Raw genomic sequence first — 57,671 nt, 5'->3', positions numbered from 1 at the left:
GCTTTACGTTTCTTTTGATACAGTACATTATTACTGATGAGAGTGATAGCGCGAGTGTCTTGCGCGATGACTTCCCCTAAGACGTTTTCAACCCCTACGGTAATGGTATAAGGGTTGGGATCGAGCGTAGTAGTAGCGATAGTATAGCTAGTGGCTTTTATGGTTGCTAAAGTTTGGTTATTGAGTTGATAGACGATTCTATCCCCTGTTTTTAAACTCGGTGTCAAAGCAACGTTAATCTCAATGGGTTGACTACCCCGTCGCAGCGTTTGCCCGGCTTCAGGCGATACAATGTTTAATACATAATCGCCCTGCTGGCTTGCTGAGATGGATTGGGTGGATAAGCGACCAGTTAAGCTATCAGGCAAGCGATTGTCAGTAGCCGTACTCGCTGCGTTATTAACTTCATTGTTCAAGTTATTAGATGTCGTTGTTGATTGATTGGTCGTCGATGATACTTGTGATTGGGTGGGTAATTTATCTAATACGCTGATACTCTTGCTGTTTTTATTGTATTGATAAGCGGTATTAATATTATCGGTATATACCACTTGCCCGTCTAAGGTGGTCGTCTTATACACTTCAGCATGACTTAACTGTGATAGCAATAACATTGAAGCCATGAGTGCAAAGTTATAACTATAGCGCAAACTACTATTATTATTGGACTTGTATTTTGTCAAAATCATTTAAGCCTTCCCTCAAAACCCATTATTGTGCATATTTTAGCAAGCTTGATAATCAATCCCTAAATAATTTTGCCTATTATCCTAAAAATTTCACATAAAAAAACCCAACTTGATGTGAAGTTGGGTTTTTTGAAAAGCGAACTTATTAGCAGCTGTAGTACATATCAAATTCGATTGGATGAACTGATACGTTGTAACGCTCTACTTCTTCTTTTTTCAAGGCAATGTAAGCGTCAAGCATTTCTTTGGTAAATACGCCACCTTTGGTTAAGAACTCATGGTCGTCTTCTAACGCTTTAAGCGCAACTTCCAAGTTCTCTGCCACCGTTGGGATCAATGCTTCTTCTTCTGGTGGAAGGTCGTATAGGTTTTTGTCTGCGGCTTCACCTGGATGGATTTTGTTTTGGATACCATCAAGCGCTGCCATCAACAATGCGGCAAAGCAAAGATAAGGGTTGGCTGCTGGGTCTGGGAAACGTGCTTCGATACGCTTGCCTTTCGGGCTTGCCACGTATGGAATACGAATTGACGCTGAGCGGTTACGCGCTGAATAAGCCAGTTTAATAGGCGCTTCGTAATGCGGTACTAGGCGTTTATAGCTGTTGGTTGATGGGTTGGTGATGGCATTTAATGCACGAGCATGTTTGATGATACCACCGATTGCGTATAAAGCAGTTTCTGATAACCCTGCGTATTCATCACCGGCAAAGGTGTTTTTGCCATCTTTTTGGATTGACAAATGAACGTGCATACCTGAACCATTATCACCAACCATCGGTTTTGGCATAAAAGTCGCAGTCTTACCATATTCGTGTGCAACGTTGTGTACTGCATATTTGAACTGTTGTACTTCGTCCGCTTTACGAACTAGGGTATTAAATGATACACCGATTTCTAGCTGGCAAGAGGCAACTTCATGGTGATGCACTTCAACACGGCCTTCACCCATAATCGCTTCTACCGCGGCACACATATCAGCGCGCATATCTTGTGAGCTATCAACGGGTGGTACTGGGAAGTAACCGCCTTTGACGCGTGGACGGTGCGCATAGTTACCGCCTTCCATTTCTTTATCGGTTGACCAAGCGGCTTCATCAGCTGAGATGGTGTGACGGGCGCCTGACATATCGATTGACCATTTTACATCATCAAATACGAAAAATTCTGGCTCTGGACCAAAGAATGCGGTATCGCCGATACCCGTTGATTTTAGGTATTCTTCAGCACGTCGCGCGATTGAACGTGGGTCACGGTCATAACCTTGCATGGTTGATGGCTCGATAACGTCACAGGTCACAACAACGGTCGTTTCACGAAAGAAAGGATCGACGAATGCGGTATCAGCATCTGGCATCAAAATCATATCTGACGCTTCAATGCCTTTCCAACCAGCAATTGATGAACCATCAAACATTTTACCTTCTTCAAAAATGTCTTCGTCCATGCTGTCAGCTGGATAGCTTACATGTTGCTCTTTACCTTTAGTGTCGGTAAAGCGAAAATCTACCCACTTTGCTTCGCTAGATTTGATTAAATCTAAAAATTTATTCGACATTGCTCGTTTCCTTTTACTTACGCAAAAAATGATTAAAAAAACGTTACGCCACTTTATACTCTTTTCGGTGCTGTGACAAGAGATAAACAAAGTGGTGCTTGTTGAATTTAAACTTTCAAGTTATGTGCCAACTTTTGCGTTATCATGCCAAAGATTAAATTTTTATATCAAATTCAATTAGTTATTTGTAGGCTGATTTGCTGATGAGGTTGGCTGATATGACTATCTGCATAGCTAACCTTCAAATCGCTATGAGGTTGCAGTATTTGCACCATTTTAATTAAAATTTTATCAATATTCACTTTTATGGTGCATAAAATATGTGTTTAACTATTTTAGTGAAAATCATTAACATTGCTTTCTGCTACTCTGTTTCACTTATTCGGTTTCAGTCACTTGTAGAATGGTTGTGATAAAATGCTTGATTAAAATAACGGTGAAGTTTTTTCATTGCATAACCATTGTCCAACAATTACAGCATAGGGTTTCTGGATTGCTACTTTTTATTGATAACTACGACAGTTTTACCTACAATTTGGTGCAGTATTTTGAGCAATTGGGACAACCCGTTGAAGTCTGGCGCAATGATGCTTGCAGCAGTGAAGACATCATTCGTTTAAATCCTGATTATTTGGTCATTGGGCCCGGACCTTGCACGCCCAGCGATGCGGGCAATACGTTGAGTTTTATCAAAGACTGTGCCGGCATTATTCCTATATTAGGCGTTTGCTTGGGTCATCAAGCGATTGGGCAAGCATTTGGCGCCAATATCATTCGATGCCCAACGATTATGCATGGGCGGGTGTCGCAAGTTTTTCATCACCATCAAGGGATTTTTGCCGGACTTCCCTCACCTTTTAACGCCACTCGCTATCATTCTTTAGCGATTGCGACAGACAGTTTACCTGCTTGCCTAGAGGTTACCGCATGGTGTGATGATATTTACCCAAATAATTCTCTGCCGTCCCCTACTGTGATGGGCATTCGGCATCAAACATTGCCGATTGAAGGGGTGCAGTTTCATCCAGAATCTATTTTGAGTGAGCATGGGTATACGATTTTGAAAAATTTTTTAGCTAACTATGAAAACCATGAAAACTATCAAAACGCTAACTATTAGACTGGGATAATTGAGTTTTGCGGCTTAAAGTTTGGCTTTAAAACTTGGCTTTAAAACCTGGCTTTAAAACCTGGCTTTGTTATAGTATACTAGTACAATGATATATCAAGTGTAAGCCATAAAACTCATACGAGACTGACATGACCCATACTGTAACGCCCTATCTTGGTGACATTACCACGTCTATTGAAAACAACCAACCATTAACACAAGAGCAAACCCAACTACTGCTTACCACGGCACTTGATCGCGCCATCAATACCATTGACCTAACCTATGCAGAAATGCGCGGCGTTATGCTAGCCATCATGCAAGGTCAATGCCCCGATGCCATGATGGGCGCGCTGCTTACTGCGCTGCGTATGAAAGGTGAAAGCATCGAAGAAATTACCGCCGCCGCCCAAGTGATGCGGGAACTTGCTATTAAAGTGGATTTGTCGGATGTGCCCAACGTCGTCGATATTGTGGGTACAGGGGGCGATGGCGCGAATTTGTTTAATGTATCTACCGCCGCTACGATGGTCGCAGCAGTGGCTGGCTGTCATGTCGCCAAGCATGGTAATGGCGGCGTTTCCGGCAAATCGGGCAGTTCCGATTTGCTGCAGCAAGCGGGTATTAATTTGGCACTAAATACCGAGCAGATTACCCAGTCGATTAAAACCCATGGTATTGGTTTTTTGTTTGCGCCCAATCACCATGTGGCAATGAAACACGCGATGCCCATTCGCCGCACCCTAAAAACGCGTACGGTGTTTAATATTTTGGGACCTTTAACCAACCCAGCGGGCGTCAAAAATGCCATGATTGGGGTATTTAATCCTTCGCTGTGCGAACCGCTTGCCAATGTGTTCAAAAACCTTGGCGCGGAGCATGTGCTAGTCGTCGGCTCAGTGGATAACCTTGATGAAATCTCACTGGCGACTTATACCCACGTGGCTGAACTTAAAGACGGCAAAGTCAGCGTGTATGATATCGAACCTGAAGATGTTGGTATCGAATCGCAAACGCTTAAAGGCTTAATCATTGAAAGTCCTAGCCAAAGCCTAGCCCTCATCCGCGAAGCACTCGACAACAATCCCAATAAAACCCCCATCGCCAAAAAAGCAGCGGATATGATTGCCTTGAACGCCGGTGCGACCATCTATGTAGCAGGTAAAGCAGATAGCATAAAACAAGGCGTAGCCATGGCACAAGATATCATCAGCAGTGGTAAAGCCTTGCAAAAAATGGCAGTATTAGCAAGCTTTACTCAGCAATTCACCTCTCATTAAATTTTTGGAAAAACCATGCCTCATCAAGCAGTCCCCTCGGTATTACAAAAAATTGTCGAAACCAAACGCCAAGAACTAACCAAAGCCAAGCAACAACAATCTTGGCACGACCTTGAGCAAATTGCCGCAACGAACCGCGATGACATCCGTGATTTTGCCGGCAGTTTGCGCAAAGCGGGTATCCGTGTCATTGCGGAAGTCAAAAAAGCCTCGCCATCCAAAGGCGTCATTGCCCCTAATTTCGATGCTGTCGCCACCGCAGTCGGCTATGAACAAGCGGGTGCCGCTTGTTTATCGGTATTGACGGATACGAATTATTTCCAAGGCTCGGATGAGTATTTATTGCAAGTACGCCAAGCGGTAAGCCTACCTGTGCTACGCAAAGATTTTATGATTGAGCCGTATCACATTTTGCAATCACGTGCGCTTGGGGCAGATTGTATTTTGCTAATTATGGCGTGTTTATCAGATGCGCAAGCCGCTGAGCTGCATGAATTGGCGTTAAAACTTGGCATGAGTGTACTCATTGAGTGTCATGATGAGCTAGAAATTGAACGTGCGTTACGCTTGCCCGCCCATCGTCAAAACGTGTATGGGGTTAATAATCGCAATCTACATAACTTTGATGTGAGTTTGGACACTACCCTACGCCTAAAAACACTGTTTCCACAAGATAGCTTATTGGTGACAGAAAGCGGGATTCATTCGGCAGATGATGTAAAATTGATGCTCGACCATGACATCCATGCGTTTTTGATTGGCGAGCAGTTTATGAAAACAGGCGATGCAGGCGCGGCATTAGCAAAGTTATTGGCACAATCGCAACAAAATGCGTAAAATAGCCAAGTTAAATAATTGATGTTAGGGCGTTTCATCGAAAAACGCCCTATTTTTTTATACCGATTTATAGAGTTATTGTATGGCAAATTTATTTTCTAAAGAAATGCAAGACCAGTTAAAACAGTTAAAAACTGAACTGGGTAAGGGTCGCAGCCAAACCAAAGAGACCGATGAAAACGGCAAACCGACTGAAACCGTGGGTTTATTGAGCAAGCAACAAGTCGCCAAACAAGTTAAAAAATATAATAGCGAACATCTTGATGATGATAAATTGCTATTTATGCAAGCCATGTCAGGCGTGCAGCCAATCAAAGATAAAAACTTGGCGGATAAAAATAACGCTGGCAATAAGCTTGATGCGACGACGCTAGCCAAACGCGCGGCGGCGGTCGGTGGTGACGATGATAGCGGGCATGTATTGTCTGATATGCAAGCGCTGCTCAACCCCGTCTCTGGCGATGCTTATTTAAGTTATAAAACCGCAACGCTACAAAACAAAGTGTTTAATGAGCTCAAACAAGGTAAGATTCGCTGGTATGATGCCGTAGATTTACACGGTGCTACCATTGAAGAGGCCCGTGAAGCCATGAGTCAATTGATTTTGCAGGCTCAAAAAAACAATGAAAATTGTGTGAAAATCATTCATGGCAAAGGCATTGATAGTATCTTAAAAACTTGCGTCAATGGCTGGTTGCGTCAGATTCCTGAAGTGCTTGCTTTTTGCTCAGCACCTGCGGCGCAAGGTGGCAATGGTGCAGTGTTGGTGTTACTCAAAAAACGTGAAAAAGCCAATCGCGACCAATAACTATTGTGCTGCTATTTTGACTATAGGTTAAATTTTACAAAATCATGCATAGAACAATCCATGCATGATTTTTTTAACGAGATTTTTTAATTGTTCATAGTTTATTCTTAGTTTTTGTTTATAATAGGCTCTTTTTTTTCATGGATTAAATGCGCTGCATTAATCTACTCTCAACTGGCTAAAAACAGCGCCCATTTGACTTTTGACAGCTGACTGTTTTTAACACCACTGGGTATAGGAGAAAGGTAACTTTGAACAATACCACCACTGCGACTAATTCGCCCGCTAAATTGCAACGCCAATTGGCACTCTGGCACATTATCATTATTGGTTTGGCGTATATTCAGCCCATGACCGTATTTGATACCTTCGGCTTGGTTTCTGAAGCCAGTTATCAGCACGTTCCAACATCTTATATTATTGCATTGATCGCTATTTTGCTTACCTCGCTAAGTTACGGTAGCATGATTCGTCGTTATCCTTCGGCAGGTTCGGCATATACCTATGCCCAAAAATCGATTCATCCCAATGTCGGTTTTATGGTGGGTTGGTCTTCTTGGTTGGATTATTTATTGTCACCTTTGGTGAATATTATCCTAGCGGTGATTTATCTTGAAGCACTGTTCCCTGATGTCAACAAATGGATTTGGGTATTTATTCTGACGGGATTTATGACCTGGATTAATGTGCATGGCTCCAAAGTCGTGGCTTATTTTAATAGTTGGATTGTGTTTATTCAGCTATTGATTATTGGTGTATTTACGTGGTTGGTGTATAGCAAATTGATGGCGGGCACCAATGCGGATGGCACTATCAATGCCGCAGCTTACCAATTATGGAGCTTAAAGCCGTTTTGGAGTGATATTGCCAACATGACGGCACTTATCAGTGGTGCAACGATTTTATGTTTCTCTTTCACAGGCTTTGACTCACTCAGCTCATTGGCAGAAGAAACCAAAGATGTGCAAAAAACCCTACCAAAAGCAATTTTCTTGACCGCATTGATTGCAGGTATTGTGTTTATCATTAGTACTTACTTTATGCAGATTTATTTCCCACAAACCCCTGACAAATATTTCCCAGATGTGGCTGCTACCCAGCCAGATATTTTGATGCTAGTCGGTGGTTCTGCGTTTCAAGCCGCCGTATTGGGCTTTGCAATTGTCACGGTGATGGCGTCAGGTATTTCTGCGCATGCGGGTGTCTCTCGTTTGATGTATGTGATGGGGCGTGATGGGGTCATTAATAAACGTATTTTTGGTCATATTCATCCAAAATACTTGACTCCAACCTACAATATCTATATCGCGGGTGTGATTGCGTTAACTGCGGGTTTTATTGAGTTTGATGTCATCGCGCATTTGATTAGTTTTGGGGCGTTGACGGCCTTTAGTTTTGTTAACTTATCCGTGATTGCGACCTACATCATCCGTGAAAAACGCTACCACAGTGCCTATGATTTGTTTATGTATTTGATTGTGCCGCTGTTGGGCTTTATCAGTGTTGCGCTGATGTGGAAAGAAAGTGAGCCAATCGCCATCAAAATGGGTTTAAGCTGGGCAGTAATCGGTCTTATCTATTTGGCGTTTAAAACCGGTGGCTTTAAGCGTCATCCACCGATGCACAATGAACATGAATAATGGTTAAGGTAGTGAAAAGGTCAGATACGATTCTGACCTTTTTTATGTCTGTGGCTTTTGGGAAAACGGCATGTTAGAAATTTTATATCAAGATGAACACTGTGTGGCAGTCAATAAGCCTGCGGGTATGCTTGTCCATCGAAGCTGGCTTGACCGTCATGAAACCGAGTTTGTGATGCAGACCCTGCGCGATCAATTGGCTCAATATGTTTATCCGATTCATCGCTTAGACCGACCGACGTCGGGGGTGTTACTGTTTGCTTTATCGAGCGAATCAGCGCGGCAACTGTGTGAGCAATTTGAAAACAGGCAAGTGCAAAAATCTTACTTAGCCATCGTGCGCGGATATTTGACAGTTAATGCACAGACATCTGGGCTGATTGATTACCCACTCGCACAAATTTTGGATAAAATTGGCGATAAACCAAGTTTGCAGGCGCTACAACAAAGAAAGGTTAGTTCGACAGACATGTTTGATGAATCCCTTAGAAACCCTACAGAATTAACCTTACTGCAACCTGCGCAAACGCATTGGCAATGCTTGGCAACAACTGAACAGCCGTTTCAAGCGCGCGCACGCTATCCCACTTCACGCTTTAGCCTGGCTAGATTGACGCCCATTACTGGACGAAAACACCAACTACGTCGCCACATGAAGCATGTGTTTCATCCAATTATTGGCGATACCAGTTATGGCGATCATCACCAAAATCGTGCCATCCGTCAACACATCGGCGTACATCGATTGATGTTACATGCGCATACCTTGGCTTTTAATAGACTGACCGACAATCGGCGTGTTGATATCACTGCACCCGTGGATACAGATTGGTTAACGATGTGTGCGCAGTTTGGCTTTCATTTGCCTTAATAGTTTGCGATATCATTATTTGGCGACATCATTTACGCCACCAAGTAATCACTCACTTTACTGCCGATGGTCGCAAATGTTGCGCCAATGCCTGCACCCACCAACACATCGGTGGGATAATGTAACCCAAGCACCAAGCGCGATAATGCCACCAGCATCGTAAATGGCAGCAACACCCATAACAGCATCGGCACTTGATGACCTATCATGGTGGTAAACAATACCGCTTGCAGCGTATGCCCTGATGGAAAACTAAATACATCTAAAGGCCGTTCACCTAAAGTAATGGTCTGGTGTACTTGGTAAGGGCGTGGACGTACTGTATGCACTTTTAGATACTTATACAGCAAATAACCACAAAAACTGCTGAGTAACACCGCACACACTTTCATAGCGACGATACTAGCGACCAGTCCTTGCGATAGTAATGCTACTAACATCACTACCGTCGATAGCGCCCAAAACCAACCATCGCCTAAGCGGCTGATGGTTTTGAAGAACCGCGCAAAAAACTTCAATTGCGACAGCAAATTTACCCGTAAACATAAGCGGGTATCCCATTGCAGCACGCGCTTTTGCAAATGATATAGTTTAGGTTTACTGTGCAAAAATTGATAATAATTGCGCATTAAATTGGGTAAGTTTTCGACAGGGCTAACAGAGGTACAGGTGAATTCTGAATTGGCAAGTGACAGTTTGGATTTTTTTATAGGTTGATTCATGGCGCCATCCTTTTTTTGCCTATTTGAATATCACGTTTTGGAGAAAAACGCGGCAGATTCAGCGGGTCTTTGGGCTGGGTGACTATTTTGGTTTAAGTGACTATTTTGGGGTGAATGACTATATCGGGGGTGGTTTTTTGCCACGACAGTCGGGTGAACTGACTCAGGTATGAGGACGATTGTTGAATCCGCTAGCGGATGTTGAGCTGACGCTTGAGAAGAAAAAAGTGCTGATGTCACTGGGCTAGCGGTTAGAGTGTTCGTCTGGATTGATAGCACCTCATAAAACATGGTCAACATTTCTTGGGCAGGTTTTTGCCAAGAAAAAGCAGCTACCTTGTGTCGCGCAGCTAGTCGCATCTGATCAAGCTGTTGTTGTTTGGGCAATTCGCTAATCATCTCTACAAAGCGTTGTTCTTGCCCAAGCGGTACGGTTTTACCACAACTATCATCCACCAACAGCGCCGCAGCCGCATCATGGTAGGCAAAAATTGGCAAACCCGACGCCATCGCTTCGGTGACGACATTACCGAAAGTTTCCACTTGACTAGCAAATACAAAAGCATCGGCACTGGCATAATAACTTGCCAGCGCCTCGCCTGTTTTAAAGCCTGCAAAAATAATGCTTGTATCATTGGCATGCCGTTTAACGAGCGCTTCTTTGTATGGCCCATCACCGACAATCACTAATTTGACATGACGATGCAGCTGCTGTAATTGTAGCGCTTTGAAGCTTTTAATGACGGTATCCATACCTTTTTCAGGGGAAACACGGCTCACACACATTAACACTGTGGTGCCCTCGCCCACGCCCCAACTTTGCCGTAATGCTTGGCTACGTTTGCTCGGTGCATAGCGCGCTGTATCAACGCCACGACCGACTTGGTACAAATGCTTGAAACCAAATTCAGCGAGCTGATGTTGGGTGGTCTGGCTTGGAATACAGGTGGCATTGCAATGGTTGTGAAAACGCTTCATATACGCAAGCAAAGGCAATGAGACAACTTTCCAGCCAAAATATCGGCTAAAATCATGAAACGCGGTGTGATAACCTGAAGAGACTTTAATGCTTTGCTGTTTGCCAGCAATCAACGCCGCAAGCCCCAAAGGACCTTCCGTCACGATATGTACAATATCAGGACGAAGCTTGCGCAGCTGCTTCGTTAAAAATCGGTAACAAGGTAGCCCCATGCGCAGATGCGGGTAATAAGGAATGGGCAAACTTGGCACTTGCAAATCAGTGGTAACAGCCGCGGTGTTAAGCCCTGTTGTTAGGGTATGTTGTTCGACTTCATCGCTTTGTTTGGGGCGAATCAAAGTGATGCGATGCCCCATCGATTTGAGTTCGCGCATGATTTGATAAACGCTTGAGGCTACCCCATTGATATCCGGCAACCAAGTTTCAGTCACCAAAGCGATATGCAATGATGGCCTAGTGTCATGAAAAGGCGTGCCTGCAACTTGAGTTAAGGGATTCATGTGATTGGCTGACGTCGCCTTAGTATCAGTCAAAGCCTTGTATGTATTAGTGTTTACAGTGTTGTCACTCATAGTATGTTATCAACCATTACAACCGACTGCTTTATTTGACTACAAAAGCCGTTTCGGTAAATTAAATCAATCCTTTGTATGGGTTAAGCTTATAAGTCGCCATTGACAACCTCATGTCAATTTGATAACAGTTTGATGACAATTGCATCGCAAATAGGGGTCGATTTTGCTAAAATAGCGGGCATATTGCACTTTATAGATTAATGCCTTATAGATGGTTAAATGACTGATTTGATAACTACATCGAATAATACCGCTATGCCAAATACTTCGACGTTGGATACACCAATTGTGATGCTGATGACACATGCCCCTAGCCATCCGCTCACCAAACGAGCGCTTGAATGCGCCCAATCGCTATGGGCAAACGCTAGTAAAACAACCGATGAGCAAAACTCGTTGACTAGTACCGATTTTAAAATTTTCTTATATAGTGATGCGGTGATGTTGGCCAACCGATTAATTTGGCTGCCCGATGATATCGAAAATTTGGCAAAAAATTGGCAACACTTTGCTATAAGTCATGATTTAACCATTCAAGTGTGTGTGAGTGCCGCTTTGGCTCGCGGGGTGACAGATGCTGACAATGCGACTAGACATCAGCTACAAGGTGACAATTTGGCAGATGGCTTTGAATTAGTCGGTTTGGGTGAATTAGCCATGCATCTACACAGTGCAAAAACGGTTTATCAGTTTTAATTGGGATGGGTTTAGCGATAGCGGTTTACTATGAAAATTATCATTAATATTCACGCTGACACGTTTTTGCTTTGTCATGAAGCCTTATCAATGGCGTTTGCGCTGGCGGCGTTTGATCACCAAATTCAGCTGACTATCGGTGATGGCATGCTAAACTTACTACTTGATGAGCCTATGGGCAAGCTTGCCCATATGCTGGCATCCCTTGATATGTATGATATGCCGCCCGCTTGGCTGGCGCTAGCAGATTTTAATAGATTAAAAGCGTGGCAAGCGAACCTTTCAGCAGACTTTGATTGGTGTGCTCAAGTAGCGCTAAAGCCAACCACACTACCTTATTTTGATACCACTTTTGACTTATAAATACCATGACCCAACTTCCCGAACTTGACCAAGACGGTCATTTGATAGCTCATCAAACCTGGACACCCGATATTGCGCAACAATTGGCGAACACGCTGGATGTCACGTTAACCCCTGAGCACTATCAAATCATAGACGCGGTACGTCAATATTATGACTTGTATAGCCATCCACCGACGACCCGTCCTTTAATCAAGTTTTTATCCAAGCAATTGCCCTCATTGGCGATTGATAACACCAAACTGCAAGCCATGTTTAACACAGGTCTTGTCGCGCGCCATGTCAACCGCATTGCAGGGTTGCCAAAACCTGCAAATTGCTTATAAATTTTGAGATTATTTTGGGTCATAAGGGACGAGATTGTCATAACCGATACTGTGACCAGTATCACCGCCAAACCCCTGCTGACGCCAAACTTCAAATAATGTAATTGCCACGCTGTTAGATAAATTCAAACTGCGAGAGGTCGGCAACATAGGCAAACGTAGCCAGTTGTCTTGCCCAATTGCTAGACGAATTGGCTCGGGTAATCCGGCTGTCTCTGACCCAAATACCAAAGCGATATTTGCCAGTTGCGCAAAATCTTCATCATATAAAGGTTTGCTGAGCTTGGTGGTCAAGGCAACGATTCTTTGTACCCCACTTTGGCTTAGACTGCCCTGTGCATCCTGCCAATTGGCATGTACTTTGACATTTGCCCACTCATGATAGTCTAGCCCTGCTCGGCGTAATTTTTTATCTTCTAACTCAAACCCTAGGGGCTCAACCAAATGTAGCGTTGCGCCCGTATTGGCGCATAACCGAATAATATTGCCTGTGTTGCTTGGCATTTTGGGTTCAACTAATACCACATGAATCATGTCGACATCCTTAACCAGATTGAAATAAAAAAACGCTAAATGCGAAGATTAATTTACAAAAAACCTATACTTATTGCGTAAATTTAAGTTTTTTTTACAACTTGATAGTTTTGGTTACATTAACGCTATAGCGACGTTAGACTAAACTGCATTACCATGACTCTACCAAGCATGTTTTACTTTATTTTAACTTCTATGAACCAATCTTCTATGAATCAATAAAGTCGCATGATTTAACCTGGTAGCTAAAAACTGTTAAAAAATAATGGATATATCTGAGGAAATTTAAAATGAAAAAATTAATCGCTGCATCAATCGTTGTTATGTTTGCTGTCACAGGTTGTAATACAATCCAAGGTTTTGGTAAAGACGTATCAAAAACAGGTGGCGCAGTAACCAATACCGCACAAAAAACTGAAAACAAAATCTACCGCACAAATAACTGAAAACAAAATCTAATCGTAGATTCTCTGTTTAAGTAAAAAAACCCATCTCGCTGATGGGTTTTTTATTGCCTATTTTATTGGCTATCGGTTATAACCCTAGTAGGTTATAAAACTAGCCGTTTTTTGGCAAATTTTCAGGTAGATAACAACGTAGATAAGCAATCACCGCTGTAATCGCTTCTTGGCGATAGGTATCGGTAATTTCTTTTTCTGAGCGATAAGCTAAAATAAAAATACCATTAATGATACCGTATGCGACTAACAATTGCTGATGAATGGTTTCTAAAGCCGGCATTTTATAATGCTCAGACAGCTTATCATACACCATTTGGGCGAGGCTTTTTTCGATTTCACTACCAAACGCATTGCCCTCAAAATCTGGGGTATTGGTCTCATAAATCAAACGGGCAACCGTTAAATCGGATTGAATAATATCAACGCCTGTCTCAATGACTGTGGTGATATAAGCCTGCCAGCGACTAAATTGTTTGGCATCGACTTTTTCAAGCTTGTTAAAAATTTCTATCGCATTTAAAAAACGCAATGCCAAAAAAATCGCTTCAACGTTTGGAAAGAAGTGATAGGCTGAGGCTCTGGGAATGTCCGCTCGTTCACATACATCAGCCAAACTAATCTCACTGACAGGTCGGGTCGCGCTCAATTCTTTGGCAGCGGCTAATAATTTTTGGCGACGTAAACGACCTTGCTGGCTAGTGAACTTGAATTTGTTAGGGACCAAGCGGCGAGCGAGCTCAGAGTCCACTAACACATCCTCAATTTTTTCATCATAAGCGCTTGACATATTTCCTCTCTATCGACTGATTATGAATAAAGTTTAATTTGTGCCCGTACCAATCCATGATCGGTTGGGCGTTGTTCTACAATAAATTTGAGATGATCGTTAAAATAATCAACTTGTAATACTTCGCCGATGTTAAATTTACTATCAGCTAAAAATTGTTCAGATACCAAAATTTGGTCAAGCACTTCAGGCATACCTTGGTGGATATGGGTGTAGGCCACGTCTTTGAGCCAGTGCATACGGCTTTGTACCGTAGAGGCATCATACAGCACGATATCGCGCATCGACTTATCATAAAATACTTCGCCCGATTCGCTTAAAAGCTGACAAGTGACACTTTGCATCACATCATTCATATCCCCTAACAAAATCAGCGGATGGTTGTTGTGTGACAGTTTTTCGATGACCACTTGGCGAATGCCTGCCGCTTCCGCTGCCCGCATACACAGACTGCGCAGCTTGGCGCGGACTCGAATTAGCGGATCATTGCGATCTTCTAACGGCTCGCCTTGCGCGTTTTCTAAAAACTCAGGGCGTTTACTTTTTAGATGCGCCACAATCACGGTGACCACCATGCCATTTGGCAATCTGATGTCGGCAATCAGCGGCGGGCGGTTAAATTGTTGATAAAGCCCAACATCAGGAACGTCTAACAACGCAATCGCAGGCATCTGCGTGAGCAATTGGGTGTTAATAATCTCAAAGCGCGATATCAAACCTACGCTCGGGGTACCAATTGCGCCTCGTCCTTGGGTTAATGGACTGTCTGGCTGATTACTGGCTAACGGCACAGTAACATGATAGTCATTGAGACCGGCTGCATGACATAAGTCAATGAGTGCTTGCTCATCCCAAATTTCTTGGCAACCAATGATATCAGCTTGCAATTGCCGAAAGATGGGGGCAAGTGCATTAATCTTTTGTTGATATTGCTGCGGCGTATACACGTCTTGGTTTCGATAAAAAACCCGATTGGGCAGTGCAAAGTTAAGTAAATTTGCCGTAGCGATAACAAATTGATTGTCCACTGTCATATCCTTAATGTTGAGTTACCAGTTATCCTTGCTTGCTTGCACCAACATTGTCCAAAAAAATTTCCTAACTTTCATCTTCGTAACTTTTATCATAATAACTTATATCATAGTAACTTTCATCACTGTCAACACAGTGTCGAATTTTGAAGCATTATACATTTTTTTATTCAATTTCTACACAAAAAATCACTTTTTTTGGCCGAAATTTGCTGATATTTTTAAGCAGGGTTTAAAAATTGGGTACATAAAGTGCTTTTTTTACTTAATGCATTTAATTGCTAACGAAAATCACTCTCGTGTCGAGTCTTTAAAAAAATTTTTCATACAGTTAACTATTTGTTTTTACATTATTGTTAGTTTTTTAGGGCTATATTAATGATTTTCTTGCTTTAAATTTGTTCATTTAATAGTTGATTGATATAAAACTGCCAACGCTCCACGATGGCTTGGCGCTCAGACAATGCCATCTTAGGCTCAAAGATACGGTCTAACTGCCAACTTTCACCAATGCTAGTGTCATCATATAGTCCCACCGCTTGCCCTGCCAATAATGCCACCCCTTTTGCGGTACTCTCAGTCGTCGTCGGTCGCAGCACAGGGACATTGAGTATATCGGCTTGAAATTGCATTAAGATATTGTTATTGGCTGCGCCCCCATCCACGCGCAGTTCGTGCAGTGGTACCGGGCTGTCTTTTTGCATGGCGATTAACACATCATAAGCTTGCAGCGCAATCGCTTCTAAGGCGGCCCTTGCGATATGTGCTTTGGTAGTACCGCGTGTCAGCCCGATAAGTCTTGCGGTAGCATCTGCTCGCCAGTAAGGTGCGCCAAGCCCGGTAAAGGCAGGAAGCAGGGTCACTCCTTGGCTATCTGGTACTTTTGCTGCCAAGGTTTCAATGTCCTCACTGCGCGCTATCATACCTAAGTTATCGCGTAGCCACTGCACGATGGCACCCGCCATAAACACACTGCCTTCAAGCGCATATTGTGTTTGCGTGACGCTTGTTTTTTTATTTCGTTGTAAATTTTGTAAAGGTTTTAACAAGTTGGGCAATTTACCTGAGAGTTCATGCCGGTTAGGTTGACGAGTGTGATTTGCCTCTGTGGTTTGCCAAGCGACGGTGGTGAGTAATTGCTGATGACTGACACACGGCTTATCGCCGGTATTCATTAATAAAAAACAGCCGGTGCCATAGGTGGATTTTGCCATGCCTGCCCGGTTACAGCCTTGCCCATACAATGCCGCTTGCTGATCGCCTAGCACTGCCGTGACTGGGATTTGTTTGCCAAACATCCCTTGTTTGGTGACCCCAAAATCGCCATCCGATGGCTTGATGGTAGGTAACATGGTTTTGGGAATATCAAATAAATCCAATAATTCATCAGACCAGTCGCCTGTTTGCAAAGACATCAGCATGGTGCGTGAGGCATTGGTGATATCAATGCTATGCTCGCCTGTCATATTAAACAGTAGCCAACTATCCACGGTACCAAAAGCCAACTCACCTGATAACGCTTGTTGGCGAAGCTTAGGGTTTTGGTTTAACAGCCATACAATTTTGCTGGCACTAAAATACGGATCTATACGTAATCCGGTAATTTGCTGGATTTTGGCATCAAAGCCTTTATCACGCCAATCTCTACACCACTGATGGGTACGTCTATCTTGCCAGACAATGGCGGGTGCGACAGGCTTACCGGTCTTTTTATGCCAAATTATGGTGGTCTCACGTTGGTTGGTGATACCGATGGCTGAAATATCTGTCGCCAATAATCCTGCTTTGGCAATCACTTCTTGGGCGGTACTAATTTGGGTTTGCCAGATGTCATTGGCATTTTGCTCGATAAACCCGGCTTTTGGAGTGATAATATTAAGCGGCTTTTGGGCGATGGCGATGGGTGTTAATTGGTTATCAAAGATGATACTGCGGCTTGAGGTAGTGCCCTGATCCAGCGCTAAAATAAATCCGTTTTCTGTTTTAGCCATGTTGTTGTCTCAAACGATTGTGTTAAGCGTCCATATGTTATCTTAGCAAATACTTACCCATCAACTTTTATATTACTGCGGCTGAAACCGTAAGGCAACGATTCGCGAAAAAATAGCCATTGATTTTATCAACAAAAAACCACATCATACTGATACTTTATTACCACTTACCAAAACCTATCTGTTAACTATAAGTGACCCTAAACCTTAGACTTCAGACCTTAGACCCTAAGCACTGTCATTCTAACTGTCACTGTCACTGTCATTGTTTATCTTTCCCACTACCGTTTTTTAATGCGTTGATGAAACTTGTTTTATGAAAAATACCCTTGCAAAATCTGTTCGTACTACCCCTGTGACCTCAAAATCATCCGCTATCATTACCGATACCATCAAATCTGACAATTTACAGCCTGTTGCAATCTCGCACTTGCGCCGTTATACCGACCCAGCGACCTTGCCAAAAGATAGCCACCATACCAAAACCCTTGAAATTGGCTTTGGGCAAGAGCGAGCCTGTAAAGCGATTGCCACTGCACTTGACATCAATGCCAATGGTTATCATATCTTTGCTGCAGGTGAAAACGGACTGGGCAAACGCACCTTAATCACTCGCCTGCTACAAGCACACGCCAAACAAAAACCCACACCCAATGACTGGGTGTATGTGCATAATTTTATTGATGCGCGCACCCCGATTGCGCTTGACCTGCCTGCTGGCATGGGCAAGCAATTAGCGGAAGATGTCAAAACCTTTTGGCTAACCACCAAACGTCAGCTCAATCAGCGTTTTCGCAGTGAGCACTATCAAAGTAAGGTAGAAGCCATAAAGAATGAAATTAGCCTTCGTGAAGAACAGGTCTATCATGCGCTGCATGAAGAAGGCAAACAATATTCACTTGCATTGGCGCTGCGACCTTCGGACAATAAACCGATTTTTATCAAATCTGATTTTAGTGACAACCGAGCCGATGGCAATGACAATGACAGTTACAATGATATCGAGCCAAGCGATGGTTATTTATCAATCAAACCTGCTAATAAATTGGGTCGCCAAAAATCCAGTGGTAAAGCACCAGTTTTACCACTTAAAGCCAATCAAACGTCTAGCACCACAACTAGCGCCTCTAATAACACCTCAAGTGCAACCAATCAAGCCAGCTTTGGCTTAACCCCAAAATCGCCGTATGTTGCCAATTATCAAGATAAGAACCATATGCAAAAACGCTTGAGCCAATTGACCGTTGAGCTTGAGCAAATTGAAGATGAAGCCAATCAGACCCTACAAGCGCTACACCATTCATTGACTCGGCGTACCTTAAAACCATTGATGGAGCCGTTATTTGACAAGTATCAAGCCTTACCAAAGGTTCGTAAGTATTTGCAAGACGTACATGACGATATCGTCAATCATGTAGAACGAATTATCAATGAAGATGATGAAGAGTTTTTGCCTAGCCATTTTTCGCCATTGCCTGCGCGCTATTTTGTCAATGTGATTGCAAGCCATGCGTCCGATCAAGGCGCACCGATTGTGTTTGAAGACTTACCCACCCATTTAAATTTACTCGGGCATGTCGAGCAAATTACCCATTTGGGTACTGTGTCAACAGATGTCAGTCTGATTCGCGCCGGTTCACTGCACCGTGCGAATGGCGGTTATTTGGTGCTTGAAGCAACTAATTTGCTTGAATATCCGTATGCGTGGCAAGGTCTCAAACGCGCGCTGCAAAGCCGCCAAATCAAGATGTCGAGCCTTGAGCAAATGCTGACACTGACTGGTAGTATCAGCCTTGAGCCACAACCGATTAAGCTTGATGTCAAAGTTATTTTACTCGGTGAGCCAGACTTGTATTATGACCTGCTAGATTTTGAGCCTGAATTTAATGCCGTATTCAAAATCCGTGCAGATTTTCATGATCGCGTGGTACGCAGCCACGCCAATGAACAAGCGATGACAGCCAAAATTGCCGACATGATAAGCAAATATCAATTGCTAACGTTTGATAACACCGCGTTGGCGTGTTTATTAGATTATCTCAGCGAGCAAGCAGAAGACCAGCATGAGTTAAGCCTACATGGGGACAGATTGGCGCAGCTCTTACTCGAAGCCAATCGTCATGCCATCATCAATCAATCAGAGCTTAGCCCTGCAAACACAGTAACCGCTAGCCACGTCCGCCAAGCCATTGAGGATATTCGCCATCGCTCGGGCTATTTACGGCAATTGTTCTGGCAAGAACTAGAAAAAGGGCAACAGCTGATTAGCACCCAAGGCAAAGCGATTGGTCAAATCAATGCGCTGACAGTCATCAGCTACGCAGATAGTGAATTTGGTATGCCTGCGCGGTTGACAGCGTCAGTGCATCACAGTGCCGCGCACGCCGATATTGTTGATATCGAGCGCGATGTGGATTTAGGCGGCTCTATCCATGCCAAAGGCGTGCTGATTATGAGCAGTTACCTAAAAGCACTGTTTGCCGAAGACCACACGCTCAACTTTACCGCATCGCTGGCTTTTGAACAAAGTTACGGCGGTATCGATGGCGATAGCGCGACAGTAGCTGAAACTTGCGCGCTGCTGTCTGCCCTATCGCAAACCCCCATCAATCAAAGCTTTGCGGTCACAGGATCGATGAACCAATTTGGTCAAGTCCAAGCGGTCGGCGGCGTCAATGCCAAAATCGCCGGGTTTTATGATGCGTGTGTCGAGCAAGGTTTGACGGGTAAACAAGGGGTGATTGTGCCCAAAGCCAATTTGGCGCAATTGATGCTGCGTCAAGATATTATCGATAGCGTGACGGCAGGTAAATTTACCATCTATGCCGTAGAGCATGTCAATGAAGCCATGTATCTATTGACGGGTCTAGCGCCGGATGAGATGACCAAAAAAGGCAAGTATCGTAAAAATACCGTTTATGGTCGTATTTATGAACGCTTAGAAACTTGGGAAGAAAAAGATGCAGATGATAAAGAATAACGCCTCATTGGGTTATTGTTTATCGCTGATAACTTGCTTGCTCTATATCAAGCAATGTTTGCTTAATCTCAATCCCACCGGTATAACCGCCCAATTTGCCATCGCTGGCAATCACGCGATGGCAAGGAATAATGAGACTTAGTGGGTTGCGGCCATTGGCCTGCGCGACTGCGCGAAAGCCTTTGGGGTTATCCACTTGTAGCGCAAGCTGTGCATAGCTGATTGTTTGACCGTAAGGGATTTGTCGTAATGCTTGCCATACTTTTTGCTGAAAAGGTGTGCCTGTGTAGAGGGCGATGGGCATATCAAATACTTGTCGCTGTCCATTAATATATTCGTCAAGTTGACTGATGGTATTTCGTAAGACTTTGGCATCGTCATCTACTGAGTCAGCCAAATCTTTGCTTTGTATATAGTGCGCTTGTGCAGTTAATTGTTGTAGGATTTTTTGGGTTTGCCAATCAAGCGCGATAAGACAACCCTTATGTGCGACAAGGGTAATTGTTGGTAATTTGATTGATAGTTGGTAGTTTGTGGTAAGCATTTTATAAGACAAATTTATCTAGAAGTGATTTAAGAATTTTCTGCATTTTATAACTTTCTTCAATCAAAAATTCATTTGCACCCCGCCATTCAGACTTGTCTGAATATCCAACTGCTTCGTTTGTGATAATTATAAAACTATATACAGTTTCAGGACAACGCTCCCAATTAACAGGATATTGAAATTTTGATTCGATTTCTTCTTTATGCTGATATAAATAGTCGAATATTTTTAAAGTGTCTTCTTTATTATTACCTTTTATTTCAACTCTAATTTTTACAGATTCCTTTGTAATTACAACACTTATTCCGACACCATTTCCTAATTTAGTACCTAACCAATTATCTTTACTTGGTGTCCTATTAGCATATAAATTTTCAGCATTTGATAAAGTCGCATTGATAAATTGCGACCAAAAACTTATTAGTACGCTTTGTTTATTATTTTTGATTTGAATGTCTTCTTGTTTTTTCTCCGCAATATCTATCATAAAGCTTTCAACTTCGGGTACAGGAATAATTTGCTGAGTATCAAAGAAAAAGTCATTATTAAATTTAAAAAGTTGGCATTTTATACAACGGATATTAATACCAAAATTCATCAGCCATAATACAGCTGATGTTACTTCTTGACGGAATTCAGCAGCGACTAAAATGATTCGTTGCGAAGTTTCATTGGGATTTAATCCAATATCATCTTCTGTGCTATCGCTAAGAAATTCATTTATTTTTTGTTTAGCGCTTGCAATATAATCATCAGAGTTTTGGCTATCATATCTTCTAAGATAGTCAGCAAAAATATTTATGATTTTCTCATCTGTAAGTCGAGAGCAATAAGATGCATATTTCACAGACTGCCATACAACATCTTTACCAGAACTATCCGTTTTATTTTCAATAATGACTAAATTACCACTTTTATCTAACGCCAATAAATCTAATCTTTCAGACGTATTGTCAAACCCGTTAAATTCTTTTTGAATAATTAATAATGGCTCGCCAAGACATTCTGGATTGCTCACAATCCATTCTTGCAAATCTTGGCGCTCTCTAAAACCCACTTCACTAAATTGAATTTTATCAATATTAGTCATCTGCTTATTAGCAATATTTAAGTGATACATGAGTTACTCATCTTTTTCAAACAGGGCTTTGACAAAATCATCGGCTTGAAATGGGCGCAAATCATCAATTTTTTCACCCACGCCAATAAAACGAATCGGCACATTGGTGTTTTCAGCGATATTAAATACCACGCCGCCTTTTGCCGTACCATCTAATTTGGTAACGGTCACGCCTGTCAATGGCACTGCTTCATTGAAGATTTCTACTTGATTTAGGGCATTTTGTCCTGTACCCGCGTCGAGCACAATCATAGATTCATGTGGCGCTGTTGGATCGGCTTTTTGCATGACGCGAATCACTTTTTTCAGCTCTTCCATCAAATTGGTTTTATTTTGTAGACGCCCTGCAGTATCGGCAATCAGCACGTCAATGCCACGGGCTTTGGCAGATTGAATGGCATCAAAAATCACCGAGGCACTGTCTGAGCCATGACCTTGGGCGACAACAGGGATATTATTGCGCTCCCCCCATACTTGCAATTGCTCGGTGGCTGCCGCACGGAACGTATCGCCCGCTGCTAACATCACGGATTTGCCTTCACCTTGCAGACGTTTGGCAAGTTTACCGATAGTGGTGGTTTTACCCACGCCATTGACCCCAACGACCAAGATGACAAACGGTTTTGTGCTAGCATCCACCACCAGCGGTGCAACTTTGGGTGTCAAGATATCGGTGAGTTCTTTTTGTAGCGCTTTATACAGTGAATGCGAATAAATCAAATCACCGCGGGCAGTGGCTTCGGTCAAGTTTTTGATAATTCGATTGGTGGCATTCACCCCAATGTCGGCGACCAACAGTTGGTCTTCGACTTCTTCAAGTAGCTCATCATCAATTTCTTTACCACCAATCAGAATATTGGTTAAGCCTTCGGTCAAGTTTTTACGACTTTTTGATAAGCCTTGTTTCATGCGGCTAAACCAACCACCTTTCTGTTCAGGTTCTGCACTTGGCTCAGCCGTATTGGCAGATGGCTGCTGTGTGGTTGCAGGCTGCCCTTGGTGTTGGCTTTGCGGCATTGGTGACACAGATTGAGGGGTCGCGACGGGTGTTTGCAGCGTTGACGTTTGGGCGGTTTCAGCGATACGCGGCGTTTCAATAATTGGCACATCTTGCACAGGCAGATTGGGCATCGTAGCATCATCAAAATTAGTCGGTTGGTTATTAAAATTAATTACCACCTTATTAGAAGCATTGTTATTAAATTGGTTGCTACTCATATCATCGCCTATGGTTAAATTTGTCATTAAAATATTGAGATGTATAAAATTATAACAGTGTTTGTTCGCAGTTTGAAATAAACATGCTGTCAATCCCTTAAACCCATAGGATGTGTGGTATGGGAAGAAACTGTCCGTTTACAGCTTGCTGCGCTAAAAACTTGCAGCTCGTACTTAGTTGCATGTAGAAGCTCGTATCTAGTCATACTTAATCGTGCAATGGGCTTTCAAATAGCAATCAATGCCAACATCCGTTATCATGGTCTATCTTTTATAATGCCTGCAAACCCTATTGCCCCACAATCAAAAAAACCAGATTAAAAGTTAAAGAGAAACTATGTTAAACCGAAACACTGTGTCAAAATCTACATTTTTTAACCTTACCATCCTCGCTGCCGCTCTGACCTATACGCTCAGTGTATCAGGTTGCGCCACTGCGCAAACCATCGCAGCCAAAACCATGCCGACCAAAACGACCCCGACTGTAGCGAATACGCCTATTAAAGTGCATCCAACTGCTAACGCGGTAACTGACACAACCCAGCAAACGCCGAGCCCCACAGATTTTGACAGCGCTAGGGCAGCAACGCGCCATGAATATACGCTGGATAATGGATTAAAGGTGATAATCAAAGAAGATCACCGCTCTCCTGTGGTGATAAGCCAAGTATGGTATCGCGTGGGTGCTGCGGATGAACCCACTAACTTAGGCGGTATGTCACATTTGCTTGAGCATATGATGTTTAAGGGAACAAAAAACGTGTCCTCAGCAGATTTTGAACGCCTTATTGCCAAATTTGGCGGTAGCAATAATGCCTTTACCAGCTATGACTACACCGCATATTATGAAATTTTCCCTGCCAATCGCTTAGCGCTCGCCCTAGAGCTTGAAGCCGATCGGATGACCCATTTACAGCTAAAGGACAGCGACTTTACCGCTGAGCGCCAAGTGGTGATGGAAGAGCGCCGCCAGCGAACCGATGATAACCCAAACGCCCGCGCCTATGAGCAATTTAGCAAAATGGCTTACCCCAATAGCCCAAAAGGAGAATCGGTCATTGGTCCCATGGCAGAAATCGAATCCATTAGGTTAAACGACCTAACCGATTGGTATAAAACATGGTATGCACCCAACAATGCGACCTTAGTAATCGTGGGCGATGTCAATCCCACAAACGCCATCAATGAAGTCAAAAAATACTTTGCCGATAAAAAACCGCAAACCCTGCCAACGCGCCCCAGTGTGATACAGCCAGGGTTTCGTGGTTATCAAGAAAAAACCACCCAATTGCCGGTACAGGTGCCTATGGTCATGATGGCGTTTAATGTGCCAACACTTACCACAGCAAAAGACCCCAAAACTGCCTATAGTCTATCGCTGCTAGCCGATGTGCTCGATGGCGGTCTATCTGCGCGCCTAGAAAAACGCCTAGTACGGGAAAAACAGCTACTAGCGTCAGTCGGTAGTGGTTACAGCGCCTTTAGTCGGGGCGATGGGCTATTTTTAATCCAAGCCACCCCACGAGATGGCGTTACGCTTGCCCAAGCCAAACAAGCAATCATTGCTGAGATTGACGCGCTCAAAACCCAACCGATTGCACAAAGTGAACTGACCCGTGCCAAAACCAACACCATGACCAGCTTGATTTATAGCCAAGATAGTATCAGTGGACAGGCGCAGATGATTGGCAGTCTAAACAGCATTGGGCTTGATGATCGGATGGTGTTTAACCTACCCAAAATCTTAGATAGCATCACAGAAAGTGACTTACACGCTGCTGCTAGCAAATATTTGGTTAACAACAATTTAACCGTGCTCAATGTGGTAAAAGAAAATAAACCCAATAAATAACTATAAAACCAGTAACTTAACTTATCCTGACTTAAGTTGCGCTCACTTGACTTACCTTCATTGCTGTCAGACCATCCTTAGAATGTTGAGAAAAAAAATGAAAACACGCTTAGCTAAAATCTTATTACTAATGACTACCATTGCCACGCAAGCGGGCCATGCAGAACCTGCCACTCATAGCGATGCTCACAGTACTGGCAATGTTGACCCCACTGCACCCATTGCCGCTTTAGACAAATTAACCAGTCTAAAAACGACGGCACCGTTAAAAGTGACCCTACCGCATATCATCCATTTTAAGACGGATTCGGGTACCCCAGTCACTTTGGTACAAACCCACAATTTACCGATTGTGGATGTCAGTGTGTATTTTAATGCAGGCTCAGCTCGCGATGAAGCCATTAAAAAAGGCGGTTTTGGGATTGCCAGTCTGACCGCAAGTATGCTGGATCAGGGCACACGCCATAAAAGTGAAGATGAGATTGCCGAGACCAGTGAGCAGCTTGGGATTGATTTATCTGCCCGTGCTTATAAAGACATGTTTATTGTGAGTTTGCGCAGTCTATCCGATGAGGCGCGTTTATCCCCTGCGCTTGGTTTAATGAGCGATATGATGACCCAGCCTACGTTTCCAAACAAAAATTTTGAGCGTACCAAAGCCCAGTATCTAATCAGTCTGCAACAAGCCAAAGAAGATCCCGATAGCATCGCAAGCAAAGCCTTTGCTAACGCGCTTTATGGCAATCATCCCTACGCCCACCCCACCAAAGGCACAGAAGACAGCATTGCCAAAATTAATACCACCGATCTCAAAGCTTTTAGCCAGCAGTTTTTGGTGGCGAAGAACGCGAATATTGCCATTACTGGCGATATCAGTCTTGAGCGCGCGCGGGCGCTTGCCAATCAGCTAACCGCTCAAATGCCTGTTGGCACAGCTGCCCCAAAGCTTGCCGATGCCAAGCCTTTGAGCGCCGCTAAAACGATTCATATCCCATTTGACAGCACCCAAACTACCGTCTTGATGGGGCAATTGGGTCAAAAACGCGTGGTGGATAGCTTAGGCTTGCAGCATCAAACCAACTTTGCCATTGCCGATGAAATCGTCGGGGGCGGCAACTTTCAAGCCAGATTGATGGAAGATATCCGTAAAAAACGCGGGCTCACCTATGGCATTTATAGCAGCACCACGCCGATGCTTGCCCAAGGTAGCTATACCGTTAGCTTTTCTACCCGTAACCAAAAGTCGCAAGAAGCAATTGAGGCGACCAAGCAAGTCATCAAAAATACGCTAGAAAAAGGGGTAACGCCAAACGAATTGGCTTTAACCAAAGACAGTCTAATCAACAGTTTCCCAACTAGCTTTGCTAGCAATGCCGCCATGAATTCCACGATTGGTATGATGGGGTTTTATCAGCTGCCAGATAGTTACTTGACCGATTACGTGACGCGCGTGCAGCGCGCCGACCTTAACGCTGTCAATCAAAGCTATAAAGACCTCATTGACCCTAACAAGTTTTTGATTGTGACGGTTGGCAGCGCCACGCCAAACACAACAAAAACCGCTAAATAGCCAATGTCAACAGCTTAACAGTTGCGACAGGGTTAAAAACGACAGGGTGATGAGCTTGAGCTATGGCTTGCGCCCCATTTTCGAAAGCCTTGCGTATCAAGATGCACTGAGCCTGTCGGATACAAACCAAGTCCAAAACTATAAGCTTGCCCGTTGGACTGCCAAAACTGGCAAAGCACATCAAAGGTGCTTTCTATCGCCCATTTATTGGCTTCGTTTTCAGGTATCCAAATATCAATTGCGCCATTGGTCATGTGCTTACTCTCGCCTGCACCGCCCGCACAATCATTCAATGCAGGGTTTCGATACACGGAGCGTATCACTGTCGAATACGGCAAATAACCTTGTTTTTGCAGTTGCTGCAGCATTTGCAGGGTGGGCACGATATTTTGCCATAGTGACGCAGGCGGCACTTCATACGGCTCAAAACCGCAGCGCCGCGCATCTCTGGCACTCGTGATTAACTGATCCATCGGCGGAATACTGCCTAATTGGCTTTGCAAGTAATTTTGATACGCCAACACTTCTGATTGCTGATAACTGTGACTAGCTAACCAATCTTTAAAATCTGCATCATTGGTATAGACAACGTTACTATTATATCGTGTGGTATTTTTGAGTGCGCCATAATCTGTTGTAGGTCGGCTTGTGTTTTGACGGTTGAGAATAAGACCGCGCATATTGTCAGTCTGCGTGACAGTAGGATTTTTAGGGTTTGGCTGGGTTTTATGAACGATGGTCGTAGTAGGTTTTCGGTTATCGACGGGTGTGACAGGATGATTACACGCGATAAGCAATGTCATTATCATCCCTGAGCCAACAATGCCTGTTAAAATCTTTGTTTTAGTGTTCTGAGTCTTGGTAATGTTGATATTCTTGGTATTGGCACTCTCGGGCTTGCCATACTTTACTGTTTGCGCGTTGTCTTCGATAATGGTTGGTTTATTTTTGGTCTTGTTTTGATGTGTCATGGACTGCCTATTCACGTTTCGTCAAAATGGAAAAACACCACGGACTTATGAGCAACTGTCAAAAAAGTAGGCTTGATATACTTAGCTAACCATGCCTACTTGATAATTGTTTTTACTTAACTAATTTTCACTTAATAGTTATGTTCACTACATAATTAAGCTCACTTAATATAGTGACTTATTTCTACGAAACAAGTGTTATAAACTATTACATTATTAAGACTACCAAAATCACATTAAGCCATATAAACTATTGAGCCTATTTTTGTGTCTTTTTACAGACTTATTGTCACCGGGTTAATTTGATGTTTGGTGTGTATGGTAGATAAGATTGGACAGTACCGTTTTTCTAGGCAAGCTCATCACTTTGGTAATGACAGTCTACCCTCTTTTTGGCAGCGCGTGCATTTAGACCCTTGGTTATTGATGCTATTGTTTGTCACAGCTTTGTTTGGTTTAGCCATTTTATACAGTGCCTCTACTCAAGATATGGGAATGGTCATCCGTCAAACCATTAGTTTTACCATCGCGTTTGTGGTGATGATTGTCATGGCGCAAATCCCGCCCAGTCTTTACCGTGATTTTACCCCGTTTTTTTATGTGGGGGGCGTGGGGTTACTGATACTGGTCAAAATTATTGGTGAGGTGCGACTGGGTGCGCAGCGCTGGATTGGTATTCCTGGGTTTGGTAGTGTCCAGCCGTCAGAATTTATGAAGCTTGGCATGCCGATGCTCACTGCTTGGTTTTTATCCAAACGCGACTTGCCGCCAAGTTTATCGACAGTGCTTATCACGCTGGTGGCGATTGGTATTCCAGTACTGCTAATTGCTGAACAGCCCGACTTGGGTACCTCTTTATTGGTGGCGTCTAGTGGCTTATTTGTGCTGTTTTTATCGGGTTTACCTTGGTGGATGATTGGCTCTGCGGTGGCGCTGTTTATTCCTTTTGTTTTTGTGGCTTGGGAATACCTGCTACACGACTACCAGCGCAAACGCGTGCTAACTTTGCTAGACCCTGAAAGCGATGCCTTGGGGGCTGGATGGAATATCATGCAGTCAAAAACCGCGATTGGCTCAGGGGGACTCACAGGTAAAGGCTACTTGCAAGGCACACAATCTCATCTACATTTTTTACCCGAAGGCCACACCGATTTTATCATTGCGGCTTTTTCTGAAGAGTTTGGCTTAATTGGTGTCAGTTTACTGATGTTCCTGTATTTTTGTATTCTATGCCGCGCCTTATTTATTGCTTACTCCAATACTGCTGTCTATAGCAAATTACTCTCGGGCGCGATTGCCATGTCATTTTTTGTGTATGTGTTTGTAAATGCCGGCATGGTAGCAGGTATTTTGCCAGTTGTCGGTGTTCCTTTGCCATTTATCAGCTATGGCGGTACCGCGTTAATTACTTTGATGGCAGGATTTGGTTTAGTGATGTCAATTGCCTCACATAATGTTAAATAACCGTCACACTATTTTCGAAACTATTTTGTTTGCAACTAAACTATTTATAAACAATTATTTATGTAAATAGGTATTTTTAAATGTAAAAAACGTAAAAGAGTTATCATAAAAGATATCCTTTTTATGAGTAGTTTTAAACAATTATGATGGTAAAACTTAATAATTTTTACCGTTTATCTATTTTTTTGTACCTTTTATCTAAATAAATCGTGATTTTAATCGCGTAATTGCTTATTGTGGGTCATCAAGATTGAACAATTACATACCGAAACAAAGTAAAATTTGTAAACTAATTGTTAAATCTCATAAATTTTCTTGGTGCCCTATAAGCGATTTGTATGCATGACATATCAAGGCTTATTGGCTCCCAAATATAAGGCGCTCATTGTAAAGAGCGATTGTTCAGAGGTCATTATGTCAAAGCGTCAATCGAATTTAGCTAATGTAGCGACGTTACTTTGCTTTTGTGGCGTAACGGCGCTTAGCTCAACTACCCAAGCAGCCACGAGCAATTTAGATCACGTACTTAATGAGTTAACCCGCCAGCACAACAATGCATCAGACTTAGTCAAATCAGCCCGCCAACCTCGCAACCTTGCCTTAGAAAGCCAACTTATCAGCCAAGACACTTCACAAGCTAGCAAAGATGCAGACGTGTTAGAGCGTCTTTCTGCCGTTGCATCTAATACGGTCAATCGTTTTAGCCAAACGGGTGTCGCCTCTTGGTATGGTCGTCAATTTCAAGGTCGTAAAACTGCTAGCGGTGATACTTTTGATTCCAATTCGTTGACGGCTGCCCATCGCTCATTGCCAATGAATTGTTATATCAAAGTAACCAACAAATCAAACGGCAAAAGCGTTGTGGTAAAAGTCAATGACCGCGGTCCGTTTTCAAGCCATCGCGTCTTAGATTTATCGTATGCCGCCGCCAAACAAATTGGCTTAGCAAGCACGGGCACAGGCAACGTTGTTATTGAACGTGTAAGTGGTCTAAACTAATGTTAGCTGACTAGCAGCCTTTAGCTTAATATCAGTTTTTAGATGACTATCCGCCTATCAGCACAAAAAAAGCATGAAATTGATTCATGCTTTTTTAATTCCCTTAAAAATCTTACCGCGCCAAATACTTAGTCATATCTTCAATCCCATGCAAGGTCATTGGATACATATGACCTTGCATGATATCTTTGATTAAGCCGATGGTCTGGGTGTATTGCCAGTAGCTTGGTGTCTCAGGGTTGAGCCATGCGACTTTATCAAAGTGGTTAGTGATACGTTTTAGCCACGCCTGTCCCGTATCTTGGCTCATATACTCAACGCTGCCGCCGACAGATAACAACTCATAAGGCGACATTGCGGCATCACCGACAAAAATCACCCGATAATCACTGCCGTATTTGTGTAGCACATCCAATGTGGGCACCGCACTGGCGTTACGGCGGGCATTTTCTGTCCAAACATACTCATACACGCAGTTATGAAAATAAAAGAATTCAAGCGTCTTAAACTCATTTTTGGCAGCGGCAAATAAGCGCTCACACGCTTCAATATAGCTATCCATGCTACCACCGATATCAAACAGCATGAGCACTTTGACACGATTACGGCGTTCGGGACGCAGCTGTACATCGAGCATCCCTTTTTGCGCGGTTTTCTTGATGGTTGAGCCAATATCAAGCTCATCAGCCGCCCCATCACGCGCGAATTTACGCAGTTTACGCAGTGCCATCTGCATGGAGCGGGTTTCTAACTGGTTATCCGTATCCAAATCGCGGTATTTGCGCTGCTCCCACACCTTGACCGCGCTGCGTTTTCGGCTTTCACCCCCTACTCGTATGCCCTCAGGATGGTCGCCATACGCCCCAAATGGCGATGAGCCGCCTGTACCGACCCATTTGTTACCGCCTTGGTGTCGCTCTTTTTGTTCTTTTAGCCGTTTCTCTAGTGCTTTCATGAGTGCTTCAAGCGAGCCATATTTTTTGAGTAGGCGTCGCTGGGCTTCGGTGAGATTGTTGGGGTCAAGTTTGAGTTCCAGCCATTCTTTAGGGATATTACCCAATTTTGCCATCAGCTCGTCAATGTCGAGTGTATCAATACCTTCAAAATAATCCGCCATGGCACGGTCAAATTTATCAAAGTATTTTTCGTCTTTGACCATACATAGGCGAATCAGCTCGTAGAATTGTTCACGGTCGGCAAACACAATGCCTGTTTCTAGTAAGGCATAAAGGTCTAGCAATTCACGGGTAGAAACTGGCACGCCATAAGTGCGTAAGGTGTAAAAAAGATTGATAAACACACCAATCCCCTATCGACTACGACGCAGCATAAAGCCCATACGTTCAAGTAAACTCAAGTCATTTTCATTTTTGAGCAACGCCCCCGCCATGGGCGGTAAGTTATCGCTTGGATTTTTCAACCGCTCAATCGCATTTTGACTGCCCGCTTGCAACTCATCTGCCATCAGCAAACTAATCCAATCTACCAATTCAGAGGTGGATGGCGGTTTTTTTAAGCCTTTGACTTCACGCAGACCGTAGAACACCTTGAGTGCTTCATCCACCAAGTCTGCCTGTAGATTGGGGAAATGCACATCCACAATTTCGCGCATGGTTGCTTGGTCAGGAAAATCAATATAATGAAAAAAGCAACGACGCAAGAAGGCATCAGGCAGTTCTTTTTCATTGTTTGACGTGATAATAACGACAGGACGATGATCGGCGGTAATCGTTTCGCCAGTTTCATACACATAAAATGACATTTTATCGAGCTCATGTAGCAAGTCGTTAGGGAACTCAATATCCGCTTTATCAATCTCATCAATGAGCAGTACCACACGCTCAGGACTGGTAAATGCTTGCCATAGCTTGCCTGCCTTGATGTAGTTGGCAATATCATACACGCGGTCATCGCCCAATTGACTATCCCGCAGGCGTGATACCGCATCGTACTCATACAAGCCTTGTTCAGCTTTGGTGGTTGATTTGATGTGCCAAGTTAACAGTGGCATATCTAAACTTTTTGCCACTTCTTCAGCCAGTAGCGTTTTACCCGTGCCAGGTTCCCCTTTGATGAGTAACGGTTTTTGCAATTGAATCGCAGCGTTGACGGCAAGTTTTAGGTTGTCAGTGGCGATATAACTATCGGTGCTTGCAAAACTGCTTTGGGTTGCGCTGTTTTGGATGGCAGCATTTTGCTGATGGTCAGACATAAAAAAACCTATGATAATCGTCAAAAATGAGTTTCAGACTATCATAAGTTTTAGGGAAAGTTAAGCTATAAGTAAAAGGTTAAGCTGTAAAAGATTAAGCTATAAAAAGTTAAGCGGTTACAGCTTGCTGGCTTATCACTATCATAGCTTAGCGGCTAGGCTGGCTGATATTGGCGTTATTTAGCGCATGTTTTTTGTTGGTTTTATCGATGCCCATTCGAAGAATTTGCCAAATAAAACCCAAAATACAGCCCACTGTAATGACAACCATAATTGGTAGCAACCCATTAAAGATAATTGCTGGATCTTTGAGTAAAATCCCATACACCACGGAAATACTCGCTGGTGCGATGTCAGGCGGGGTGCCAAGGGAAGTGGTGGGCGTGAGCAAAATCGCAAATAGAATAATCCAACTCAAGCCTGCAAGCGTTTTTGGCAAAATCCGTACCACTAAAATCCAAAGCAGTAATACCACAATGGAAGATCCCACATAAGCATATAAGGGTAATTTGTCTGGCGGCACACCTTGAACCAGCTGCGCCCACCAAATGATGATTTCGCCTAGCACATTACCGATTTGGTCGAGTGATAAAAATGCAAACATAATTTTGCCTTGCCAAAAATAGATAGATTATTTTAGCATGATTCAACTCATTTTGTTAAAATTTTGCTACTGCCACTTGTTCTGCTGCGCTTCTGCCATATTCAATTTTGCTTGGCGTAACAGCACGTCTTCAGGCGGCATTTGCACAAAATACCCCTGACTTTGCAGTTTTTCTAACACTTCTGCTTTATTGACTCGTGCAAGCTTTGTCGTATTCGTCAAATCCAAATGCATCACAAAGGTTTCGCGCCCAATCGCTTGACGAAAATCCTTGGGCAACACTGACAACCAGTCACGAATCTCGTCCGTGTCATTGGGATAATCTGGGCGAGCAATGTACACATACAGGTCATCTTTTTTGCTAAATTTATAAATATCGCAATGCATCATACAACCCTATTATTACTGTAAAATTTAAAGTGCCTCTATCATACCATAAAATAGTATGTCTGGAATTGCACCCCTTTTGCTATTAGCGCCTTTTGCTATTAGCTTGGGTATGTTACATGTTAGCCGATAAAAAAAGAGCAACTAGGGCAATTGCTCTTTTGAGGATAAAAGCTACTGATAAATTTGCGCTTTATAAAAGCTAATTAATGATGCTCAGTATCGGCAATCTGCGCTTGTGCCAACGCAGACAAGGCGGCTTTTAACATCGCTGATACAGTGCTTGAGCAAGTGCCGATACCTGAATAAATCTCACCTTCAATATTCAACTGTAAGTAAGCAACGGCATTGGCATCACTGTTGTTTTGGGTGAGCGGGCTTTGACTTTCAACCGTTAACGCATGCTCTGCATAGTTGATAACGTGAATATTTTTGTTCAATTTGGCAGAGATGGCATTAATAAAGGCAGACAACGGACCATTACCATTACCAACGACGTCTATGATATCATCCCCCATACGCACAGAGCCTGTAAAGCTTACTGAGCCAGCGGTGTTTTTGATTTCATAATCTTGCAACGCCAAAGTAGATTGGTTCAAATAAGTGTTTTCAAACACGCTAATGACATCATCTGATGTCAATTCTGACTGACGGCTCTCGGCCTCTTGCTGAATGACACGGCTAAAGTCAATCTGCGTCCAGCGCGGCAAATGAAAACCAAAGTCACGTTGCAAGATATAAGCAACACCACCTTTCCCTGACTGGCTATTGATACGTACAACATCCTGATAGCCGCGTCCGATATGAGCAGGGTCAATCGGCAAGTATGCCACATCCCATAAGCCTTGGGTGGCTTCGGCATTTTTCTCGTTATAATCTAGCGATTTTTTGATGGCATCTTGGTGCGAGCCACTAAAAGCGGTAAATACCAACTCGCCCACATAAGGATGGCGTGGATGAATCGGTAACTGATTGCACTCACTCACCACTTGGGCGATTTCGCTCATGTTACTAAAATCAAGCTGTGGGTCTACGCCTTGGCTGTACATATTCATCGCCATGACCATAATATCCATGTTGCCTGTGCGCTCGCCATTGCCAAAAAGCGTGCCTTCAATCCGGTCAGCCCCTGCCATCAAACCTAACTCACTGGCAGCCACGGCACAGCCACGGTCATTGTGGGTGTGAAGGCTCACAATCACATGCTCACGCATGGGTAAGTTTTGGCAAAAATATTCAATCTGATCGGCATAAATATTGGGCGTTGAGCTCTCTACTGTTGATGGCAAGTTAAAGATTACCTTCTGACCTAAGTCCGGGCGCCAAACTTTACACACTTCATCACAGATTTTGACCGAAAAATCGACCTCGGTTTGTGAGAAACTTTCAGGGGAATATTCAAAAATCCATTCGGTTTCAGGGTATTCTTTCGCCAAATCACGCAACAATGTCGCACCCTCAACCGCAATCGCAATAATGTCATCATAATCTTTTTGATACACTTTTTCGCGCTGCACTTTTGAGGTTGAGTTATACACGTGGACGATGGCACGTTTGGCACCTTTTAGCGACTCAAAGGTGCGGCGAATCAAATGTTCGCGTGCCTGCACCAATACCTGCAAGGTCACATCGTCGGGTACGTGTCCGCCTTCGATTAATTTGCGAGTAAAGTCATACTCAACTTGCGCCGCTGATGGAAAACCAATCTCAATTTCTTTAAACCCCACTTGCACCAACAAATCAAAGAAGCGCATTTTTTGTTCAATGCTCATCGGCTCAATCAAGGCTTGGTTACCATCTCGCAAATCCACCGACGTCCATATGGGCGCTTTGGTGATGGTTTTATCGGGCCAAGTACGCTGGGTCATCTTTGGTGCAAATGCAAAGGGTTGGTATTTTTTATGATTAAAAGCCGCGTTTTTGGGTTGTATTGACATGCTAATGCTCCACATTTAATTTTACTTAAAATTCTATGATGAAATTATATCCATTTTTTTGTAGTTGAAGTAACTAAATTTTGCTATAAAATACATAGAATTTGATATTTATGGCTACTATAATTATATTGTTTAGTTAAAATCACTAATATTAAGAATTTACCATGGCTTCATTAGATAAAATAGACAGACAAATATTAGCGCTATTACGGGAAAATGCCCGCATGAGCAATCTTGAATTGGCAGAAAGCGTAAACTTAAGCCCTACCCCCTGTGCGCGCAGAGTCAAACAATTAGAAGATGCCGGTATTATCACCGGTTATAGTGTCACCACCGACCCTAGAAAATTAGGTTATCAACTGTCAGTCTATATTGCTATTAGCATGGATAAACATACAGCAGAGCGCTTTAGCAATTTTGAAAAAAAACTACGAGAATTTCCTGAAGTGGTAAGCTGTAGTATTGTGACAGGGCGCAGCGAAGACTATCTTATCAAAGCTTTGGTCAAAGATATGGCGCATTATGAAGAATTTTTATTGCATCGTCTAAACCGTATCGAAGGTATCGCACAAGTGCATACCAGTTTTGAATTACGAGAGGTATTCTCTCTTCCCATTATCACAGATACTATATGATGCTGTATTAATCATATAAAAAAAGATACCCACGAAGGAGTATCTTTTTTAGTAATTGACTGAAGTTAGAAACGGTAAGTTGCACCGATTTTAGCGATTGGGTACCATTTTGAATAATTTGAATCATCCAAATCTTGTTGTAAATCAGATTTTAAACGATTATTGTCAAATTTTGCAATTTCTTCACCATTGGCATTTAGAACTCGTGTGTTAGCATCAGTCACTTTTAAGCCACCAGTATAAGCTGCACCGATTTCACCGAATACACCAAAATTATTAGTGATATTAGGACGGAAACCAATAGTTAAGTATGGGTTCATGGTGTTTTTATTTTCAGCTGACGCTTCAATGTTACCATAGTAAGAGTTACCATTGATTTTAACTTGTTTGGTTTCAGTCGCTTGTTTTTTCAAGGTGATTTCATTGTCACCAAAAATGGTACCAACACCCACAGTAAACCAATTTCCAGCTGGACGTAAATTCACACCAATATATGGGTTGCTTGAATCTGTTTCTAAGTCATATTTAACATCTTCAATTTTGATGGTGTTTTTTAAATCACCGATATCGCCACCAGCCCAACCAACTACAAGCTCAGTTTTATCGTTTAGCGCCCAACCAATATTGGCACCATAACCTAAAGTACCTACTTCGGCACTGATAGCAGCAGGATTTGTTACGGTATCAAAAAACGTTCTAGTACCAGAAACCAATTGAGTTGTCGTATTTCGTACCACACCTGCGTTTGGGTCATAGGTGGTAGTAGATACAGCAACAGGCTGTGCAACAACTTGTTGATCAACAACTACAGTTTGAGCAAAAGCAGAAGTTGCGATTAAAGCAGCAGGAATAGCAGCTAATTTCAAAACTTTCATATAAATCTCCTAAGGACAAGATAAAGTAAATTTACCATTTCTCTTAAAAATCTAAAAGACTTTCAAGCGATGAATGACATATAAAGAAAAAGTAAATTAGTTGACATATTTTGTTACGTTTCTCTTAGGTATATTAAAACGTAATTTTTCAGCAATGTCTTTTAATTTTGTATAACTTTTCTATATGTTTATGTAATTACATAGGATGAAGTGTAATATTTTATCAAAAATGTTGCTTTTTTAAAAGACTTAAGTTGATGTTGCAATTAAGAGAATGACTTTTATGTTAATTTTTTTTACAATACGCCTATCGAGAGATGCTGCAGCTTAAGGTTCGCTTAATTTATATTTGCTTGCCTGCGCTAGGCTCGTTTTTTGTGTTTTAACCAAAATAAATCCAAAATAAATAACGGCATCTGCGTTTTTACTTTAACTTTTTTTACCGGTTTTAAGGAGTGGACGCAGTGTCCCTGTCTATCAATTCTACTGATTCAAATTTTTCTGATTACAAAGTTGCCGATATTAGCCTTGCCGACTACGGTCGCAAAGAAATCAAACTGGCTGAAACTGAAATGCCTGCTTTGATGGGCTTACGCCAACGCTACCAAGCCGAGCAGCCCTTAAAAGGCGCCAAGATTGTGGGCTGTATCCACATGACCATCCAAACGGCTGTCCTCATCGAAACGCTCGTGGCGCTGGGTGCTGAAGTACGCTGGACTTCTTGTAATATTTTTTCAACCCAAGACCATGCCGCTGCCGCCATCGCAGCAGCCGGTATTCCTGTGTTTGCCTGGAAAGGCGAGACTGAGGAAGAATACGAATGGTGTCTTCGCCAGCAGATTTTTGAAGGTGGTGAAGCCACGGGTAAGCTGTGGGATGCCAATATTATTCTAGATGATGGCGGTGACTTGACGGCGCTGATTCATAACGACTACCCGCAACTGCTCGACAACATTCACGGTATCTCAGAAGAGACAACAACAGGGGTGCATCGTCTAATTGAAATGTTAAATGCAGGCACGCTAAAAGTACCCGCCATTAATGTCAATGACGCAGTAACCAAATCAAAAAATGACAACAAATATGGCTGTCGTCATAGCCTAAACGATGCCATCAAACGTGGTACCGATATGCTGTTAGCGGGTCGTCGTGCGCTTGTTATCGGTTATGGCGATGTCGGTAAAGGTTCTGCTCAAAGCCTACGTCAAGAAGGTATGATAGTACGAGTAACGGAAGCTGATCCAATTTGTGGTATGCAAGCTTGTATGGATGGCTATGAATTGGTCTCGCCATTTGTGGAAGGTGACCCTGCCAAAGGTGTCAACAAAACCCTTATGCAAGATACTGACTTGGTGGTCACTACCACTGGTAACTACCATGTCTGTAATAGCGATATGCTAAAAGCCTTAAAAGCCACCGCAGTGGTTTGTAATATTGGTCACTTTGATACTGAGATTGATACCCAGTTTATGCGTGACAACTGGAAATGGGTGGAAGTGAAGCCTCAAGTACACCAAGTCTATCGATCAGAAGATGAAAACGATTACTTGCTTTTATTGTCGGAAGGTCGTTTGGTCAATTTGGGCAATGCCACAGGTCATCCATCACGTATTATGGATGGTTCTTTTGCCAACCAAGTATTGGCGCAAATGCACTTATTCAAAGAAAAATTTGCTGATTTGCCGGCGGACAAAAAAGCGGATAATTTATATGTCAAAGTATTGCCCAAAAAACTTGATGAAGAAGTGGCAGCAGCCATGGTTGCAGGCTTTAACGGGGTACTGACTAAATTGACGCAGCAACAAGCCGATTATATCGGTGTGCCAGTTGAAGGTCCGTTTAAACCTGATAGCTATAAATACTAATAGCTATAACTACTATTTGTTAAAGGTTCAATCAAAGTCATGCCCATGTGCATGACTTTTTTATGCAGTTTAACTCAATGTTTATGCCAAAAAATTCAATTTTTTTACTGTTATACCCGTTATAATGGTGCTATTTTTTATCATTTTGGATACTTTCATGACCACCATGACAACGCCGTTTTCTTTTGAGTTTTTTCCCCCCAAGACCGATGACGGTCAAACCAAATTATTGGCAACCTTTGATGAATTAAATGCTTTAAAACCGCAATATTTTAGCGTCACGTATGGCGCAGGTGGGTCAACCCGTGAGCGCACCTTAGGTATCGTTAAGGCACTGAGTGAAAAAAGTGACACACCTATCACCCCGCATTTATCCTGCATTGGCGATGATAAAGCCAAAATTGGCGAGTTATTAGATTATTATAAATCGTTAGGCATTAATCGCTTGGTGGCGCTGCGCGGTGATTTGCCATCGGGTATGGTAGGTCTTGGCGAGCTGCCGTTTGCTGTCGATTTGGTTAAATACATACGTGAGCATAGCGGTGATTATTTTCGTATCAAAGTCGCGGCTTATCCAGAAATGCACCCGCAAGCCAAAAGCTTTGATGCCGATATCCAAAACTTGCTCAATAAATACCGCGCAGGTGCGACTGAAGCGATTACCCAGTTTTTCTACAACGCTGACAGCTATCTATATCTGCGTGATGCCCTTGCCAAAAAAGGGGTGACACAAGATGAGTTCCCCATCATTGCAGGCATTATGCCTATCACCAATGCGTCAAATTTGATTCGATTTGCCGATGGCTGCGGGGCAGATATTCCACGTTTCATCCGTAAACAGCTTGCCGACTATGGCGATGACAAAAAAGCCATTCGTCAATTTGGGTTTGAAGTGATGGTCAATCTATGTGAGCGTTTGATTGCCGAAGGCGTGCCGTCAATGCATTTTTACAGCATGAACCAAGTCAGCCCAAATAAACAATTGATTGAAGCGCTCGGATTGGTTTAATTGGGGATAGACCTTACCCACTATCTGACAGTAAACAAAAAATGAGCATAACGGTGTTAAACTCTCTGTTTACCATCGTAAAATTGGGGCATCGCAAAATAACGCTTATCTTAAAGATTTTATCTGGAACAGTTTATCTTGAGCGGGTATGGTCGGATGCTTACGTTTTATCAAAGATAGCATGCTGTTCGATAGTAGGGCTAAGCATAGCATTAAGATGGTCAAGTGTGCGTTTACCATCGGTGGCTCGATTGTAGATGCGGTTATCGCTGATTTGTGCTACGAGATTTTTTACTACGAGATTTTGTGTTAGATGAGGCTTGGCATAGTAGCTAAGTGGGTAGTTTACTTGGGTTACCCGTAAGTATTGGCAGTGGTCTAAGCGAGTGATGAGTTTTTATTTCATCCCTGTATGCTACTATATTTTAATCAATTGACGCAAAAATTTATGCGCTTTGTATCAGCGCTCAATGTAAAAGGAGACTATTAAAGTCCCCTTTTTTTACTGCTGTGAGTATGTTTTAGTTTGATGCTACATTTACATGGCAGCGGCGAAGATTGCTACGACCTGTTCATGATTTGCCTTGCGTGGGTTGGTGAGCATACAAGCATCGTTTTGGGCATTGGTTGCCATGATGGCAAGGTCTTCTTGTTTAACACCAAGCTCAGTAAGTCCCTTAGGAATACCTATCGATTGGGATAGCTCACGAATTGCATTGATGCCTGCTTTACCTGCTTCTTCTCGAGTCATGCCTTTGATATCAATACCCATAAATTGTGCAATATCTGCATAACGCTCAGGTGTTGAAATCAGGTTAAATTCACAGACGTGCGGTAACAAAATCGCATTACAGACACCGTGTGGCAGATTGTAGAATCCACCTAACTGGTGCGCCATTGCATGTACATAGCCTAGCGAGGCATTATTAAACGCCATGCCTGCTAAGTATTGGGCGTAGCTCATAGCCTCACGCGCTTCAATGTTTTCGCCATTCGCTACAGCTTGACGCAGCCATTGTTGAATCATTCGAATGGCTTTTTCAGCACAAGCATCTGTAATCGGATTTGCAGCAGTCGATACATACGCCTCTACCGCATGGGTTAACGCATCCATACCTGTTGCCGCAGTTAAAGATGCAGGTTTAGCAGTCATCAGTCGAGGGTCATCAATAGCAATGAGTGGGGTACAACGCCAATCTACAATCGCCATTTTGACGTGGGTATCGGTATTGGTGATAATACAAAAACGTGTCATCTCTGATGCTGTACCTGCCGTGGTATTGATAGCAATCAATGGCGTCATTGGCACTTTACTTTTATCAATACCTTCATAGTCACGGATATGACCACCGCCTGCCGTCACTAGACCAATCCCTTTTGCACAGTCATGTGACGAACCGCCACCCAATGAGATGATAAAATCACAGCCGTTATCCTGATACGCTGTGACGCCATCGTGGACATTTTTGTCAGTTGGATTTGGCTCTGCGCCTGCAAATACGTAGCTATCAATACCTTGTTCGCTTAAATGTTTAATGATAATGTCTGGAACACCCGCTTTGTTCAGCCCTTGGTCAGTTACAATAAGCGCTTTTTTAGCACCTAGGTCTTTGGCTTTCGAGCCCACTTCTTTGACACAGCCAGGTCCAAATAATGATACGCAGGGAATAAAAAAGCCACTAGTTTGATCGGAGATTTGCTTATAAGCCATGATTAAATTCCTTTTAATCTTTTATGGTTAGGGTAAATAGTAATTTTATTCGTACACCTAGTTTTTTGTCATCTTACAATTAGATAAGATGTACTAATATATTTTTATAAAATATATTCTTATAAAATCACTATGACTTGATTGTAGTTAAGTCATCCAATGCTCTCTACCTACTATTAACCTACCTTAGTCAAAAAGTTACTCGAATTGATGTCTTTTGAAAAAATAAAGCACGCTACTTGCGTCCCTCATGGCTTATGCTGTCAAGCCTACAGCAAGACGCTGCATAGCTTTCATCACGCAGCCCGATAGCAAAACCTTGAACCTCTGCTGACTTCAATACGAAGCCTTTTTGTATCCGTTTACACAAAAATTCATATTACCATCAATATTGGTATTACCAATTTACAAAAAACCTAAAAAATATCGCTGTTTTTTTAAAATTCAATTGAATTAAAGCATAATTTTCTTTATTATTTGACCAATTATTGACACTCAGACTATTTTGGTAATACCAATTATTTCATGGAGGAAATGATGCAACATTGGCAACAGATTTACGATCCCATGGGCAATATTTGGCTTTCAAGTGCCATTGCCCTTATCCCAATTATCTTCTTTTTTCTAGCCTTAGCGGTGTTTCGCTTAAAAGGTAGTGTCGCAGGCACTATTACCGTTATTTTAGCGCTGCTTGTTGCCCTATTTTTATATCAAATGCCGGTGACGTTAGCGTTATCATCCGCGATTTATGGATTCTTCTACGGGCTTTGGCCTATCGCCTGGATTATTATCGGGGCGGTATTTTTATATAAAGTCACGGTAAAAACAGGGCAATTTGATATTATCCGCTCCAGTATTTTATCGCTCACCCAAGACCAACGCTTACAGATGTTACTGGTCGGGTTTGCCTTTGGTACTTTTTTAGAAGGCGCAGCAGGCTTTGGTGCCCCTGTGGCTATCACAGCAGCGTTATTGGTCGGATTAGGGTTTAAGCCTTTGTATGCCGCTGGACTTTGCCTCATTGTCAATACCGCCCCTGTTGCTTTTGGCGCGATGGGGATTCCAATCATCGTAGCAGGACAAGTATCTGGGGTAGAAACCCATGCCATCAGCCAAATGGTCGGACGTCAGTTGCCTTTTATTGTGCCGATTGTGTTAGTGTGGATTATGGCGATTATGGATGGGTGGCGCGGGGTTCGTGAAACCTTCCCAGCGATTGTGGTCGGTGGTGGGTCGTTTGCTATTGCGCAGTTTTTGACCTCAAACTACATTGGACCTGAGTTGCCTGATATTACCGCTGCTATTGCCTCGTTAATCAGTTTGACGTTGCTATTTAAAGTGTGGCAGCCCAAGCATGTGTTCCGTTTTGAAAATCAAGTCGATAGCAAAAATCAGATGGGTGATAACACAAGCGTATCAGCACCGTTGCCAACCACCCATTACTCGCCCGCTCAAATCATCAAAGCATGGATGCCGTTTGCCATTTTGACCGCGATGGTGTCGTTATGGAGCATTAAGCCGTTTAAAGATTTGTTTGTCAAAGGCAAAGATGGTCACCCTGATGGCGCGTTGGTCGATATGGTGATGAGTATCAATGTGCCGTATTTGCACAATGTAGTACAAAAATTGCCCCCAGTCGTCACCAAAATTACCGACTATGCGGCCATTTATAAATTTGATTGGTTCTCGGCAACGGGTACTGCGATCGTGCTCGCGGCGATTATCTCTATCGTGATGCTAAAAATGCGTCCCAAAGAAGCGTTATCGACGTTTGGCGAGACCGTTAAAGAACTACGCACCCCGATTTATTCTATTGGTATGGTGTTGGCGTTTGCGTTTATCGCCAATTATTCGGGGTTATCTGCTACATTAGCGTTAGCATTGGCACACACGGGCAAAGCTTTTACCTTCTTTTCACCATTTTTGGGTTGGTTAGGGGTATTTTTGACAGGCTCAGACACTTCAGCCAATGCGTTATTTGCCGCCCTTCAAGCTACCACCGCTCAGCAAATTGGTGTGCCTGAGGTGTTGTTAGTGGCAGCCAATACCTCAGGTGGGGTGACTGGTAAAATGATTTCCCCGCAATCCATTGCCATTGCCTGTGCCGCCACAGGTTTGGTGGGTAAAGAATCGGATTTGTTCAGATTTACCGTCAAACATAGTATTATTTTTACTATTATGATGGGCGCACTCATTACGCTACAAGCGTATGTTCTGCCTTGGATGATTCCACACGGATAATGATGGGTAAGGTATGAAGGTCGCAACGCAGGTTATTGAACAATTAATTTCGCTAATAGACCGTGAAGGGCTAAAAAATGGCGATAGATTACCTGCCGAGCGCCATTTGTGTGAGCGACTAAGTGTATCTCGTACCGCACTGCGTGAAGCGATACAGCAGATGAATAGTGTCGGTATTACCGAAAGTCGTATTGGGTCGGGAACGTTTGTCAAAGATGTGCAAAAAATCAAACAGAACCAACCCCTTGTAGCGCTGTCTGATAATCTGATATTACAGACACTAACCCCGTTATTAGATGCCGATCCCCTGTATCGTCTAGATGTGCAAGAAGCAAGAATTGTACTAGAAAGCGGTACAGCCTGGTACGCTGCCCAAAGAGCTACAAAACAAGACATTGAAAAAATCCGCTTTTACTACGAGCAGTTAGCGAACAGTCAGGCGCATGGCGACACCGAACAAGCCGCTATTGCCGATGCCAATTTTCATTTAGCGATTGCTGAAGCTTCCCAAAATGCGGTATTGTTGCAGATGATGAAAAATGTTTTTCACCTACTGCGACATAACGTGGTATTAGCTCGGCGAAAAATTTACACCGAGCATTATGGCTTTGAAACTTTACATACGCAGCACATGGCGATGATGAATGCGATTATCGCGCGTGATAGTGAATTAGCTCGCAAAGCCGTGGGCGAGCATATTGAGTTTGTGATAAAACAGGTTGCCAAGATTGATGAGGCAACGGCTCGCAGACAGCGAGTTTCCCGATTGGCCACTGATGTTTTTTAATACAGATGCCTGTTAATGCAGGCGCATTTTATAAACGTATTTTAGTGTAAACAGTTTTGAATGCACGTGGCTATTTTTACCATTAATAACATAGTTAAGATAGGGATATTATGATTATTTCTTCTGCCAATGATTACCGAGAAGCGGCGCGCCGTCGTTTACCCCCCTTTTTATTCCACTACATTGATGGTGGCGCGTATGCAGAATACACCCTAAAACGTAATGTTGAAGACTTATCAAGTATTGCCTTACGTCAGCGGGTATTAAAAGACATGACGCAGCTTGATTTATCCACTGAGATTTTTGGTGAGCAGCTGTCTTTGCCTGTGGCACTCTCGCCGGTGGGTTTGACGGGGATGTATGCTCGCCGTGGTGAAGTCCAAGCAGCCATGGCTGCTGACAAAAAAGGTATTCCATTTACCATGTCAACGGTATCAGTCTGCCCTATCGAAGAAGTCACCCCAAAAATCAATCGCCCTATGTGGTTTCAGCTGTATGTGTTGCGTGACCGTAAGTTTATGCAAAATGTGCTAGAGCGCGCCAAAGCGGCAGGCTGTTCAACGCTGGTGTTTACCGTCGATATGCCTGTGCCAGGGGCGAGATATCGCGATGCGCACTCTGGCATGAGTGGACCCAATGCCGCGATGCGTCGCTATCTACAAGCGTGCACCCATCCGCACTGGGCAATGAACGTGGGATTGCTAGGAAGACCCCATGACTTGGGTAATGTTTCTAAATATCTTGGTAAAGCGATTGGCTTAGAGGATTATATTGGTTGGCTCGGTAATAACTTTGATCCCTCGATTTCTTGGAAAGACTTAGAATGGATTCGTGATTTTTGGGATGGCGCTATGGTCATCAAAGGTATTCTTGACCCTCAAGACGCCAAAGATGCAGTACGTTTTGGCGCTGATGGTATCGTGGTTTCCAATCATGGTGGGCGTCAGCTTGATGGGGTGATGTCAACCGCCACTGCCCTACCCAAAATTGCCGATGCTGTTAAAGGTGATATCAAAATCTTGGTCGATTCGGGTATCCGTAATGGCTTAGATGTGGTGAGAATGCTGGCATTGGGAGCGGATTTATGTATGTTAGGACGTGCATTTATCTATGCGTTAGCCGCCGATGGTGAAGCTGGGGTGACCAATTTACTCAACTTGATAGACAAAGAAATGCGCGTGGCAATGACATTGACCAGTGCAAACCGAATTCAAGATATCAATCGAGACTGTTTGGTAGATTTTAGTACTGTGACTTGATAGACTGACAGTAAATAGCCAACCTTAGCATCTTTATGGGATTTTTTTATTCTGGTAAATCCTAAGATTTTATGATTTAGCTAAGTTCACCGCGCCACTAAGTGCACTAAATTTATCAACTTAGTTGCCCAATAACCGCTTATGATGAGTGGTTGATTGAGCAAGTGTGAATGAATTTAATATCGATACTTTTTATTTTGGATAAAAAACCGCTCTATGAGAGCGGTTTTTGTTGTTTATGACCTACCAAATTCTAGAAGAAGCCCATCGGTTTTTCAGAATAGCTGACCAGTAAATTTTTGGTATTTTGGTAATGCTCTAGCATCATTTTGTGGTTTTCACGCCCGATGCCTGATTTCTTGTAACCACCAAATGCGGCATGGGCTGGATAAATGTGGTAACAGTTTGTCCATACTCGCCCAGCTTGAATAGCACGCCCTGCACGGTAAGCAGTATTGCCACTACGTGCCCACACGCCAGCACCTAAACCAAACATAGTATCATTGGCAATACGCATGGCATCATCAAAGTCTTTGAAGGTTGTCACAGACAATACTGGGCCAAAAATCTCTTCTTGGAAGATTTTCATATCATTATTGCCTTTAAAAATCGTCGGCTCGATATAATAACCTTCACCCACCTCATGTCTTGCATTACCACCGGTTAAAAGCTCGGCGCCTTCTTGTTTGCCTGTAGCAATACAGCCTAAGATTTTGTCTTGTTGTTCCTGAGAAGCTTGCGCACCAATCATGGTTTCCGTATCCAATGGATGACCTGTTTTGATACGTTTGACACGCTCGACGGCTTTGGCCAAAAAGGCATCGGCGATACTTTCATGCACTAAGGCTCTCGAAGGACAGGTACATATTTCACCTTGATTGAGCGCAAACATAGTAAAACCTTCAAGCGCTTTTTCTAGGTAATCATCTTCTTTATCCATAACATCGGCAAAGAAAATATTGGGTGATTTACCGCCTAATTCTAAAGTAACTGGAATAATATTCTCTGTCGCATACTTCATAATAAGCTGACCGACAGGGGTTGAACCAGTAAAGGCAATTTTTGAGATGCGTGGGCTTCTAGCTAAATGACTACCCACCTCTTCGCCATACCCATTCACGATATTTAAAATACCTGCTGGTAGCAAATCTTGAATTAATTCAACAAGCACCAATAAGCTCACAGGCGTCTGTTCGGCGGGTTTTAAGACGATGCAGTTACCCGCGGCTAGTGCAGGCGCTATTTTCCAGGTAGCCATTAAAATTGGAAAGTTCCAGGGAATGATTTGTCCAACCACACCTAAAGGTTCATGAAAGTGATAAGCGACCGTGTCATCATCAATGGGTGACACACCGCCTTCTTGCGCGCGGATTGCACCGGCAAAGTAGCGAAAATGGTCAATGGCAAGTGGTATATCCGCAGCCAAGGTTTCACGGATGGGTTTACCGTTTTCCCATGTTTCAGCTACCGCCAATAACTCAATATTTTGCTCAAGGCGATCTGCGATTTTTAATAATAGATTAGAGCGCTCTGTGGGTGAAGCCGCATTCCACTTAGTTTTAGCGGCATGGGCGGCATCAAGTGCAAGTTCAATGTCTTCTGGACTTGATTTGGCGACTTTGGCGAAGGGCTTGCCGTTGACGGGTGAGATGTTATCAAAGTACTCACCTTTAACCGGCGCAACCCATTGGCCGCCAATAAAGTTGTCATACTTTTCTTTAAAATTGATTTTAGCACCGTCAGTATTAGGGTCAGCATAACGCATAATGACATTTCCTTTTGTCAGTTGGTAGATAAACTGCTTCATGCAGTTGGGGTTTACAAATTCATATTATTACAGAAACGGTAGGTAAAAGGTAGGTGTTTAATTATTCTTTACAATACGCTAGGCACATTATACTATTGAGGATAGCTTATTTTAAAAACCAAGGATTGGTTAGTGAATTAGGATATTTTAAAATATGAATAAAAATAGACTGTTAGAGCAAAGGCATCGGATTGAGAAGAAGCGTTTTAACATTACCTTTACCGATAATAATGCAGATCTTATCCAACAAAGTATTGTTCAGTCATGGCATCGCTCAGACAGTGCTAACATTCCAAAAGAGCGCCAACAAGCACCCCTTAACGCCACCAAAAGCGAGCAATCCTATTATCTAAAAAAAGCCTTAGGCTACTGTCAAAATCAATTGCAACATATCACCTTGCAATCCTCCATGGTGATGGCTGTGGCTGATATCGGTAGTACGATTATTTGGACGACTGCCAGTAAGTCTATGCAAAAAGCGGCAGAAGCGGTTAACTTCATCGAAGGCGGATGCTGGGGGGAAAGCCAAGTTGGCACAAATGCGCTCGCTTTATCGCTAAAAACGCAGCAATCAACTTGTGTTTTTTCCAATGAACACTATATGCCTTCGGTTCATGAATGGGTCTGTTATGCCACGCCTATCATTGAACCGCATACCAAGCAGGTCATTGGCGTCTTGGATTTATCGACCACTTGGCAGAATCACAATAATTTTGGCATATTTGCTGCTGAACGCTGTGCCAGTATTTTACAATCCGCTTTGAATGAATGCCAAAGACACTATCTGTATATTCAAGGATTTAATGAACCCAGGGTGATATTCAATGGCAAAATCTTGCGGCTGACTCCTCGGCAAGTCGAGATATTGACAGTGTTAGCGCTTTGTCCCCAAGGCATGAGCTTAGATGCCTTACACCAAGCGATCTATGGTGAGCGTAAAGTGTCACAAGGTACGCTAAAGACTGAAATGTCGCAGTTACGTGATACACTTACTGGTTTATTGGGTTCTCGTCCGTACCGCTTATTAATGCCTATTGATGGTGATTTTTTGAGGGTTGAACAATCATTAAATGCAGGTTATTTAGAAGCCGCCATCAAATTATATACCGGCATATTTTTTAGCAAAACTGAAAGCCCTTTTTTATGCACTTGGCGCACTTGTTTAGAAGCTCGCTTGAGCCAAGCCATTTATCATTCAGATCAGGTTGACTTATTACTCATGCATTTGTCAAATTGCCCCGATGCTAGCGACGCTATAGAAAGGTTGATTGAGTTAATGCCAGATAACCTCTCGATTCACCAACATTTAGAGGTACTGTCAAATCGGTAACTATCAATTTTTCTTTAACCCTCAATTTTCCCCTAATCATGCACTTTTCGTTATTTCCTGCTTTACTATCCTGTCTAGGCGCTGTCCGTGCAAGCATTGCTGCAATACCATCGACCTGTCAAGATAAAAGATAGCATGCCTTTATGCACTTTTGGGTGGTAATGCTTTTGTATTTTTTATCGAAAATTTATAGTGCGTAAATTCTGTGATAATTACCGTTCCTATTATTATTATCATTACCATTATCGCTCATAGCATTAGAAGGCTTGCGATTTCAAGCCTTTTTTCTTGGGTCAAAAGTGCTACAATGTGACAAAAAATTTTGAGACCTTTATGAATAACGCGTTATGGCTTCCTTGCACACAGATGCAAGCCCTTGAAAACAATCCCCCACTCCACCTCGTCAAAGCTCAAGGCAATCAACTATATGATCAGCACGGTAACGCCTATTACGATATGATTAGCTCATGGTGGGTCAATTTACATGGACATTGCCATCCCTTTATCAACGAAAAAATAAAACAGCAGCTCGATACGCTTGAGCATACTTTAATCGCTAGTGTCACTCATCCGCCGATTGTGACGCTTGCAGAAAAACTGGTTGCCATCACGCCCAAGTCACTAACCAAAGCCTTTTTTGCCGACAGTGGCTCAGGGGCGGTAGAAGTCGCGCTTAAGATGAGTTTGCAGTACTGGCAGCAATCAGGGCAAACGCAAAAAACCAAATTTATCTCATTGGAACACGGTTATCACGGTGAAACCGTTGGCAGTCTTGCGGTGACAGATATCCCGCTGTTTAGTGAGCAATACAAAGATTTGATTGTCAGTCAAATTCGCATTCCTTCCCCCGCGCATATTTTCGATACTGACGCTATCACAGCGCAGCTGCATGAGCAAAAGAGCTTGGATGCACTAGAGCGCATCTTGGCAGAAAAATCTCGCGATATCTGTGCGATTATCCTTGAACCTTTGGTACAAGGGGCGGCTGGCATGGCGATGTATTCTGCTAATTATTTGCTTGGCGTTGCCAAACTTGCGCACCATTATCACATCCACGTGATATATGATGAGATTGCCGTGGGTTTTGGTCGTACAGGTACTATGTTTGCGGTAGAACAAATGCTAGCCTTGGCAGATGCGGATAAACAAGACGATTATTGCCCTGACTTTATCTGTCTGTCAAAAGGTCTAACGGCAGGCTATCTGCCAATGTCTTGCGTCATGACAACCGATGATGTTTATCAAGCGTTTTATGATGACAAAGTGGAAAAAGGGTTTTTACATTCGCATAGTTTTACTGGCAATCCATTGGCTTGTAGCGCGGCTTTGGCGTCGCTTGAACTGTTTGAACGCGATAATGTCTTGCTACACAACCAATCCCTTATCCAAGCGATGGCTGATGGCTTACAGCAATTAGCTGAGACCAATTTACCCATAAAATTTGTACGTCAAACCGGCATGATTGCAGCTTTTACCTTGGATTTTTCTCAAAATTTTGGCAAAGCCTTTGCCCAGTTATGCCTTGATCAAGGCGTGATGATTCGTCCGATTGGCAACCATGTTTATCTTATTCCGCCTTATTGCACCACCCCAGCAGAGATTGGGCACATTTTTGGCATATTAAATCATTGTTTGCAAAAGCTTTGTGACAATCTCCCAAAAATACCGAAAGGCTCGTCTCAAGCCATCGATCTGCCTTAACGCCTTTACTAACGCCGCATGAAATTTACTGACTAATTAACCAATCAATTGTAAATAGATGTTTGTTATTATAATTTATCGTCAAAAGTTAGGATTTGTTACAAAGGTTCAATTCTTACCGTATTATAAAAAATTGTATTAAAATTCACAGCTTATGTCTACATTGCTAATATTTAACGTATAATCAATGAGATTATCGTCAAAAAAAATATTTAACTTTTGTAGGCATTTTAACCTACTTAACTTAACTCAATCGTGAAACTTACTTAGATGATTTATGCGTAGATTTTTTTACAACCAACCAAATTCGCTACAAGTTGGTAGCACTGTGCCTTTGACCGAAGAGATTTTTCATCATTGGTGTAAAGTGTTAAGAGCAAGTATGGATGAACAAGCGTTGTTTTTTGATGGTCAAGGTGGTGAATATACCGTTACTTTAACGGATATCACTAAAAAACAGGCGCTCGTTACCATCAACGATTTTAATCCGATCAATCGAGCTTTGCCATTTACTGTCAACATTGCCTTGGTGATGAGCCGTGGCGAGCGCATGGATTATGCCATTCAAAAAGCCACAGAGCTTGGGGTGTCATCGATTCAACTACTCACAAGCCAACATGGCGAAGTACGCCTAAAAGTAGACCAAACCGATAAAAAACTTGCCCATTGGCAGCAGGTTGCGGTATCGGCATGTGAGCAATGTGGGCTTAATATCGTGCCAACATTACTTGCACCAAAATCTTTTAGCGACTGGATTGGTGAGCTAGCAGGCATGCCCACTTCTACCAACGTGACCAAATTAATTTTAGCCGTTCCTCCTGATGACATTGAGCGTAGCGATGTTGAGCATAACGATATTGAACCCATCACGCCCTATACCCCATATCCCAACCCACTACCTCAGATAACAAACCAGTTTAGACAGTGTTCTTTAGCCCAATTTTGGTTACTCATTGGTGCCGAAGGTGGGTTTTCAGAGCAAGAAATAACGCAAGCTATCGAGCGAGGTTTTATGCCTTGGCAAATTGGCGAGCGTGTGCTACGAACTGAGACAGCCCCTGTCGTCGCATTGTCTTCATTGTTAACGTTACATCAAACTTTGACCCTTGCACAGGAATAATCATGTCACCGAACAACGATCCCGTCATGCCAATAGACCATCGTGATTGCTTTACAGGAGCTAACAAATTTTGTCATGATGAGTTAAGTCAGTATGGGTTTATTGTCGATAGCCATTTTTTTGATCAACAAATTTCGCTTGAACATCAAAATGCGGTGTTTGCCTCGGTTTTTTCAAAAATCCATGATGGCATTTTTATGCTTGATGAACGGCTACGTTTTATCTGTGTCAATCAGCAATTTTTAAACATTACCGCCTTGCCACGCGATCAGGTGATAGGTAGCCCGTTTTATTTTTATCCGTATAAGACCTACGCCCCACACTTACAGCAAGCGATTGCCACCATCATTACCAAACTGGATAATCGACAATCAATTTCGACCAATTTAGTGCTTTCTTATCACAATTCACCTGAAGTGGCGGTTTGGCTAGATATCTCCGTGTGTGAAGTCGATGACAACCGAGTGGTGTATGTAGGGCTACTTAGCAATTTAACCAAAAAAGATGCGCAGCTTAGCCACACCTTACATCTATACAATTATGATGAATTAACGGGTCTGCCCAATTACGATACTTTTTATGACAAATTAAAAAGCTGTATTGACTATTACCAGGCAGCCGATAATCAGCGTGAGTGTATGGGGATATTGCTACGCATCAATATTGATAAATTGCAATCTTTTAACATCAGCCTTGGCATTGAAAATACCAATACGCTGATTCAAGGGTTTGTCAAACGGGTAAAGTCCTTAAAAATTTCGGGTGCCAGTTTAGTCACTTTTTCGCGGTTTGGGGGTGATAGCTTTGCGGCGATGATTTCGGTACAACACCTTGATGCCGCGCATTACTACGTGGCAGCGCTCAAACAGTTATTTGACCTACCTTTTAGCATTGATGACCAATCAATTTATCTAAGGCTGTCGATTGGTGCTTCGGTTTTCCCAACCCATACCCAAGATGCTCAGACATTGCTATTGCAAGCAGACACGGCGTTAAAACATGCGCGGCTCATCAGTGATGAAGATTGTGTTTGGTATGATGCCAACCAGCAAAAAGGCAATTTTAAAGACATTCATTTGCTCAGTGCCTTTAAAAATGCGTTATTAAAACAGCAAATTTTGCCCTATTTTCAGCCTAAGTTAGAGTTTGCACAGCCTGACTTGCCGATGTTTGAAGCGCTGGTGCGCTGGGAGCATCCCACCCTTGGACTTCTCTATCCCAACGATTTTTTGGATGAGGTGCTCGATAAGTCATCGCAGGCGCTATTTGAAAAAATCGTGTTAGTTTGTATCGAGCAGATTTTGACATGGCGTGAGATGGGCTATAACTGCCTCATCTGTATCAATATTGATAGTCGTCAATTGATTAGTGACAAATTTATTGAGTTTATTGAAGGGACGATACAGCAGTATAGTTGGCTTGCGCAACTAATCAGTTTTGAAATCACCGAAGTCTGCAACATTCAAGATGAATTAAAAGCGCAAGCGATGTTATCAAAACTGCGCCAGTATGGTTTTAGTATATCGATTGATGACTTTGGTACAGGCTTTGCCGCGATGCAATATTTGATTAAATATCCGATTGATGTGCTCAAAATTGACCGCTTATTTATCACCAATATTTTACAAGACCCAAAAAAACAAGTGATTGTCAAATCAGTGATTGAGATGGCGCACTCGTTATCCATGCAAGCATTGGCTGAGGGGGTGTCTAACTGTGAAGAAATCGAATATTTGCGTAGCCTTGGTTGTGACTTGATTCAAGGCTTTGGTTTTGGTAAACCCATGTCTAGTCAAGATACCACTGAGTGGCTTAAAGCCAACTATAAACCAAACTATTTGCTATAAGTTTAAATTAGACTAATTAGATTTTTTTATGACCCTATAGTCATGTTAGTACCTTGTCACCTTTGTCAAATTTTCCTATCTTAGAGATATAAAACCTTAGTATTGGGGTAGGTTTTTTTCTTTTTAAAACACTAATCAAGGATATCGTATGCAATATAAAGCACCGCTTCGTGATATGAAATTTGTCATGCATGAATTATTAAAATTTGAAGATCACTACAAAACCATTCCTAGCTATGCCCATACGGATAAAGAAACGATTGATAGTTTCATAGAAGCAGGTGCAAGCTTCTCAGAAGCAGAATTGTCACCCCTTAACCGTTCAGGCGATGAAGAAGGCTGTCGTTTTGAAAATGGTAATGTATATACGCCAAAAGGCTTTAAAGAAGCTTATAAACAATACTGTGAATTAGGCTTTCCTTCTTTATGTGCCGATGAAGAATTTGGCGGTCAAGGCATGCCATTGTCATTGGGTTCAGCGGTCAGTGAAATGGTAGGTACGGCTAACTGGTCTTTCTCAATGTACCCAGGTCTATCTGAAGGTGCTATCCGTACGCTAGAACACCACGGTACCGATGAACAAAAACAAAAATATTTATTGAAACTCGTCAGCGGTGAGTGGACAGGTACCATGTGTCTGACCGAAGCACATGCAGGTTCTGATTTAGGTATTACCCGCACCAAAGCTGAACCCAATGAAGACGGTTCATACGCTATCACCGGTCAAAAAATCTTTATCTCAGCGGGCGAACACGACATGGCAGACAACATTGTCCATATCGTACTAGCGCGTTTACCGGGTGCGCCAGCAGGTACCAAAGGTATCTCATTGTTCATCGTACCAAAATTCAATGTCAACGAAGATGGCTCTATCGGTGAGCGTAACACCGTTACCTGTGGTTCGATTGAACACAAAATGGGTATTAAAGCCTCTGCAACTGCGGTACTAAACTTTGATAAAGCTAAAGGTTACTTGATTGGACCTGAAAACAAAGGTCTAAACTGTATGTTTACCTTTATGAATACCGCCCGTATTGGTACTGCGATTCAAGGTCTCACTGCGGCGGAATTGGCTTTCCAAGGTGGCTTAAGCTACGCCAAAGATCGTCTTGCGATGCGCGCATTAAGCGGTGCAAAAGCGCCAGAACAAGTGGCTGATCCAATCATCGTCCATCCAGCAGTGCGTAACATGGTATTAACTTGTAAAGCGTTTGCAGAAGGTGGCCGTGCCCTCGTCTACTATCTATCACAATTCTCTGATGTGGTAACTAAAGGTGAAGGCGAAACACAAGCTTACGCTGACCAAATGTTGTCTTTTTTAACCCCAATTGCTAAAGCCTTCTTAACTGAAACAGGTTATGAAGCAGCCAATCACGGTGTGCAAGTGTATGGTGGTCACGGCTTTATCCGTGAATGGGGCATGGAACAAAACGTACGTGATACGCGTATTGCTTGTATATACGAAGGTACCACTGAAATCCAGTCACTCGACTTGTTAGGTCGTAAAGTATTGGGTTCACAAGGTAAAATGCTAGCTAACTTTAGCAAAGTCATTTATCAATTCTGTGAAGAAAACAAAGACAACGATGCGATGGGTGAATTCATTCGTCCACTGGCACGTCTGAATAAAGAATGGGGCGATTTAACTGCTCGCATTGGTATGCAAGCCACTGAAAATCCTGATGCAGTGGGTGCAGCGGCTGTTGACTACATGTACTATAGTGGCTACATCACCCTAGCTTACCTATGGGCTCGTATGGCGTTAGTCGCTCAGCAAGCGCTCCAAGGCGACACCACTGAGACCAAATTCTATCAAGCGAAAATCAAAACCGCTCAGTTCTACTTTGCAAAACTATTGCCTCGCACCTTAACTTACGTCAAACGTATTGATACAGGTCTCGAGCCATACATGAGCATGGACGTTGACGAATTCCAATTCTAATTTTTACTAAGCTATCCAGTGTAGTAATAAAATTATGATAGAATCATTGATAGTTTAATTCTTTATTCAATCCTTAGGTAGCAAAAGCTGTCTAAGGATTTGTCTCATTTCGAATTACGAGCTAACCCATAAAAGGAAATAATATGCCTATTTATAATGCGCCAATTCAAGACATGAAATTCATTTTGAATGATGTATTCAATGCAGCCGATTTTTGGCAAAAAAATGAACAGTTAGCGCATGTTGACAGTGACACGGTCAATATGATTTTAGAAGAAATGTCAAAATTTGCTAAAAACACGTTACTGCCCATCAACCGCTCGGGTGATGAAGAAGCGGCACAATATCTGGGTGAAGGCAAAGTAAAAACCCCAACTGGTTTTAAAGCAGCATTTGACGAATATGCACAAGGCGGCTGGATTGGTTTGGGCGGCGATCCAAATCATGGCGGTCAAGGCATGCCAAAAATGGTTACTATGCTCGCTGAAGAGATGGTATTTACTGCCAACCAATCATTCGCGCTCTATCCAAACCTATCAGGTGGCGCGTGCATGTGTATTTATAACGCAGGCTCTGAAGAACAAAAACAAACCTACTTAGAAAAAATCTACTCAGGTGAGTGGACAGGTACGATGTGTTTGACTGAACCGCACGCAGGTACGGATTTGGGTATCATCAAAACCAAAGCCGTGCCAAACCAAGACGGTAGCTACAATATTACAGGTACCAAAATTTTTATCACCGCAGGTGAACATGACTTAGCAGACAATATCATCCATTTGGTATTGGCAAAAACCCCCGATGCCCCAGCAGGCTCAAAAGGGATTTCATTGTTTATCGTACCCAAATTCCATGTGAATGCCGATGGCTCATTGGGCGAGCGTAACGCGGTAAGCTGTGGCTCTATCGAGCACAAAATGGGTATCAAAGCGTCAGCGACTTGCGTCATGAACTTTGATGGTGCCAAAGGCTTTATGGTAGGCGCAGAAAATACCGGTCTTGCGTCCATGTTTATCATGATGAACTATGAGCGTTTGACGATGGGATTACAAGGTATCGGTGGCGCTGAGTTAGCTTATCAAAACGCCACAGCTTATACCCTTGACCGTATCCAAGGTCGCGCCGATAGTGGTATCCAAGAGCCAAACAAAGCTGCTGACCCAATCGTATTTCATGCCGACGTTCGCCGTATGCTGTTAAATGCTAAAACCATCAGTGAAGCCTCACGCTGCTTCGCGATGTATGTCGCCAAAGAGCTTGATACCAACAAATATACCGATGATGCCGAAGCAAGAAAAGCCGCTGATGACCGCGTTGCTCTTTTGACGCCAGTTGCTAAAGCGTTCTTAACCGACCGTGGTCTTGAAGCGTCAATTGATGCACAGCAATGCTTTGGTGGTCATGGCTATATCCGTGAATGGGGTATGGAACAAATCGTACGTGACACCCGTATCTCGCAAATTTATGAAGGGACCAATGGTATCCAATCACTTGACTTGTTGGGTCGTAAAGTGGTGAAAAACGGCGGTGCGTTTGTGACAACGTATGTGCAAGAAATGCGTGATTTTGCCAATAACATGAACGCAGACCATGCCATCAAACAAGCAATTTTAATATCAGCGGATAAACTTGAAGACTTAACCAAAGCGGTGGTAGCAGCGGCAGCGGTCAACAAAGACGAAATCAATGGCTGTGCGGTTGATTATTTACAAGCCTTTGGTTATGTCAGCTTTGCTTATATGTTTGGCTTGATGGTTGAAGCGGCAAATGGCAAAGAAGGCGACTTCTATGCCAACAAAGCAAAATTAGCAGACTACTATGTCGGTCGTATGTTGCCACGCTTAGACGCGCATATTGCGATGGTAAAAGCAACAAGCCAACCCATCACAGCGTTTGACCGCGATTATTTTGCGGCAACCATTGCTTAATCCCTACTTAAAAATAAAAAAATCGGCCACTTGAGCCGATTTTTTTATGGGTTAATAGGTTAGCGAAGTATATCGTCATCCTCATCTGCTAACGATTCATCTTCATCAAAATCAAAGTCTTCATATTCATAATCCGCTGAGTCGTTTTCTTCAACGACAGCAACGCACTCTTCATATAATTCAAAAATATATTCTTTGATATCACTTTCTTGCTGGTGTTTATTTGGCGTGAGTTTGGCTTCTTCTTCATAGATGAATTTTGCCAAATTTAGCGCGACATAGTTATTACTTAGTTCAATCATGGTGTTATCCTTCTTATGTGGGGTATTATTATTTTAAAACGGTAGCGATAGCGCATCGTTAGTATGACATATTCAAAAATAGAAAGCTTAAAGCAGTTGTAAGCTCGTGTAAAATTCGAACTTTTAACAATTTGACGCCATAAAATATAAAACCCACCGAAGTGGGTCTATATGACTGCTTACTGCTTATCGTTT

Annotated in this window: 48 protein-coding genes (1 of these 48 running past the window's edge); 27 read left to right on the top strand and 21 right to left on the bottom strand. The window is 42.9% G+C overall.

All coding sequences use genetic code 11. The annotated features are described in order from the left end of the window. A protein-coding gene (locus tag RTR63_RS02645) for a DUF4124 domain-containing protein (protein ID WP_312522509.1) crosses the window boundary here: on the bottom strand, nt 1-689 show its 5' portion. Its footprint begins 58 nt before the window's first position; the window shows 689 of its 747 coding nt (coding positions 1-689); it begins with the start codon at nt 687-689; the stop codon falls past the left edge of the window. A 145-nt stretch (nt 690-834) separates the two neighbouring features. Further along, nucleotides 835-2,244 carry a type I glutamate--ammonia ligase gene (gene glnA / locus RTR63_RS02640; RefSeq protein WP_065252507.1) on the bottom strand — a complete coding sequence of 470 codons (1,410 nt, stop codon included), beginning with the start codon at nt 2,242-2,244 and terminating at the stop codon, nt 835-837. Nucleotides 2,245-2,737: 493 nt separating this feature from the next. On the opposite strand from glnA, the gene RTR63_RS02635 reads away from it, so the two are divergent. From RTR63_RS02635 to truC, 6 genes are all read left to right on the top strand, one after another. After that, entirely contained in the window at nt 2,738-3,364 is a 627-nt protein-coding gene (locus RTR63_RS02635) for an anthranilate synthase component II (RefSeq protein ID WP_219331108.1), read from the top strand. Nucleotides 3,365-3,504: 140 nt separating this feature from the next. Next, a complete protein-coding gene (gene trpD / locus RTR63_RS02630) occupies nt 3,505-4,635 on the top strand; it encodes an anthranilate phosphoribosyltransferase (protein WP_312522506.1) in 1,131 nt (376 codons plus the stop codon). A gap of 15 nt (nt 4,636-4,650) precedes the next feature. Further along, complete coding sequence (gene trpC, locus RTR63_RS02625; protein WP_312522504.1) at nt 4,651-5,472, top strand: indole-3-glycerol phosphate synthase TrpC; 822 nt, start codon at nt 4,651-4,653, stop codon at nt 5,470-5,472. Between the two features lie 82 nt (nt 5,473-5,554). After that, the gene (locus RTR63_RS02620) at nt 5,555-6,280 is read left to right on the top strand and encodes a Smr/MutS family protein (RefSeq protein ID WP_239741986.1); all 726 of its coding nucleotides are present in this window, start codon (nt 5,555-5,557) and stop codon (nt 6,278-6,280) included. 251 nt (nt 6,281-6,531) lie between these two features. Further along, nucleotides 6,532-7,920: an APC family permease gene (locus RTR63_RS02615; RefSeq protein WP_159769676.1), complete on the top strand. Its 1,389-nt coding sequence runs from the start codon at nt 6,532-6,534 to the stop codon at nt 7,918-7,920. 70 nt (nt 7,921-7,990) lie between these two features. After that, entirely contained in the window at nt 7,991-8,791 is an 801-nt protein-coding gene (truC, locus tag RTR63_RS02610; protein WP_312522501.1) for a tRNA pseudouridine(65) synthase TruC, read from the top strand. 32 nt (nt 8,792-8,823) lie between these two features. Here truC and RTR63_RS02605 read toward each other — a convergent pair whose 3' ends face one another. Beyond that, entirely contained in the window at nt 8,824-9,420 is a 597-nt protein-coding gene (locus RTR63_RS02605) for a phosphatase PAP2 family protein (RefSeq protein ID WP_159676908.1), read from the bottom strand. Nucleotides 9,421-9,543: 123 nt separating this feature from the next. Beyond that, on the bottom strand, nt 9,544-10,992 hold the full coding sequence (locus tag RTR63_RS02600; RefSeq protein ID WP_312522499.1) for a glycosyltransferase family 4 protein: 1,449 nt from the start codon (nt 10,990-10,992) through the stop codon (nt 9,544-9,546). Nucleotides 10,993-11,322: 330 nt separating this feature from the next. Here RTR63_RS02600 and tusD point away from each other — a divergent pair, with 330 nt between their 5' ends. The 3 genes from tusD to RTR63_RS02585 are packed head-to-tail and all read left to right on the top strand — an operon-like array spanning nt 11,323 to nt 12,452. Beyond that, complete coding sequence (tusD, locus tag RTR63_RS02595; protein ID WP_409418187.1) at nt 11,323-11,763, top strand: sulfurtransferase complex subunit TusD; 441 nt, start codon at nt 11,323-11,325, stop codon at nt 11,761-11,763. Nucleotides 11,764-11,793: 30 nt separating this feature from the next. Continuing rightward, nucleotides 11,794-12,126 (top strand): hypothetical protein, encoded by a 333-nt coding sequence (locus RTR63_RS02590; RefSeq protein ID WP_312522496.1) that lies wholly within the window; start codon nt 11,794-11,796, stop codon nt 12,124-12,126. Nucleotides 12,127-12,131: 5 nt separating this feature from the next. Then, nucleotides 12,132-12,452 (top strand): TusE/DsrC/DsvC family sulfur relay protein, encoded by a 321-nt coding sequence (locus tag RTR63_RS02585; protein ID WP_099833799.1) that lies wholly within the window; start codon nt 12,132-12,134, stop codon nt 12,450-12,452. A gap of 9 nt (nt 12,453-12,461) precedes the next feature. Here the strand turns inward: RTR63_RS02585 and RTR63_RS02580 are convergent, their stop codons facing one another. After that, entirely contained in the window at nt 12,462-12,986 is a 525-nt protein-coding gene (locus RTR63_RS02580) for a tRNA (cytidine(34)-2'-O)-methyltransferase (protein ID WP_219331102.1), read from the bottom strand. Between the two features lie 290 nt (nt 12,987-13,276). On the opposite strand from RTR63_RS02580, the gene RTR63_RS02575 reads away from it, so the two are divergent. Continuing rightward, the gene (locus tag RTR63_RS02575; protein WP_065252497.1) at nt 13,277-13,432 is read left to right on the top strand and encodes an entericidin A/B family lipoprotein; all 156 of its coding nucleotides are present in this window, start codon (nt 13,277-13,279) and stop codon (nt 13,430-13,432) included. A 112-nt stretch (nt 13,433-13,544) separates the two neighbouring features. On the opposite strand, the gene RTR63_RS02570 is transcribed toward RTR63_RS02575, so the two are convergent. The 3 genes from RTR63_RS02570 to glpK all read right to left on the bottom strand — a co-directional run bounded on the left by RTR63_RS02570 (nt 13,545) and on the right by glpK (nt 17,256). Next, nucleotides 13,545-14,234 carry a TetR/AcrR family transcriptional regulator gene (locus RTR63_RS02570; RefSeq protein WP_065252496.1) on the bottom strand — a complete coding sequence of 230 codons (690 nt, stop codon included), beginning with the start codon at nt 14,232-14,234 and terminating at the stop codon, nt 13,545-13,547. 20 nt (nt 14,235-14,254) lie between these two features. Continuing rightward, nucleotides 14,255-15,262 carry an endonuclease/exonuclease/phosphatase family protein gene (locus RTR63_RS02565; protein WP_409418185.1) on the bottom strand — a complete coding sequence of 336 codons (1,008 nt, stop codon included), beginning with the start codon at nt 15,260-15,262 and terminating at the stop codon, nt 14,255-14,257. Between the two features lie 395 nt (nt 15,263-15,657). Beyond that, the gene (gene glpK / locus RTR63_RS02560) at nt 15,658-17,256 is read right to left on the bottom strand and encodes a glycerol kinase GlpK (protein WP_312522492.1); all 1,599 of its coding nucleotides are present in this window, start codon (nt 17,254-17,256) and stop codon (nt 15,658-15,660) included. Nucleotides 17,257-17,572: 316 nt separating this feature from the next. Here glpK and RTR63_RS02555 point away from each other — a divergent pair, with 316 nt between their 5' ends. After that, entirely contained in the window at nt 17,573-20,236 is a 2,664-nt protein-coding gene (locus RTR63_RS02555) for an AAA family ATPase (RefSeq protein ID WP_312522490.1), read from the top strand. A gap of 19 nt (nt 20,237-20,255) precedes the next feature. Here the strand turns inward: RTR63_RS02555 and RTR63_RS02550 are convergent, their stop codons facing one another. From RTR63_RS02550 to ftsY, 3 genes are read right to left on the bottom strand one after another with little or no spacing between them, the layout of a single operon-like run. Further along, nucleotides 20,256-20,780: a methylated-DNA--[protein]-cysteine S-methyltransferase gene (locus RTR63_RS02550; RefSeq protein ID WP_050324252.1), complete on the bottom strand. Its 525-nt coding sequence runs from the start codon at nt 20,778-20,780 to the stop codon at nt 20,256-20,258. 1 nt (nt 20,781) lies between these two features. After that, nucleotides 20,782-21,903: a DUF4268 domain-containing protein gene (locus RTR63_RS02545; RefSeq protein WP_312522488.1), complete on the bottom strand. Its 1,122-nt coding sequence runs from the start codon at nt 21,901-21,903 to the stop codon at nt 20,782-20,784. Between the two features lie 3 nt (nt 21,904-21,906). After that, nucleotides 21,907-23,121: a signal recognition particle-docking protein FtsY gene (ftsY, locus tag RTR63_RS02540; RefSeq protein WP_409418184.1), complete on the bottom strand. Its 1,215-nt coding sequence runs from the start codon at nt 23,119-23,121 to the stop codon at nt 21,907-21,909. Between the two features lie 337 nt (nt 23,122-23,458). Here ftsY and RTR63_RS02535 point away from each other — a divergent pair, with 337 nt between their 5' ends. Both RTR63_RS02535 and RTR63_RS02530 read left to right on the top strand, forming a co-directional pair. Beyond that, nucleotides 23,459-24,973, top strand: coding sequence for a M16 family metallopeptidase (locus tag RTR63_RS02535; protein WP_312522486.1), 1,515 nt, complete (start codon nt 23,459-23,461; stop codon nt 24,971-24,973). Between the two features lie 97 nt (nt 24,974-25,070). After that, nucleotides 25,071-26,543 (top strand): M16 family metallopeptidase, encoded by a 1,473-nt coding sequence (locus RTR63_RS02530; RefSeq protein ID WP_312522484.1) that lies wholly within the window; start codon nt 25,071-25,073, stop codon nt 26,541-26,543. A 32-nt stretch (nt 26,544-26,575) separates the two neighbouring features. Here the strand turns inward: RTR63_RS02530 and RTR63_RS02525 are convergent, their stop codons facing one another. Next, entirely contained in the window at nt 26,576-27,514 is a 939-nt protein-coding gene (locus RTR63_RS02525; RefSeq protein WP_312522482.1) for a D-Ala-D-Ala carboxypeptidase family metallohydrolase, read from the bottom strand. Between the two features lie 318 nt (nt 27,515-27,832). Between RTR63_RS02525 and rodA the strand changes: the two genes are divergently transcribed. Both rodA and RTR63_RS02515 read left to right on the top strand, forming a co-directional pair. Next, entirely contained in the window at nt 27,833-28,978 is a 1,146-nt protein-coding gene (gene rodA, locus RTR63_RS02520) for a rod shape-determining protein RodA (RefSeq protein WP_312522480.1), read from the top strand. Nucleotides 28,979-29,392: 414 nt separating this feature from the next. Further along, nucleotides 29,393-29,977, top strand: a complete 585-nt coding sequence (locus tag RTR63_RS02515; RefSeq protein ID WP_312522478.1) for a septal ring lytic transglycosylase RlpA family protein — start codon at nt 29,393-29,395, stop codon at nt 29,975-29,977. A 112-nt stretch (nt 29,978-30,089) separates the two neighbouring features. On the opposite strand, the gene RTR63_RS02510 is transcribed toward RTR63_RS02515, so the two are convergent. From RTR63_RS02510 to leuA, 5 genes are all read right to left on the bottom strand, one after another. Continuing rightward, on the bottom strand, nt 30,090-31,277 hold the full coding sequence (locus RTR63_RS02510) for a vWA domain-containing protein (RefSeq protein ID WP_312522476.1): 1,188 nt from the start codon (nt 31,275-31,277) through the stop codon (nt 30,090-30,092). A gap of 9 nt (nt 31,278-31,286) precedes the next feature. Then, nucleotides 31,287-32,189, bottom strand: a complete 903-nt coding sequence (locus RTR63_RS02505; protein WP_198001307.1) for an AAA family ATPase — start codon at nt 32,187-32,189, stop codon at nt 31,287-31,289. A gap of 148 nt (nt 32,190-32,337) precedes the next feature. Continuing rightward, nucleotides 32,338-32,793, bottom strand: coding sequence for a hypothetical protein (locus tag RTR63_RS02500; RefSeq protein ID WP_007116910.1), 456 nt, complete (start codon nt 32,791-32,793; stop codon nt 32,338-32,340). A 66-nt stretch (nt 32,794-32,859) separates the two neighbouring features. Beyond that, nucleotides 32,860-33,180, bottom strand: coding sequence for a YcgL domain-containing protein (locus RTR63_RS02495; protein WP_065252484.1), 321 nt, complete (start codon nt 33,178-33,180; stop codon nt 32,860-32,862). A 206-nt stretch (nt 33,181-33,386) separates the two neighbouring features. Beyond that, a complete protein-coding gene (gene leuA, locus RTR63_RS02490; protein ID WP_312522474.1) occupies nt 33,387-35,117 on the bottom strand; it encodes a 2-isopropylmalate synthase in 1,731 nt (576 codons plus the stop codon). A 164-nt stretch (nt 35,118-35,281) separates the two neighbouring features. On the opposite strand from leuA, the gene RTR63_RS02485 reads away from it, so the two are divergent. Then, nucleotides 35,282-35,752 carry an Lrp/AsnC family transcriptional regulator gene (locus RTR63_RS02485; protein WP_100269790.1) on the top strand — a complete coding sequence of 157 codons (471 nt, stop codon included), beginning with the start codon at nt 35,282-35,284 and terminating at the stop codon, nt 35,750-35,752. 65 nt (nt 35,753-35,817) lie between these two features. Here RTR63_RS02485 and RTR63_RS02480 read toward each other — a convergent pair whose 3' ends face one another. Next, nucleotides 35,818-36,627 (bottom strand): hypothetical protein, encoded by an 810-nt coding sequence (locus RTR63_RS02480; protein ID WP_312522470.1) that lies wholly within the window; start codon nt 36,625-36,627, stop codon nt 35,818-35,820. Between the two features lie 476 nt (nt 36,628-37,103). Between RTR63_RS02480 and ahcY the strand changes: the two genes are divergently transcribed. Both ahcY and metF read left to right on the top strand, forming a co-directional pair. Further along, on the top strand, nt 37,104-38,492 hold the full coding sequence (gene ahcY / locus RTR63_RS02475; RefSeq protein WP_312522535.1) for an adenosylhomocysteinase: 1,389 nt from the start codon (nt 37,104-37,106) through the stop codon (nt 38,490-38,492). Between the two features lie 157 nt (nt 38,493-38,649). Next, entirely contained in the window at nt 38,650-39,501 is an 852-nt protein-coding gene (gene metF, locus RTR63_RS02470; RefSeq protein ID WP_409418183.1) for a methylenetetrahydrofolate reductase [NAD(P)H], read from the top strand. A gap of 538 nt (nt 39,502-40,039) precedes the next feature. Here the strand turns inward: metF and mdh are convergent. After that, a complete protein-coding gene (mdh, locus tag RTR63_RS02465; protein ID WP_062330084.1) occupies nt 40,040-41,212 on the bottom strand; it encodes an iron-dependent methanol dehydrogenase in 1,173 nt (390 codons plus the stop codon). A 534-nt stretch (nt 41,213-41,746) separates the two neighbouring features. Here mdh and lldP point away from each other — a divergent pair. The 3 genes from lldP to lldD all read left to right on the top strand — a co-directional run bounded on the left by lldP (nt 41,747) and on the right by lldD (nt 45,499). After that, the gene (gene lldP, locus RTR63_RS02460; RefSeq protein ID WP_312522467.1) at nt 41,747-43,453 is read left to right on the top strand and encodes an L-lactate permease; all 1,707 of its coding nucleotides are present in this window, start codon (nt 41,747-41,749) and stop codon (nt 43,451-43,453) included. 13 nt (nt 43,454-43,466) lie between these two features. After that, complete coding sequence (locus RTR63_RS02455; protein WP_312522465.1) at nt 43,467-44,240, top strand: FCD domain-containing protein; 774 nt, start codon at nt 43,467-43,469, stop codon at nt 44,238-44,240. A gap of 110 nt (nt 44,241-44,350) precedes the next feature. Continuing rightward, the gene (lldD, locus tag RTR63_RS02450) at nt 44,351-45,499 is read left to right on the top strand and encodes an FMN-dependent L-lactate dehydrogenase LldD (RefSeq protein WP_060994706.1); all 1,149 of its coding nucleotides are present in this window, start codon (nt 44,351-44,353) and stop codon (nt 45,497-45,499) included. A gap of 253 nt (nt 45,500-45,752) precedes the next feature. On the opposite strand, the gene exaC is transcribed toward lldD, so the two are convergent. Continuing rightward, entirely contained in the window at nt 45,753-47,264 is a 1,512-nt protein-coding gene (gene exaC, locus RTR63_RS02445) for an acetaldehyde dehydrogenase ExaC (RefSeq protein WP_201664362.1), read from the bottom strand. Nucleotides 47,265-47,460: 196 nt separating this feature from the next. On the opposite strand from exaC, the gene RTR63_RS02440 reads away from it, so the two are divergent. The 6 genes from RTR63_RS02440 to RTR63_RS02415 all read left to right on the top strand — a co-directional run bounded on the left by RTR63_RS02440 (nt 47,461) and on the right by RTR63_RS02415 (nt 57,174). Next, nucleotides 47,461-48,636: a sigma-54-dependent transcriptional regulator family protein gene (locus RTR63_RS02440; RefSeq protein WP_312522461.1), complete on the top strand. Its 1,176-nt coding sequence runs from the start codon at nt 47,461-47,463 to the stop codon at nt 48,634-48,636. 309 nt (nt 48,637-48,945) lie between these two features. Further along, on the top strand, nt 48,946-50,337 hold the full coding sequence (gene bioA, locus RTR63_RS02435; RefSeq protein WP_312522459.1) for an adenosylmethionine--8-amino-7-oxononanoate transaminase: 1,392 nt from the start codon (nt 48,946-48,948) through the stop codon (nt 50,335-50,337). Between the two features lie 277 nt (nt 50,338-50,614). Next, nucleotides 50,615-51,457 carry a 16S rRNA (uracil(1498)-N(3))-methyltransferase gene (locus tag RTR63_RS02430; protein WP_312522457.1) on the top strand — a complete coding sequence of 281 codons (843 nt, stop codon included), beginning with the start codon at nt 50,615-50,617 and terminating at the stop codon, nt 51,455-51,457. A gap of 2 nt (nt 51,458-51,459) precedes the next feature. Continuing rightward, nucleotides 51,460-53,304: a putative bifunctional diguanylate cyclase/phosphodiesterase gene (locus RTR63_RS02425; protein WP_312522455.1), complete on the top strand. Its 1,845-nt coding sequence runs from the start codon at nt 51,460-51,462 to the stop codon at nt 53,302-53,304. 148 nt (nt 53,305-53,452) lie between these two features. Continuing rightward, nucleotides 53,453-55,246 (top strand): acyl-CoA dehydrogenase C-terminal domain-containing protein, encoded by a 1,794-nt coding sequence (locus RTR63_RS02420; RefSeq protein WP_065252469.1) that lies wholly within the window; start codon nt 53,453-53,455, stop codon nt 55,244-55,246. A 143-nt stretch (nt 55,247-55,389) separates the two neighbouring features. Further along, nucleotides 55,390-57,174: an acyl-CoA dehydrogenase C-terminal domain-containing protein gene (locus tag RTR63_RS02415; RefSeq protein ID WP_219331064.1), complete on the top strand. Its 1,785-nt coding sequence runs from the start codon at nt 55,390-55,392 to the stop codon at nt 57,172-57,174. A gap of 59 nt (nt 57,175-57,233) precedes the next feature. On the opposite strand, the gene RTR63_RS02410 is transcribed toward RTR63_RS02415, so the two are convergent. After that, nucleotides 57,234-57,476 (bottom strand): hypothetical protein, encoded by a 243-nt coding sequence (locus RTR63_RS02410; protein WP_312522451.1) that lies wholly within the window; start codon nt 57,474-57,476, stop codon nt 57,234-57,236. Between the last annotated feature and the right edge of the window lie 195 nt (nt 57,477-57,671).

The organism is Moraxella sp. CTOTU47724 (genome assembly GCF_032014955.1).
GTDB lineage: Bacteria > Pseudomonadota > Gammaproteobacteria > Pseudomonadales > Moraxellaceae > Faucicola > Faucicola tetraodonis.
This window is presented reverse-complemented; position numbering and strand designations above follow the sequence as displayed.

Bases quoted from the DNA above. Each gene is read 5' to 3' on its own strand.
- glnA (WP_065252507.1), bottom strand. From the start codon at position 2,244: ATGTCGAATAAATTTTTAGATTTAATCAAATCTAGCGAAGCAAAGTGG.
- trpD (WP_312522506.1), top strand. From the start codon at position 3,505: ATGACCCATACTGTAACGCCCTATCTTGGTGACATTACCACGTCTATT.
- trpC (WP_312522504.1), top strand. From the start codon at position 4,651: ATGCCTCATCAAGCAGTCCCCTCGGTATTACAAAAAATTGTCGAAACC.
- RTR63_RS02620 (WP_239741986.1), top strand. From the start codon at position 5,555: ATGGCAAATTTATTTTCTAAAGAAATGCAAGACCAGTTAAAACAGTTA.
- truC (WP_312522501.1), top strand. From the start codon at position 7,991: ATGTTAGAAATTTTATATCAAGATGAACACTGTGTGGCAGTCAATAAG.
- RTR63_RS02605 (WP_159676908.1), bottom strand. From the start codon at position 9,420: ATGCGCAATTATTATCAATTTTTGCACAGTAAACCTAAACTATATCAT.
- RTR63_RS02600 (WP_312522499.1), bottom strand. From the start codon at position 10,992: ATGAATCCCTTAACTCAAGTTGCAGGCACGCCTTTTCATGACACTAGG.
- tusD (WP_409418187.1), top strand. From the start codon at position 11,323: ATGCCAAATACTTCGACGTTGGATACACCAATTGTGATGCTGATGACA.
- RTR63_RS02590 (WP_312522496.1), top strand. From the start codon at position 11,794: ATGAAAATTATCATTAATATTCACGCTGACACGTTTTTGCTTTGTCAT.
- RTR63_RS02585 (WP_099833799.1), top strand. From the start codon at position 12,132: ATGACCCAACTTCCCGAACTTGACCAAGACGGTCATTTGATAGCTCAT.
- RTR63_RS02580 (WP_219331102.1), bottom strand. From the start codon at position 12,986: ATGATTCATGTGGTATTAGTTGAACCCAAAATGCCAAGCAACACAGGC.
- RTR63_RS02575 (WP_065252497.1), top strand. From the start codon at position 13,277: ATGAAAAAATTAATCGCTGCATCAATCGTTGTTATGTTTGCTGTCACA.
- RTR63_RS02570 (WP_065252496.1), bottom strand. From the start codon at position 14,234: ATGTCAAGCGCTTATGATGAAAAAATTGAGGATGTGTTAGTGGACTCT.
- glpK (WP_312522492.1), bottom strand. From the start codon at position 17,256: ATGGCTAAAACAGAAAACGGATTTATTTTAGCGCTGGATCAGGGCACT.
- RTR63_RS02555 (WP_312522490.1), top strand. From the start codon at position 17,573: ATGAAAAATACCCTTGCAAAATCTGTTCGTACTACCCCTGTGACCTCA.
- RTR63_RS02550 (WP_050324252.1), bottom strand. From the start codon at position 20,780: ATGCTTACCACAAACTACCAACTATCAATCAAATTACCAACAATTACC.
- RTR63_RS02545 (WP_312522488.1), bottom strand. From the start codon at position 21,903: ATGTATCACTTAAATATTGCTAATAAGCAGATGACTAATATTGATAAA.
- ftsY (WP_409418184.1), bottom strand. From the start codon at position 23,121: ATGAGTAGCAACCAATTTAATAACAATGCTTCTAATAAGGTGGTAATT.
- RTR63_RS02535 (WP_312522486.1), top strand. From the start codon at position 23,459: ATGTTAAACCGAAACACTGTGTCAAAATCTACATTTTTTAACCTTACC.
- RTR63_RS02530 (WP_312522484.1), top strand. From the start codon at position 25,071: ATGAAAACACGCTTAGCTAAAATCTTATTACTAATGACTACCATTGCC.
- RTR63_RS02525 (WP_312522482.1), bottom strand. From the start codon at position 27,514: ATGACACATCAAAACAAGACCAAAAATAAACCAACCATTATCGAAGAC.
- rodA (WP_312522480.1), top strand. From the start codon at position 27,833: ATGGTAGATAAGATTGGACAGTACCGTTTTTCTAGGCAAGCTCATCAC.
- RTR63_RS02515 (WP_312522478.1), top strand. From the start codon at position 29,393: ATGTCAAAGCGTCAATCGAATTTAGCTAATGTAGCGACGTTACTTTGC.
- RTR63_RS02505 (WP_198001307.1), bottom strand. From the start codon at position 32,189: ATGTCTGACCATCAGCAAAATGCTGCCATCCAAAACAGCGCAACCCAA.
- RTR63_RS02500 (WP_007116910.1), bottom strand. From the start codon at position 32,793: ATGTTTGCATTTTTATCACTCGACCAAATCGGTAATGTGCTAGGCGAA.
- RTR63_RS02495 (WP_065252484.1), bottom strand. From the start codon at position 33,180: ATGCATTGCGATATTTATAAATTTAGCAAAAAAGATGACCTGTATGTG.
- leuA (WP_312522474.1), bottom strand. From the start codon at position 35,117: ATGTCAATACAACCCAAAAACGCGGCTTTTAATCATAAAAAATACCAA.
- RTR63_RS02485 (WP_100269790.1), top strand. From the start codon at position 35,282: ATGGCTTCATTAGATAAAATAGACAGACAAATATTAGCGCTATTACGG.
- RTR63_RS02480 (WP_312522470.1), bottom strand. From the start codon at position 36,627: ATGAAAGTTTTGAAATTAGCTGCTATTCCTGCTGCTTTAATCGCAACT.
- metF (WP_409418183.1), top strand. From the start codon at position 38,650: ATGACCACCATGACAACGCCGTTTTCTTTTGAGTTTTTTCCCCCCAAG.
- mdh (WP_062330084.1), bottom strand. From the start codon at position 41,212: ATGGCTTATAAGCAAATCTCCGATCAAACTAGTGGCTTTTTTATTCCC.
- lldP (WP_312522467.1), top strand. From the start codon at position 41,747: ATGATGCAACATTGGCAACAGATTTACGATCCCATGGGCAATATTTGG.
- RTR63_RS02455 (WP_312522465.1), top strand. From the start codon at position 43,467: ATGAAGGTCGCAACGCAGGTTATTGAACAATTAATTTCGCTAATAGAC.
- lldD (WP_060994706.1), top strand. From the start codon at position 44,351: ATGATTATTTCTTCTGCCAATGATTACCGAGAAGCGGCGCGCCGTCGT.
- exaC (WP_201664362.1), bottom strand. From the start codon at position 47,264: ATGCGTTATGCTGACCCTAATACTGACGGTGCTAAAATCAATTTTAAA.
- RTR63_RS02440 (WP_312522461.1), top strand. From the start codon at position 47,461: ATGAATAAAAATAGACTGTTAGAGCAAAGGCATCGGATTGAGAAGAAG.
- RTR63_RS02430 (WP_312522457.1), top strand. From the start codon at position 50,615: ATGCGTAGATTTTTTTACAACCAACCAAATTCGCTACAAGTTGGTAGC.
- RTR63_RS02425 (WP_312522455.1), top strand. From the start codon at position 51,460: ATGTCACCGAACAACGATCCCGTCATGCCAATAGACCATCGTGATTGC.
- RTR63_RS02420 (WP_065252469.1), top strand. From the start codon at position 53,453: ATGCAATATAAAGCACCGCTTCGTGATATGAAATTTGTCATGCATGAA.
- RTR63_RS02415 (WP_219331064.1), top strand. From the start codon at position 55,390: ATGCCTATTTATAATGCGCCAATTCAAGACATGAAATTCATTTTGAAT.
- RTR63_RS02410 (WP_312522451.1), bottom strand. From the start codon at position 57,476: ATGATTGAACTAAGTAATAACTATGTCGCGCTAAATTTGGCAAAATTC.